At 52.3% G+C, this 54889-nt stretch carries 58 protein-coding genes, 10 tRNA genes, 1 rRNA gene, 1 riboswitch and 1 other annotated feature (1 of these 71 cut by a window edge); of the genes, 45 read left to right on the top strand and 24 right to left on the bottom strand.

What is annotated here, in order from left to right; all coding sequences use genetic code 11:
* On the top strand, window positions 1-1366 hold the 3' portion of the coding sequence (locus tag EVJ28_RS03635; RefSeq protein ID WP_131488028.1) for a dihydrolipoyl dehydrogenase family protein. The gene continues 59 nt to the left of window position 1, outside the view; 1366 of the gene's 1425 nt are visible here — the last part of the coding sequence; its start codon lies beyond the left edge, outside the window; its stop codon occupies window positions 1364-1366.
* 35 nt (window positions 1367-1401) lie between these two features.
* Here the strand turns inward: EVJ28_RS03635 and EVJ28_RS03630 are convergent, their stop codons facing one another.
* The 3 genes from EVJ28_RS03630 to EVJ28_RS03620 form a co-directional block, all read right to left on the bottom strand.
* The gene (locus EVJ28_RS03630; protein WP_070329181.1) at window positions 1402-2178 is read right to left on the bottom strand and encodes a flagellar motor protein MotB; all 777 of its coding nucleotides are present in this window, start codon (window positions 2176-2178) and stop codon (window positions 1402-1404) included.
* The gene (gene motA / locus EVJ28_RS03625) at window positions 2156-2938 is read right to left on the bottom strand and encodes a flagellar motor stator protein MotA (RefSeq protein WP_070329182.1); all 783 of its coding nucleotides are present in this window, start codon (window positions 2936-2938) and stop codon (window positions 2156-2158) included. Before motA ends, EVJ28_RS03630 begins: the two co-directional genes overlap by 23 nt.
* An 85-nt stretch (window positions 2939-3023) precedes the next feature.
* Complete coding sequence (locus tag EVJ28_RS03620) at window positions 3024-3275, bottom strand: hypothetical protein (RefSeq protein ID WP_236634029.1); 252 nt, start codon at window positions 3273-3275, stop codon at window positions 3024-3026.
* Window positions 3276-3416: 141 nt separating this feature from the next.
* On the opposite strand from EVJ28_RS03620, the gene EVJ28_RS03615 reads away from it, so the two are divergent.
* Window positions 3417-4796, top strand: a complete 1380-nt coding sequence (locus EVJ28_RS03615; protein ID WP_131470265.1) for a TrkH family potassium uptake protein — start codon at window positions 3417-3419, stop codon at window positions 4794-4796.
* A gap of 20 nt (window positions 4797-4816) precedes the next feature.
* Here the strand turns inward: EVJ28_RS03615 and EVJ28_RS03610 are convergent, their stop codons facing one another.
* Window positions 4817-5887 (bottom strand): SDR family oxidoreductase, encoded by a 1071-nt coding sequence (locus tag EVJ28_RS03610; protein ID WP_131470266.1) that lies wholly within the window; start codon window positions 5885-5887, stop codon window positions 4817-4819.
* A complete protein-coding gene (locus EVJ28_RS03605) occupies window positions 5884-8058 on the bottom strand; it encodes a PAS domain-containing sensor histidine kinase (protein WP_131488026.1) in 2175 nt (724 codons plus the stop codon). Before EVJ28_RS03605 ends, EVJ28_RS03610 begins: the two co-directional genes overlap by 4 nt.
* A gap of 135 nt (window positions 8059-8193) precedes the next feature.
* Between EVJ28_RS03605 and EVJ28_RS03600 the strand changes: the two genes are divergently transcribed.
* Both EVJ28_RS03600 and EVJ28_RS03595 read left to right on the top strand, forming a co-directional pair.
* Window positions 8194-8679 carry a restriction endonuclease gene (locus EVJ28_RS03600; RefSeq protein WP_236634041.1) on the top strand — a complete coding sequence of 162 codons (486 nt, stop codon included), beginning with the start codon at window positions 8194-8196 and terminating at the stop codon, window positions 8677-8679.
* Between the two features lie 218 nt (window positions 8680-8897).
* On the top strand, window positions 8898-9377 hold the full coding sequence (locus tag EVJ28_RS03595) for an LURP-one-related family protein (RefSeq protein WP_131441646.1): 480 nt from the start codon (window positions 8898-8900) through the stop codon (window positions 9375-9377).
* Between the two features lie 75 nt (window positions 9378-9452).
* Here the strand turns inward: EVJ28_RS03595 and EVJ28_RS03590 are convergent, their stop codons facing one another.
* Window positions 9453-10076 carry a DUF1836 domain-containing protein gene (locus EVJ28_RS03590; protein WP_131458560.1) on the bottom strand — a complete coding sequence of 208 codons (624 nt, stop codon included), beginning with the start codon at window positions 10074-10076 and terminating at the stop codon, window positions 9453-9455.
* A 148-nt stretch (window positions 10077-10224) separates the two neighbouring features.
* On the opposite strand from EVJ28_RS03590, the gene EVJ28_RS03585 reads away from it, so the two are divergent.
* Entirely contained in the window at window positions 10225-10875 is a 651-nt protein-coding gene (locus EVJ28_RS03585) for a diacylglycerol/polyprenol kinase family protein (RefSeq protein WP_131458561.1), read from the top strand.
* A 154-nt stretch (window positions 10876-11029) separates the two neighbouring features.
* The gene (murB, locus tag EVJ28_RS03580; RefSeq protein ID WP_131458562.1) at window positions 11030-11950 is read left to right on the top strand and encodes a UDP-N-acetylmuramate dehydrogenase; all 921 of its coding nucleotides are present in this window, start codon (window positions 11030-11032) and stop codon (window positions 11948-11950) included.
* A 72-nt stretch (window positions 11951-12022) separates the two neighbouring features.
* On the opposite strand, the gene ald is transcribed toward murB, so the two are convergent.
* The 4 genes from ald to trhO all read right to left on the bottom strand — a co-directional run bounded on the left by ald (window position 12023) and on the right by trhO (window position 16096).
* Window positions 12023-13153 (bottom strand): alanine dehydrogenase, encoded by a 1131-nt coding sequence (ald, locus tag EVJ28_RS03575; RefSeq protein ID WP_131470268.1) that lies wholly within the window; start codon window positions 13151-13153, stop codon window positions 12023-12025.
* A 131-nt stretch (window positions 13154-13284) separates the two neighbouring features.
* Window positions 13285-14508 (bottom strand): PucR family transcriptional regulator, encoded by a 1224-nt coding sequence (locus EVJ28_RS03570; protein WP_131469042.1) that lies wholly within the window; start codon window positions 14506-14508, stop codon window positions 13285-13287.
* 103 nt (window positions 14509-14611) lie between these two features.
* Window positions 14612-15037, bottom strand: coding sequence for a divergent PAP2 family protein (locus EVJ28_RS03565; RefSeq protein WP_070329193.1), 426 nt, complete (start codon window positions 15035-15037; stop codon window positions 14612-14614).
* A gap of 117 nt (window positions 15038-15154) precedes the next feature.
* Entirely contained in the window at window positions 15155-16096 is a 942-nt protein-coding gene (gene trhO / locus EVJ28_RS03560) for an oxygen-dependent tRNA uridine(34) hydroxylase TrhO (protein WP_131458565.1), read from the bottom strand.
* 222 nt (window positions 16097-16318) lie between these two features.
* Here trhO and EVJ28_RS03555 point away from each other — a divergent pair, with 222 nt between their 5' ends.
* A complete protein-coding gene (locus tag EVJ28_RS03555) occupies window positions 16319-16951 on the top strand; it encodes a TVP38/TMEM64 family protein (protein WP_070329195.1) in 633 nt (210 codons plus the stop codon).
* 36 nt (window positions 16952-16987) lie between these two features.
* On the opposite strand, the gene EVJ28_RS03550 is transcribed toward EVJ28_RS03555, so the two are convergent.
* Both EVJ28_RS03550 and EVJ28_RS03545 read right to left on the bottom strand, forming a co-directional pair.
* Window positions 16988-18271: a Na+/H+ antiporter NhaC family protein gene (locus tag EVJ28_RS03550; protein ID WP_131458566.1), complete on the bottom strand. Its 1284-nt coding sequence runs from the start codon at window positions 18269-18271 to the stop codon at window positions 16988-16990.
* A gap of 69 nt (window positions 18272-18340) precedes the next feature.
* A riboswitch (SAM riboswitch) is annotated at window positions 18341-18436 on the bottom strand.
* A 98-nt stretch (window positions 18437-18534) separates the two neighbouring features.
* A complete protein-coding gene (locus EVJ28_RS03545) occupies window positions 18535-20214 on the bottom strand; it encodes a GGDEF domain-containing protein (protein WP_236634028.1) in 1680 nt (559 codons plus the stop codon).
* A gap of 156 nt (window positions 20215-20370) precedes the next feature.
* Window positions 20371-20582 (top strand) — a binding site (T-box leader).
* A gap of 53 nt (window positions 20583-20635) precedes the next feature.
* Here EVJ28_RS03545 and argS point away from each other — a divergent pair.
* On the top strand, window positions 20636-22318 hold the full coding sequence (gene argS / locus EVJ28_RS03540; RefSeq protein ID WP_131458567.1) for an arginine--tRNA ligase: 1683 nt from the start codon (window positions 20636-20638) through the stop codon (window positions 22316-22318).
* A 40-nt stretch (window positions 22319-22358) separates the two neighbouring features.
* On the opposite strand, the gene EVJ28_RS03535 is transcribed toward argS, so the two are convergent.
* Together EVJ28_RS03535 and EVJ28_RS03530 are read right to left on the bottom strand one after the other, a co-directional pair.
* Window positions 22359-22937, bottom strand: a complete 579-nt coding sequence (locus tag EVJ28_RS03535; RefSeq protein WP_131470269.1) for a metallophosphoesterase family protein — start codon at window positions 22935-22937, stop codon at window positions 22359-22361.
* On the bottom strand, window positions 22934-23425 hold the full coding sequence (locus tag EVJ28_RS03530) for a YajQ family cyclic di-GMP-binding protein (RefSeq protein WP_034780837.1): 492 nt from the start codon (window positions 23423-23425) through the stop codon (window positions 22934-22936). The genes EVJ28_RS03535 and EVJ28_RS03530 overlap by 4 nt, the downstream gene beginning before the upstream one ends.
* Window positions 23426-23494: 69 nt before the next feature.
* On the opposite strand from EVJ28_RS03530, the gene pulA reads away from it, so the two are divergent.
* A complete protein-coding gene (gene pulA / locus EVJ28_RS03525) occupies window positions 23495-25489 on the top strand; it encodes a type I pullulanase (protein WP_131470271.1) in 1995 nt (664 codons plus the stop codon).
* Between the two features lie 15 nt (window positions 25490-25504).
* On the opposite strand, the gene EVJ28_RS03520 is transcribed toward pulA, so the two are convergent.
* Window positions 25505-25669 carry a YycC family protein gene (locus EVJ28_RS03520; RefSeq protein ID WP_016509685.1) on the bottom strand — a complete coding sequence of 55 codons (165 nt, stop codon included), beginning with the start codon at window positions 25667-25669 and terminating at the stop codon, window positions 25505-25507.
* Between the two features lie 139 nt (window positions 25670-25808).
* Between EVJ28_RS03520 and EVJ28_RS03515 the strand changes: the two genes are divergently transcribed.
* The 3 genes from EVJ28_RS03515 to EVJ28_RS03505 all read left to right on the top strand — a co-directional run bounded on the left by EVJ28_RS03515 (window position 25809) and on the right by EVJ28_RS03505 (window position 29717).
* On the top strand, window positions 25809-26600 hold the full coding sequence (locus EVJ28_RS03515; protein ID WP_131470272.1) for a hypothetical protein: 792 nt from the start codon (window positions 25809-25811) through the stop codon (window positions 26598-26600).
* A 102-nt stretch (window positions 26601-26702) separates the two neighbouring features.
* Complete coding sequence (locus EVJ28_RS03510) at window positions 26703-28826, top strand: MMPL family transporter (RefSeq protein ID WP_131470273.1); 2124 nt, start codon at window positions 26703-26705, stop codon at window positions 28824-28826.
* A gap of 255 nt (window positions 28827-29081) precedes the next feature.
* Window positions 29082-29717: a YitT family protein gene (locus EVJ28_RS03505; protein ID WP_131470274.1), complete on the top strand. Its 636-nt coding sequence runs from the start codon at window positions 29082-29084 to the stop codon at window positions 29715-29717.
* Window positions 29718-29771: 54 nt separating this feature from the next.
* Here the strand turns inward: EVJ28_RS03505 and EVJ28_RS03500 are convergent, their stop codons facing one another.
* Entirely contained in the window at window positions 29772-30227 is a 456-nt protein-coding gene (locus EVJ28_RS03500; RefSeq protein WP_131488024.1) for a DUF4367 domain-containing protein, read from the bottom strand.
* A gap of 172 nt (window positions 30228-30399) precedes the next feature.
* Here EVJ28_RS03500 and EVJ28_RS03495 point away from each other — a divergent pair, with 172 nt between their 5' ends.
* Window positions 30400-31122 (top strand): YwiC-like family protein, encoded by a 723-nt coding sequence (locus EVJ28_RS03495; protein ID WP_131470275.1) that lies wholly within the window; start codon window positions 30400-30402, stop codon window positions 31120-31122.
* Window positions 31123-31144: 22 nt separating this feature from the next.
* On the opposite strand, the gene EVJ28_RS03490 is transcribed toward EVJ28_RS03495, so the two are convergent.
* The 3 genes from EVJ28_RS03490 to EVJ28_RS03480 all read right to left on the bottom strand — a co-directional run bounded on the left by EVJ28_RS03490 (window position 31145) and on the right by EVJ28_RS03480 (window position 32947).
* Entirely contained in the window at window positions 31145-32092 is a 948-nt protein-coding gene (locus EVJ28_RS03490; protein WP_236634027.1) for a DUF4003 family protein, read from the bottom strand.
* 90 nt (window positions 32093-32182) lie between these two features.
* Window positions 32183-32614 (bottom strand): type III secretion system chaperone family protein, encoded by a 432-nt coding sequence (locus EVJ28_RS03485; protein ID WP_016509669.1) that lies wholly within the window; start codon window positions 32612-32614, stop codon window positions 32183-32185.
* A 66-nt stretch (window positions 32615-32680) separates the two neighbouring features.
* Window positions 32681-32947, bottom strand: a complete 267-nt coding sequence (locus tag EVJ28_RS03480; RefSeq protein WP_016509666.1) for a metal-sensitive transcriptional regulator — start codon at window positions 32945-32947, stop codon at window positions 32681-32683.
* 283 nt (window positions 32948-33230) lie between these two features.
* On the opposite strand from EVJ28_RS03480, the gene EVJ28_RS03475 reads away from it, so the two are divergent.
* From EVJ28_RS03475 to EVJ28_RS03450, 6 genes are all read left to right on the top strand, one after another.
* Window positions 33231-33536 carry a rhodanese-like domain-containing protein gene (locus tag EVJ28_RS03475; protein WP_016509667.1) on the top strand — a complete coding sequence of 102 codons (306 nt, stop codon included), beginning with the start codon at window positions 33231-33233 and terminating at the stop codon, window positions 33534-33536.
* Window positions 33533-35998: a CoA-disulfide reductase gene (locus EVJ28_RS03470; RefSeq protein WP_131470277.1), complete on the top strand. Its 2466-nt coding sequence runs from the start codon at window positions 33533-33535 to the stop codon at window positions 35996-35998. Before EVJ28_RS03475 ends, EVJ28_RS03470 begins: the two co-directional genes overlap by 4 nt.
* A 182-nt stretch (window positions 35999-36180) precedes the next feature.
* Window positions 36181-37626 carry an alanine/glycine:cation symporter family protein gene (locus EVJ28_RS03465; RefSeq protein ID WP_131469061.1) on the top strand — a complete coding sequence of 482 codons (1446 nt, stop codon included), beginning with the start codon at window positions 36181-36183 and terminating at the stop codon, window positions 37624-37626.
* 84 nt (window positions 37627-37710) lie between these two features.
* Window positions 37711-38166, top strand: a complete 456-nt coding sequence (locus EVJ28_RS03460) for a hypothetical protein (RefSeq protein WP_131469063.1) — start codon at window positions 37711-37713, stop codon at window positions 38164-38166.
* A 44-nt stretch (window positions 38167-38210) separates the two neighbouring features.
* Entirely contained in the window at window positions 38211-38660 is a 450-nt protein-coding gene (locus tag EVJ28_RS03455; protein ID WP_131469065.1) for a hypothetical protein, read from the top strand.
* A gap of 89 nt (window positions 38661-38749) precedes the next feature.
* Window positions 38750-39031 (top strand): hypothetical protein, encoded by a 282-nt coding sequence (locus EVJ28_RS03450; RefSeq protein WP_131469067.1) that lies wholly within the window; start codon window positions 38750-38752, stop codon window positions 39029-39031.
* Window positions 39032-39102: 71 nt separating this feature from the next.
* Here the strand turns inward: EVJ28_RS03450 and EVJ28_RS03445 are convergent, their stop codons facing one another.
* Complete coding sequence (locus tag EVJ28_RS03445; RefSeq protein WP_131469069.1) at window positions 39103-40146, bottom strand: metal ABC transporter solute-binding protein, Zn/Mn family; 1044 nt, start codon at window positions 40144-40146, stop codon at window positions 39103-39105.
* A gap of 173 nt (window positions 40147-40319) precedes the next feature.
* Here EVJ28_RS03445 and EVJ28_RS03440 point away from each other — a divergent pair, with 173 nt between their 5' ends.
* The 3 genes from EVJ28_RS03440 to EVJ28_RS03430 all read left to right on the top strand — a co-directional run bounded on the left by EVJ28_RS03440 (window position 40320) and on the right by EVJ28_RS03430 (window position 42408).
* Window positions 40320-41255, top strand: coding sequence for an alpha/beta hydrolase (locus EVJ28_RS03440; protein ID WP_131469071.1), 936 nt, complete (start codon window positions 40320-40322; stop codon window positions 41253-41255).
* 66 nt (window positions 41256-41321) lie between these two features.
* Entirely contained in the window at window positions 41322-41921 is a 600-nt protein-coding gene (locus EVJ28_RS03435) for a histidine phosphatase family protein (RefSeq protein WP_131488020.1), read from the top strand.
* A 10-nt stretch (window positions 41922-41931) separates the two neighbouring features.
* Entirely contained in the window at window positions 41932-42408 is a 477-nt protein-coding gene (locus EVJ28_RS03430; RefSeq protein ID WP_070329213.1) for a DUF456 domain-containing protein, read from the top strand.
* 74 nt (window positions 42409-42482) lie between these two features.
* Here the strand turns inward: EVJ28_RS03430 and EVJ28_RS03425 are convergent, their stop codons facing one another.
* Window positions 42483-42956 (bottom strand): YwpF family protein, encoded by a 474-nt coding sequence (locus EVJ28_RS03425; protein WP_070329230.1) that lies wholly within the window; start codon window positions 42954-42956, stop codon window positions 42483-42485.
* A 113-nt stretch (window positions 42957-43069) separates the two neighbouring features.
* Here EVJ28_RS03425 and EVJ28_RS03420 point away from each other — a divergent pair, with 113 nt between their 5' ends.
* Window positions 43070-43372: a hypothetical protein gene (locus tag EVJ28_RS03420; protein ID WP_016510524.1), complete on the top strand. Its 303-nt coding sequence runs from the start codon at window positions 43070-43072 to the stop codon at window positions 43370-43372.
* Window positions 43373-43406: 34 nt separating this feature from the next.
* On the opposite strand, the gene EVJ28_RS03415 is transcribed toward EVJ28_RS03420, so the two are convergent.
* Both EVJ28_RS03415 and EVJ28_RS03410 read right to left on the bottom strand, forming a co-directional pair.
* Window positions 43407-44852, bottom strand: a complete 1446-nt coding sequence (locus EVJ28_RS03415) for a nicotinate phosphoribosyltransferase (protein ID WP_070329215.1) — start codon at window positions 44850-44852, stop codon at window positions 43407-43409.
* Between the two features lie 23 nt (window positions 44853-44875).
* On the bottom strand, window positions 44876-45409 hold the full coding sequence (locus EVJ28_RS03410) for a cysteine hydrolase family protein (RefSeq protein ID WP_070329216.1): 534 nt from the start codon (window positions 45407-45409) through the stop codon (window positions 44876-44878).
* Window positions 45410-45551: 142 nt separating this feature from the next.
* On the opposite strand from EVJ28_RS03410, the gene EVJ28_RS03405 reads away from it, so the two are divergent.
* The 3 genes from EVJ28_RS03405 to EVJ28_RS03395 are packed head-to-tail and all read left to right on the top strand — an operon-like array spanning window position 45552 to window position 46654.
* Window positions 45552-45827, top strand: a complete 276-nt coding sequence (locus tag EVJ28_RS03405) for a 4a-hydroxytetrahydrobiopterin dehydratase (RefSeq protein ID WP_131469075.1) — start codon at window positions 45552-45554, stop codon at window positions 45825-45827.
* On the top strand, window positions 45820-46302 hold the full coding sequence (locus EVJ28_RS03400) for a hypothetical protein (protein WP_236634026.1): 483 nt from the start codon (window positions 45820-45822) through the stop codon (window positions 46300-46302). The genes EVJ28_RS03405 and EVJ28_RS03400 overlap by 8 nt, the downstream gene beginning before the upstream one ends.
* A 34-nt stretch (window positions 46303-46336) precedes the next feature.
* Window positions 46337-46654: a hypothetical protein gene (locus EVJ28_RS03395; protein WP_070329219.1), complete on the top strand. Its 318-nt coding sequence runs from the start codon at window positions 46337-46339 to the stop codon at window positions 46652-46654.
* Between the two features lie 36 nt (window positions 46655-46690).
* On the opposite strand, the gene EVJ28_RS03390 is transcribed toward EVJ28_RS03395, so the two are convergent.
* A complete protein-coding gene (locus EVJ28_RS03390; protein ID WP_131469079.1) occupies window positions 46691-47416 on the bottom strand; it encodes a rhomboid family intramembrane serine protease in 726 nt (241 codons plus the stop codon).
* Window positions 47417-47479: 63 nt separating this feature from the next.
* Here EVJ28_RS03390 and acpS point away from each other — a divergent pair, with 63 nt between their 5' ends.
* The 19 genes from acpS to EVJ28_RS03295 form a co-directional block, all read left to right on the top strand.
* Window positions 47480-47857 (top strand): holo-ACP synthase, encoded by a 378-nt coding sequence (acpS, locus tag EVJ28_RS03385; protein WP_070329221.1) that lies wholly within the window; start codon window positions 47480-47482, stop codon window positions 47855-47857.
* Window positions 47835-48911, top strand: coding sequence for an alanine racemase (gene alr / locus EVJ28_RS03380; protein ID WP_131469081.1), 1077 nt, complete (start codon window positions 47835-47837; stop codon window positions 48909-48911). The genes acpS and alr overlap by 23 nt, the downstream gene beginning before the upstream one ends.
* 128 nt (window positions 48912-49039) lie before the next feature.
* A complete protein-coding gene (locus EVJ28_RS03375) occupies window positions 49040-49318 on the top strand; it encodes a hypothetical protein (protein WP_070329223.1) in 279 nt (92 codons plus the stop codon).
* 5 nt (window positions 49319-49323) lie between these two features.
* On the top strand, window positions 49324-49674 hold the full coding sequence (locus EVJ28_RS03370) for a type II toxin-antitoxin system PemK/MazF family toxin (RefSeq protein WP_016510516.1): 351 nt from the start codon (window positions 49324-49326) through the stop codon (window positions 49672-49674).
* Window positions 49675-49814: 140 nt separating this feature from the next.
* Window positions 49815-50141 carry an STAS domain-containing protein gene (locus tag EVJ28_RS03365; RefSeq protein WP_016510528.1) on the top strand — a complete coding sequence of 109 codons (327 nt, stop codon included), beginning with the start codon at window positions 49815-49817 and terminating at the stop codon, window positions 50139-50141.
* Window positions 50138-50614 (top strand): anti-sigma B factor RsbW, encoded by a 477-nt coding sequence (gene rsbW, locus EVJ28_RS03360; RefSeq protein WP_131488018.1) that lies wholly within the window; start codon window positions 50138-50140, stop codon window positions 50612-50614. The genes EVJ28_RS03365 and rsbW overlap by 4 nt, the downstream gene beginning before the upstream one ends.
* Window positions 50580-51380 (top strand): RNA polymerase sigma factor SigB, encoded by an 801-nt coding sequence (gene sigB, locus EVJ28_RS03355; protein WP_131469085.1) that lies wholly within the window; start codon window positions 50580-50582, stop codon window positions 51378-51380. The genes rsbW and sigB overlap by 35 nt, the downstream gene beginning before the upstream one ends.
* A gap of 85 nt (window positions 51381-51465) precedes the next feature.
* Window positions 51466-53595 carry a Tex family protein gene (locus EVJ28_RS03350; RefSeq protein ID WP_131488144.1) on the top strand — a complete coding sequence of 710 codons (2130 nt, stop codon included), beginning with the start codon at window positions 51466-51468 and terminating at the stop codon, window positions 53593-53595.
* A gap of 220 nt (window positions 53596-53815) precedes the next feature.
* Window positions 53816-53890, top strand: a tRNA-Asn gene (locus EVJ28_RS03345).
* A gap of 9 nt (window positions 53891-53899) precedes the next feature.
* A tRNA-Ser gene (locus EVJ28_RS03340) sits at window positions 53900-53991 on the top strand.
* Between the two features lie 32 nt (window positions 53992-54023).
* A tRNA-Glu gene (locus EVJ28_RS03335) sits at window positions 54024-54098 on the top strand.
* 5 nt (window positions 54099-54103) lie between these two features.
* Window positions 54104-54179: transfer RNA gene (locus EVJ28_RS03330), tRNA-Val, on the top strand.
* A 23-nt stretch (window positions 54180-54202) separates the two neighbouring features.
* Window positions 54203-54278 (top strand) — tRNA-Asp (locus EVJ28_RS03325).
* A gap of 7 nt (window positions 54279-54285) precedes the next feature.
* A tRNA-Gln gene (locus EVJ28_RS03320) sits at window positions 54286-54357 on the top strand.
* Between the two features lie 9 nt (window positions 54358-54366).
* Window positions 54367-54442: transfer RNA gene (locus tag EVJ28_RS03315), tRNA-Lys, on the top strand.
* 30 nt (window positions 54443-54472) lie between these two features.
* A tRNA-Leu gene (locus tag EVJ28_RS03310) sits at window positions 54473-54560 on the top strand.
* Between the two features lies 1 nt (window position 54561).
* A tRNA-Arg gene (locus tag EVJ28_RS03305) sits at window positions 54562-54638 on the top strand.
* A gap of 10 nt (window positions 54639-54648) precedes the next feature.
* A tRNA-Ile gene (locus EVJ28_RS03300) sits at window positions 54649-54725 on the top strand.
* Between the two features lie 100 nt (window positions 54726-54825).
* Window positions 54826-54889, top strand: a 16S ribosomal RNA gene (locus tag EVJ28_RS03295); the annotation flags it as partial.

Raw genomic sequence — 54889 nt, 5'->3', positions numbered from 1 at the left:
CGGTGCCGCGAATTTAGGTGTGAAAGTCGCACTCATTGAGAAGAAAAAACATCTAGGCGGCGATTGTCTCCACGTCGGCTGTATCCCGTCGAAGGCGCTCATCGCAGCCTCGAAAGATGCGAGTTCGATGATGCAGGCCGCACGTGTGCTCGGAGCCGAGTTTGACGGGCGCGATCATTATAAGACGACGAAGGCACGAGTCGACAAAGCGCGGGCGATCATTCAAGAACACGATGGGACGGAGCGTTTCGAAAAGATCGGGGTCGATGTGTACATCGGGGAAGCGTCGTTCCAAAGCCCGTACGAACTGAAAGTCGGTGACGATTTACTGATCGGTAAAAAGTTCGTCATCGCGACCGGGTCGAAACCGACCGTCCCGCCAATCGATGGATTGGACAGCGTTTCCTACTTAACGAATGAAAACGTGTTTGAAGAAGAGACGCTCCCCGAGAGCATCATCGTTATCGGGGCTGGTACGGTCGGGCTTGAGCTGGCGCAGTCGTTCGCACGGCTCGGTAGCCAAGTGACCGTGCTCGAGGCACAAGACACGTTCTTACCGAAAGAAGACGAGTCTGTCAGTGCGTTGCTCCGCTCACAGCTTGAGATGGCGCTGCATCTAGAAATCGGTGTCAAGGTCAAACAGATTGCTGAAGTGGCAGGACGCATCAAAGTCACAGCCGAAGTCGATGGGGAAACTGTCGAGTATGAGGCGGGAAAACTGCTCATGGCGACAGGACGTGTTCCACGCATCGAAGAACTTCGCCTTGATCGGGCGAAAGTCGACGTGAAAGATGGCTATGTCGATGTGACGTCGACGTATCGGACGTCACAGTCCCACATCTTCGCCATCGGAGATACGATCAAGACGTTACCGTTCACACATGCGGCCGGCGAAGAAGGCAAGGCGGTCGTCGCCAACGCCTTATTCGGGCTATGGAACAAGGTCGATTACAGCAAGATGCCTTGGATCACGTTTACCGACCCGGAAGTGTTCCATGTCGGATTGACCGAGGCCGAGGCGCGTGAGCGTCACGGGGATGACATCGAAATCTTTGAGGCGAAGCTGTCCGAAGTCGATCGGTTCGTCGCCGATCGCCAAGAGACAGGCTTCGTCAAAATCATCACCCGGAAGAACGGCAAGATTCTCGGAGGACACGCGGTCGGGATGACGGCTGGCGATTGGATGCAGATCGTCGTCTATGCGATGCAACGCGGCGATAAGATCGGCAAGTTGTCACGTATGATCTATCCGTATCCTTCGCGGAGTGAGGCCGTTAAGAAAGCGGCCGATCTATACTGGCGGAAGCGGCTCTTCGAGAGCCCGCTCACCGAGCTCGCCCGAAAATATTTTGAATGGACACGTTAACAAAAAGCCCACTCTGTCGCAGAGTGGGCTTTTCGTCATGGTAAGACAAGCGTTTCGATCATTTTTGGTGAACCTTCTGATAAGTCGACGAGCGGCTTGATCAATACTTCGACACGGCGATTTTTGGAACGGCCGGCGTCCGTTTCGTTCGTCGCAATCGGCTTATATTCCCCGTAGCTTGCGAGCGTGAACTGATTCGGATTGAGCGACTCATTCGTCAACAGGCCTCGCATGAACGCAGTCGCTCGGGCTGAACTGAGTTCCCAGTTCGACGGGAAACGAGCCGTATTGATCGGCACGTTATCGGTATGACCGGACACAACGATTTCTCGATTCCCGGCTTGTTCGAGAATGCCGCTGATCGACTGGGCGACCGTGCGGGCGTCAGCGTCGAGTGTCGCTTCCCCCATGCTGAACAAAGCCCGGTCTTGGATCGTCAGAACGAGCCCACTTGAGTTGATGGTCGCCTCGATTTCGTCTTCTAATCCATTTTTCTTAATGTACTGATTCACTTCTTCTTTTAACTCGTCGAGTTTGGCCAGCTCATACGTCCGCGGATTGGCGGTCGTATCTGTCTTGTCCGTTCGGCTAATGTCACTGTTTGACGCCGTTGAGGCTTGGAAAACACTCGTGCCTCCTGAGAACACCTGATTGAACGATTGAGACATCTTATTGAGCTTCGTCTGGTCGACGTTACTTGAGGCGAACAACACGATAAACAAAGCGAGAAGTAACGTCAGCAGGTCGGCGTAAGGGATGAGCCAGCCTTCCGGGATGTGTTCTTCATGATCATGCTTCTTTTTGCGCTTCATAGTTCGCTCGCTCCTTTGGAGACAAATACACGGCCAACTTATCTTCTAACGTCTTTGGTGACTCTCCGCCTTGAATCGACAAAATTCCTTCGATCATCATTTCCTTGACGACGACCTCACTTTTCGAATACTGCTTCAACTTGTTGGCAAACGGGAACCAAAGAACATATCCACTGAAAATCCCGAACAGCGTCGCGACAAAGGCGGCGGAGATGGCGTAGCCGAGTTTATCAATATCGGATAAGTCTTTTAGTGCGGCGACGAGCCCGATGACGGCTCCAAGTACACCGAGCGTCGGAGCGTACGTGCCTGCTTGCGTGAATACATCAGCGTTCGCTTTATGGCGTATTTCCATATTCTCGATATCACGCGACATCACTTCGGCGATATATTCAGACGGTTGACCGTCGATGACCATCATCATGCCTTGTTTCAAAAACGGTTCTTCGACTTGCTCGAGTGCCGTCTCGAGTGACAGCAGGCCTTCTTTACGTGCCTGCGTCGACAGGTCGACGAATTGCGTCAACAAACCAGATTTGCTTGGCAGTTCTTGTTTTTTGAATAAGATCTTAAATAGTTGGGGTACCGTCTGTAGCTGTTCTTTCGAAACGGCGATACTGACCGCGGCCGCCGTCCCGACAAAAATAATGACGAGCGCCGCAGGGTTGATCAGCGGAGCGACCCCCGCTCCTTTCAAAATCATCCCTCCGATTAACGTAAAGAAACCGAGTAAAAGTCCGACTAAAGTGACGACATCCATGTCTATGTTTTCCACCTTTCTAAAAAAAGAGAGATATAAAAAAAGCGAGAGACTTAACTCGTCTCCCGCAAATGCGTTCCGATGGTTAAGCGCCGTTTTCGTCAATCAGCAGTTGGATGCTGATATTTCGTTCTTCACGCTCTATATCGGTTAGCACATCGTATTTTTTTAATAATGCGTACAATTGATTCATAACTTCTTGATCAAGTGACCAATTCAACAGTTCTTCGAGCTGGAAATAGAGATGGGCGGGCATACATTGTGATTGACGCTCCAACCTTCGCGAGACATCCTTTAGCGAATGATCTACCGTACTAGGGTCCACGGTTTCATTCAACCTCCTCAATATTCATAAAGTCTATCTCCCATATTACCAAAAAAATATAGGAAGGGTTAGCGATACATTTTTCTAGTTGGCAATTTACACGTCGAGGAGTAAGATGATGCTTAGAAAACTTGATTCGAAGGAGATAGCGAGATGCGACATCGATTGACAGTACGGGAGTTGCGCCTTAAACGAATTGAGGCGTTATACCGGCTCGTCTTTGAAAAGCCGGCCCGATTTATCGCGACTGGATTTTTACTCGCCATCTTGATCGGAGCGACGTTGCTGTATATGCCGTTCGCCCAAACCGAACCGGTCTCTTGGATCGATTGCCTGTTCATCGCGACGTCAGCAGGCACGGTGACCGGATTGTCGACGATCGACATCGGCTCATCGTTCAATACGCTCGGCGAGCTCGTCATCGTCGCCTTGATTCAAATCGGCGGACTCGGGTTCATGACGGTCGCGCTCATGCTGCTCAGTGTGCTCGGTAAAAAAATCGGCTTAAAACAGCGGATCTTACTCCAAGAGTCGCTCAACTTGTCAGGGCCGGGTGGAACGGTCCGCCTCGTCCGCAACATCGTCTTCACGACCATCATCGTCCAATTCATCGGGATGTTATTTTTGACGGTCGAACTTTACAGCACGGGTGATTACCGGTTCGGCGAAGCACTGTATTATGGCTTTTTCCATGCCGTCTCGGCGTTTAATAACGCAGGTTTTGCGTTATGGCCCGACAGCTTGATGCAGTTCGAGCAAAATACGGCCATCGTCGTCACGATTTCGATGCTCTTGATGATCGGTGGTCTCGGATTCACGACGATTGCCGACGCGACCGAGGTGAAACGATGGAAGCGGCTCGCCCTACATTCGAAAATCATGATTGCTTCGCTTGGTGTCATCAACGGGATCGCCTGGTTCGGACTCATGCTGTTCGAGTGGGTATCAGTGGAAGGCGGCTTGTACGGCCGTCCGATTGGCGAGGCGCTAAACGTCACATTCTTTCAAGCGGTGACGACACGGACGGCTGGATTCAATACGGTGGACATCTCGATGATGGCGCCGGTATCAATCGGATTAATCCTCATCTTGATGTATATCGGGGCCGGGGCGGCATCAACGGGTTCTGGGATCAAAGTGACGACCGTCGCTGTCATTTTAGCGGACATGTGGGCGTTCATCGCCGGTAAAAAAGAAACGGTCATTCTCGAGCGGACGATTGATGCGTTTCAAATCAAGAAAGCATACGTCGTCGCCATCTCGAGTTTCTTCTTTATTTTGTTGATCACGGCACTCACGATTTTGACGAATGATCATATTCCGGCGACCGCTCTCTTGTTCGAGACCGTGTCTGCCTTCGGAACGGTCGGTCTCTCGCTCGGCATCACGGCTGAATTGAATGACACCGGGAAAGGGTTCATCATGTTCATGATGCTCCTCGGCCGTGTCGGCTCGCTGACCATTCTGTTCACGGTCGCACGACAGATGGACCGGAAGATCCGTTACCCGAAAGAGAAGCTGTTAATTGGATGAGGACACACAAAAAGCCCTGGTCAGGGCTTTTTGTGTGTGTTGTAATAAGCGACGATGTCAGGCAAGTAGTCTTGTAAGTCCGGGCAAACGATGCCGGTCCCGTTTAACGCCCGGAGCGTCTGCGTCGTGTCGAAATGGACTTGATGCTTAAAATAGGCGAGCAGTTCTTTTGGAACCCCATATCGTTCCGATAGCTGTAAAGCGGAAAATCCGGTTTCTGCGGCGAAATGGGGAATCGTTCCGCGAGGCGAGCGACCAAACATCGCTTCGTGGATCATACGGTACACTTCCCGAGCCCCATGCGGGAACGGGTCGGTCAAATGGAACGTGCGCTTTAGACCAACTGGGGCGTGGGCGAGATAAGCAGTCGCTTCGACCACGTAGTCATACGGCACGAGGTTCACTTCGATGTTTTGCCGTCCGATATACGGGAGCGGCGCTGCTTGACGCAACTGGTCCATCAACTTCAACACGAAGTAGACGCCATCGAATTTTTTCGTCTCTCCGGTCTTGCTATGGCCGATGACGATACCGGGACGGATGATCGTCGCGGGTATCGAGCCGAGTTCACGGGAGACGATGGCTTCCGCTTCATACTTCGTAGCCTCGTAATGGTTTTTAAACTGGACCCGATGCCATAGCTCGTTCTCATAGACGGTCCCTTGGCGGCGTCCGGAGACGTAGGCGGTACTAAAGTAGACGTATCGCTTTAAATGTTTTGCCCGTTTGGCGAACGCCGTCATATGCTTCGTCCCGAGCAAGTTGACTCGGTAGCCGACGTCATACGGGATGCTCAAGTCATAAGCGGCCGCTAAGTGGAAGATATAATTCACTTCCCGTTCGATGACCGACCGCATGATCGGATCGAGAATGACTTCCGGGAGTGTGATATCGGCTTCGACAAGCACTAACTGCTCGTCTTGAAGCGAAGTCGTGGCCAACAGTTCTTGTTTCAAAGCGAGCGCTTCCGGTCGTTGTGCCGGTAAATGGAGCGCATAGATCGTGCCGATCTGATCCGGCAATGTCGCGAGATGGGTAATCAGCTTTCCTGCTAAAAATCCTGGGAAACCGGTAAAGGCATAATGGTTCATGGCGTCTCCTCCGCTACATCTAACGTGAACGTGAACGTCGAGCCAACGCCTACGCTCGACTCGACTTCGATGCTGCCGCCGTGCGACTCGATGATTTCCTTACAGATGGACAACCCGAGGCCGGTGCCTCCGATTTGACGTGTATCTGAGTTGTCGACACGGTAGAATTTTTTGAACAGTTCTTCGAATGCGTGCTCGGGAATCCCAATCCCAAAATCTTGGACAGACACGTGGGCTTGCTTGTGTTCTTTCCGGACGCGAACTTCAATCTCATGACTGTGAGGTGAGTACTTGATGGCGTTTGAAAGCAAGTTGATGATGACTTGCTCGATCCGGTCCTTATCGGCGATGAGAACGAGCAACTCGTCGGCATCATCGAAATGAATCGAGTGGTCAGTCGTCTCGCGGAAGCGTTCGACGACTTCGCGGACGAGCTCGTTCAAGACGAAGCGGTCTCGTTTATACTCTTGGTTGCCATCTTCCATGCGCTGAATATCGAGGAAGTCGTTCAACAAGTCCGTCAACCGCTTCGCTTCTTTCGCCATCGTCTTTAAATAACGCTCGCGCTTGTCCTTCGACAAATCGCGTGTCAGCATCAATTCGATGTATCCCGATAAAGAAGATAATGGCGTTCTCAACTCGTGTGAGACGGTGCTGACCAACTCGTTTTTGATTTGGTCCATCCGCTCTTCTTCGGTCCGGTTGCGGAAGACGAACAAAAAGCCACTATCCATACCAATCTGCCGTTTTGTGTCCATTCCCGTTCCGTACATCTCATAATACTGTTCGTCGCGATCGTTCGGTTGCGGAATCGAAAAACGGAGCGACACTTCACGAGCCGACCCGTCGAGCAAGAGGTCGATTTTCTTTAACATTTCAGTGCGGTCACGGCCCCGGAATGTCGTCAGGAGCGGGATGCGTTCCTGTATCTTGTTCGGAGCGATGCCGGGCAGGTCGAGTAAGCGCCGGGCATGTACGTTCATGAACAGGACACTACCGTTCGATTCGGTCAAGACGAACGCCTCGTTCGATGCTTGCAGAATCGATTGGATGATGTCGCGCTGACGAGCAATCGCATTTTTCTCTCGTTCAAGCATGCGCTCGACTTTTTTACGGTCACTAATATCGCGCATGACGGCGACGCGGAGCGTCTGGCCTTGGAACGTCACTTCTTTCGGATAGACTTCCATCTCTAAAAAGGTACCGTCCTCGCGCCGTCCGATGACTTCGTACGGGGTTTGAATGTGATTACGGACTCGTCTGAGGACATCGGCCCGGTAGCCTTCCGCGATAAATTCGATCGTTTGGCGTCCGACCATGTCCTCGGCCGGGATACGGAAGATCGTTTCGGCTGCCTTGTTCGCGTCAAGAATCGTTCCACCTTCATGAAACAGGACAGCTTCAATCACGGACTCAGCAAACATGCGGTAACGCTGCTCTTTATGGAGCAGTTCGCCTTTGAGCGCGATTTCAGGGCTGACATCAAAGACGAAGAAAAAGAAGCCGATGATTTGATTGTGTTCATAGACCGGCTGCATGAACAGTTTACCGACAAAATGGGTGCGGTCTTTGCGCTGAAACTTCCATTCTCGGTCTCCACGATCGAGTGCGACGCGCAGCATCTGTTCGAACGACAACAAGCGCTCCGTCTCGTCTTGATAATGCGTCCGCTTCTCACTCAGTTCTCGCGACTCGAACAAGGCGAACGGTGTCATCTCATAGAGCACTTCGTGAGGTTTATAGCCGAACAGCTCGGTCGCTCCTTTATTGAAGCGATTGATGAGCAGATTGGCATCTGTCATGATCATCGCCATGTCGAGCTCGGTATGCATCATCGCCTCAAAGGCGTTATGTTGGACCGTGACCCGCGTGTCGAGCGGGAGCGGCTCGATGGAGAGAACGTATATATGTTCATATGGGATCGCATGGACGCGAATCGTCGGCATCTCGTATATCCAAGGAAGTCCTTGCTCCATCCGACGCGACAATTCCATGGTGAGGGGTGATTGGTTGACCATGTGGAAAATATTCGTTTTCGTCTGTAAGTCTTCAGGAAACTGCTCCATGAACGGACGATTCGCCTGAACGATCGTACCGTCCTTCGTAATCAACGCGACGCCGTAAGGTAAAGCGTGCAGCAGTTCGTTTTGGAGATACATCCTTTTCTCCATTAACGTTTGATCCCTCCTTCTTTATATCAAACGGGTACATTTGGAATACATTCGACAGATGCCCCTTTGTTTTCCTGCATTGATTCGGTAAAGTAAATAAAAGAAACGATAGGGAGGACGATTGACGTGAAAGGAATGGCGCTTAGCCTATTGATTGCCACCGGATTATGGTGGTTCGAAGCACCGATGTGGAGCGTCGTCACGGTGCTCGCTCTCGGGATTGCTTGGCTCATCTGGCGGATGCGCCTGTCGACGATTGATCGGATTGATCGAATGGACGGCCGTGAGTTTGAGCTGTTTTTAGAAGAAGTATTCACAGCGCTCGGGTACACCGTGACGGTCACGCCAGCGTCACGTGATTTCGGGGCGGATTTGCTCCTTGAAACGTCGGACGGCTGGTCGATCGCGGTCCAAGCAAAACGCTATGAAAAAGTTGTCGGACTCGAAGCGGTCCAGCAAGTAGCCGCGTCCGTTCCATACTACGGGGCGAACGAAGGATGGGTCGTCACGAACTCGTCCTATACGGATAGTGCATACGAACTCGCCGAACCAAATCAAGTTCGTCTGATTGCAAGAACGGAGCTCGAACAGCTGCTTAAACAGGCTGGATTTAAGTGCTAAAATGGCGCCTGTTCACAGCTTTGACAGACTGGCGGATTGTGTCGAAGAAAAAGGGGTTGTCTTTTTCCTCAAACGGTGCAATAATCATCTTCGTCATATGAAATATGTAGTAGTTGAACAGAGAAACACGACTACTAGAAACTAAATTGGGGTTTCACAGAATGACCAACCGAACAAACACAAAAATCGAGGTTGGAACGTAGTAGGAGGAAAAAGCGGTGCGCAAATTAATTTATGTAAAAGGTTGTGTCTTTACGCAAGGCGAGGCGACCATTTATGACGAAACAAATGATGCAATCGGATCTGTTCACCGCAACGCGGAGGGCAATGTCCAAGTGCACAACTTGTCCGGTCGACAAATCGCTCACGGGAAGTACATCCCGAACTGTCAAAAGTGGGTCGTCATGAACCATGACGGGCAAGCGATTGGTCAATTAAAAGACAAGTTCTCGTTATTCGGGAAAAAGTGTGAATACAACGTCTATGAACGCGGTCTCTACACGATTCAATACGACGTCGAACGCTACAAGTTCAGTGTTCGCGATAAAGCTGGGAAACTTGTGGCGGAACTTCGCAAACAAGATGACGATTCTTTCTGTTTGACGAAAGAGGCGGATCAGCTCTCGATGTTCGAGTTGTTGTCAGTTTTGAAGACGTTGACGGTCAAATCACGGATGCCGGTCGCCATGTCAGTCTAACCAATATGACGAACACCAGTCACTGCGACTGGTGTTTTTTTTTGCGTTCCACAAAAAAAGCTTCATTTGATTGGCTCAAATGAAGCGGCTTAAATAGTGTTTGGCCTCGATCTCGAGTGTCGTCACGCGGTGCGCGTACAAGCATAGCTTCAGAACGTGCATGATGTTCGGATGGGTGTGTCCCATCTTCTCAATCGAACGCTTCGCACGAGTGTCTAACATCTCGATCGGGCTCGTCGACTTGGCATACTCCGCGTACAAGCGGTAGAAGTCGATCGGGGAGATGAGGTCGTCCTCGTCGCGGTCGGGATTGTTGAAGATGAGTGCGAGCAGCGAGCTCGTCTCTTCGAGCGAAAACAGATGCTTCAAGTCGTCGAGCAAATAAATGATCGCAGCCTGTTGTAGCGAATATTTTTTACCGACCCGGGGGACACCGATGATTTTACGAACTTCGCGTTTCGTCCAGTTTTGAATCGTCGTCGCGGACAAATGCTCTCCGGTCAGTGTGTTGGCCAAAGCCACGATTTGATTGATCGACAATCCGTTCTTTTCAATATGAAACAAATGGATTTTACGAAGCTCTTTCGGGAAATGCTCACGCACTTCTTCAGGAAAAAGTGAGATGGCCCGATCGACGTCACCAACCCGCATATAGTGAAGGCAATCAGCCAACGTTTGAATCGAATTTGCGTCGCGCATACAGGCATCCTTTCTATAGCCGACTTCGTTCGCAGGCTATACAGTCATTTGACCTCATTCTACCAAATGTTTGAAAAGGAAGCTAGGTTCTGGCTTGATTAAGGTATAATGAGTACGTATAAAAATCGCACATAAAGGTGGTCCCACGATGAATGAATGGGTCAGTTCTATTCTGTCCATCGTCATTGTCCTGGTGTTTCTTGTCGGTCTCGAACAGATTGGCAAGCGCCTCGGCTGGACGGATGAGACAATTCGAAAGAGTGTACATATTGCAGTCGGGCATTGGTCATTGCTCGCTGTCTGGTTGATGGACACATGGTACATCGCCGCCATACCGCTCGTGTTCTTTACGTTCGCAAACGCGTGGCTTCTATATAAGAGCCCGTCTCCGGTCCATCAGACCGAGCGGAAATCGCTCGGGACCGTCTATTATCCGATTGCACTCCTCGTCATCTTGTTCTTCTTTTTCGAGACGGAACCGCTCGCCTTTTTAGCGGGTTCGCTCGTATTGGCATGGGGAGACGGCTTAGCAGCCCTCATTGGACGAAAATATGGGACGGTGATCTATGACCTGTATGGGCAAAAGCGATCGTTCCAAGGCAGCATGGCCATGTTCTTAAGTTCGTACGTGGTACTCTTTTTATTGTTTTTGTGGAAAGGTATTCCGATGTGGCAAGTGGTAACTTATGGGTTTATCATTTCCATCATAGCGACGCTGACAGAAGCGATTTCGTATCGAGACTGGGATAATTTCACAATCCCGATTGTCGTCGCCGTCGCGACATCATTATTGTTGTAAACTATTTGCTAGATTGTAAAGAAAACGTTGCTTGTCACTCTCGGTAAACATTTGTATACTGTGTTTCGTACTGAAACCATTCAGCAACGTGTCCGAGGCGAACTTTTTCGCTTGCGGCACTAATAAAATAGACCGTAAAGGATTGAGGCAACGCATGAGCTTTTTAGACCAACTACTCACAATCATCCCGGCCGAGCGCTTCAAGCAAGACGAGCCGCTGTCAGCACACACATATACAAAATTGGGCGGGAAAGCGGATTATTTCGTAGCTCCACACACGTATGAAGAAGTTCAAGCCGTCCTCGAGCTCGCCCATCGCGAGAACGTACCATTCATGATTCTCGGTTTCGGGTCCAACTTGATCGTTCGAGACGGCGGCCTGCGTGGCATCGTCTTGAATTTGAACGAATTGAACACGGTTCGCCGTGACGGCAACCGGATCATCGCCCAAGCAGGAGCGGCCATCATCGACGTGTCGCGCCAGGCGCTCACTGAAGAGCTGTCTGGACTGGAGTTCGCATGCGGTATTCCGGGAACGGTCGGAGGCGCTGTTTACATGAACGCGGGTGCCTACGGCGGCGAGACGAAAGACGTAATCGCGAGTGCGGTCGTTTTGACGCCAGACGGCGAACTGCTCACGCTCTCGAAAGATGAGCTTGACCTCGATTATCGAACGAGCCGAGTTTCGAAAGAAGGCTTGATCGTCTTAGAGGCGACGTTCGAACTCGATCCGCTCGGTTATGAAGCGATCAAAGACGTAATGGACGATTTGACGCATAAGCGTGAATCGAAACAACCACTTGAATATCCGTCATGCGGCAGTGTGTTCAAGCGCCCGCCCGGTTACTTTGCCGGTAAACTGATTCAAGATTGCGGACTGCAAGGCAAGCGCATCGGCGGGGCGGAAGTATCACTCAAGCACGCGGGCTTCATCGTCAATATCAATCAGGCGACAGCGACTGAATACATCTCGCTCATTCGTCACGTCCAAGCGACGGTCAAACAGAAGTTTGAGATCGAACTTGAACCTGAAGTGAAAATCATCGGTGAAGACATCGCCGTCGAAAACGCATAAACATACGCAAGACGCCCGAACGGGATTTTCCGTTCGGGCGTCTTTCTGTCCGCATATTTCGGATGTGTTCGATTACGCGTGGAGCTGCTTCGTGACGGCTTCAGAGGCTGGTACGAACGTGTAGCCGAGGTCACGGGCGACGGCTTCGTATGTGACCGTACCGTCGATGACGTTCAACCCTTTGAGGAGCGCTGCATTTTCGCGAAGCGCCGGGAAGATTCCTTTTTGAGCGCACTCGACGATATAAGGCATCGTCGCGTTCGTCAAACCGAGCGTCGACGTGCGCGGGACCGCCCCTGGCATGTTGGCGACGGCATAGTGCTGCACACCGTAGCGTTCGTACGTCGGCGCGTCATGCGTCGTAATATGATCGATCGTCTCACAGATCCCGCCTTGGTCGATGGCGACATCAACGATGACTGACCCCGGTGACATTTGTTGCACCATCTCTTTCGTGACGAGTTTAGGTGCTTTCGCGCCCGGGATGAGGACGGCACCGATGACGAGGTCGCTCTCGGCGACTTGCTTCGCGATATTATAGCGGTTCGAGATGAGCGTGTTGATCGTGTTCCCGAACTGGTCGTCGATTTGGCGGAGACGAGCCGGACTGATGTCCATGATGGTCACGTTGGCTCCGAGACCGATGGCGATGCGGGCCGCGTTCATTCCGACGACACCGCCCCCGATGACGGTGACGTTCGCACGAGGCACCCCGGGAAGACCTGCCAAGAGGATCCCTTTGCCGCCATGCGGTTTTTCTAAAATTTGCGCCCCGATTTGAGCAGCCATCCGTCCTGCGACTTCGCTCATCGGTGTGAGCAGCGGAAGCGTACGGTCGACTTCGACCGTCTCGTAGGCGATGGCGGTCATGCCTGAATTGACGAGCGCTTTCGTGAGTTCAGGTTCGGCCGCTAAATGTAAATACGTGAAGAGCGTGAGGTCTGGACGGAAATATTGATACTCTGACGGCTGTGGTTCTTTTACTTTCAAGGCGAGTTCAACGTCTCCCCAAACGTCCTGTGCTGAATCGACGATGCTTGCCCCAGCGTCGATGTACTCCATATTCGTGAAGCCGCTCCCGATACCGGCCCCCGTCTCGACGAGCACCTCGTGTCCGAGTTCCGTCAAGACGGATGCACCCATCGGCGTCAACGCGACGCGGTTTTCGTTATTTTTAATCTCTTTCAATACCCCGATTTTCATGTGTAGTTCCCCTTTCTATCTGCTGACACAATCTGTTCACACCTCTAGTATAGACCCAAGTGAAATCGCTGTCTTTAGCATGGATTCTAAAAACGGCAACCCCCACTTTGTGATTTTTCACAAAGTGGGGGTCAGTCGTCTTGACGATATTGTCCGGCCTTGATCGCTAAATAAATAGCAGCCCGTTCCGGGAGCGAGACTTGGGTGATGCTCGTCAGTTCTTCGATCCGTCGAATCCGATACAAGACCGTGTTCGGATGGATATGGAGGTGGGCGGCGACTCGTTTGACGTTCCCGTCAAAATAGAAATACCATTCAAGCGTCGTCACGAGTTCGGTGTGGTGGACTTGGTCATACGCCTGCAACCGTTCGATCGTCGGGTGCGTCTCGAGGCGCAGGCCGATCCGTCGGGACAAATCGGGGACGAGTTGATAGATGCCGATCTGCTCGAACGCCCGGGCACTAGCGAGCTCGAACGGGAACTTCCGGCGTAGCGATGTGACCCGTCTCGCTTCCTCGGTCGCGGCATAGAGCGTATCGCTCTCGAAGAAACGACGGCTAATCCCGAGGCGAGGTTCGGCGTCAGTGAACTTGTCTTGAAGCTGGGTCTCGAAGCGGTCGGCCCACTGGAGGAGGGCGGCCTCTTCTTCAGATAGCTCGGACTTCATATAGTGCCAGACGAGCAGCTGTTGGCCGTCGATGGCGTGAAGGACGACCTCGATCGCTTCTTGTGTCGCAAGCGCATAAAATAACCGCTCAGCGAATTGCGGAGTGATCGGCTGCAAGCAGTCGATGATCGTCAGGCGATTCGCGACGGCGATTGGGGCAAGTTCGTTCAAGCGTTCCCGATGTGCGGGAGCGAGGTATGGCGAAGCGAGCACTTCTAAAAAGAAACGCTCGAGTTCGGCATCGATGCGACGTTCGTGCATGGCGATCGTCATGAGCAGTTTCTTGGCGATATTTGCCCCGTCCTTCAAGACGGTGAGTTCCTGCTCGGAGAACGGGGTCGTCCGGGCCAGGCTCCAAATGTAGCCGAGCACGTCTTCTTGCTGCTTGATGACGACGGCGGCGCGCTCGCTGAGACCGATGGCCATCCGGGCCGGGATGACGACAGGCTCGTCTCGGTCGATCAGCTCTTGCAGGATACCGCTTTCCCACAAATCTTCGATGACGGCTTCCGGGACACGGCGGCCGATGATGGTCGCAATCCGGGCCGGGTCGGTCGAGTCGGGATGCGTGCTATAGGCGAGTAGCTGATGGTGGCGATTTTCGATCGTGATCGGTGCGCGGATCGCTTGCCCGATCGCTTCGGCGAGTGTGTCGAGCGATTCATATGATTTCTGTAAAAAAGGCATGTCGATTCCTCCTCTCTATCACTATACCGTCTCTGTTGTGAAAGTTCACAAAAAGATGGATAGTTTTTGAGAGGGGAACGACATGCCTGAACGTGTGTATCGTTTACATGGGGAAAAATAGTCCGACGACGAGGCCGAGCAATGCGCCGACGATGACTTGGTACGGTGTATGGCCGACGAGTTCGTTCAAGATCGGTGTGTCGTGCTTGATCCCTTTAAAATAGTCGTTCAATAGACGGGCTTGGAAACCGACGGCTTGACGGACGCCGGTCGCATCGTACATGACGATCGTCGCAAACGTGAGCGCGAGGGCGAACATGCTCGAGTCGAGGCCTTCAGCCCGGCCAATCGCGGTCGCGAGCGCGACGACGGTCGAGGTATGGGAACTTGGCATTCCGCCTGAGGCGAACATAATTTCAAGTTCAAAGTCACGTGTTCGAATGAGTTCGGTCACAAGTTTGGCCGCCTGTGCGATAAACCAGGCCAGTATTGCGGCGAGTAACGGTTCGTTAAAGAGCAATTCAGTCACTTCCTGTCTGACAATAGTATCTACACTATACCCGATTCCATGCCGCGCTAGACGTAAAGTTTCTGTCAAAAATAGCGTCGCGGGCAAATGCCCGCGACGCTATTCGGTCGATTTTTGTTACCCGACGACGCCTTCAGTCTCTTGAAGTTTTTCCGCGATGTTCTCGATGATAAAGCGGTTGCGTGGATGCTCCTGACACTCTTTCGAGCATGAACGCATCTGTTTCGGCTCACACTCTTCACAACAGAAGTGTTGTTTATTGCACTCCGGGTTGGCACAATTAACGTAACGGGTCGTCTTCGTTCCGCAGTGCATACACGCTGAAACGACTGACGGATTGACCGTGTTGACCGGGACGTTGATGCGCTCGTCAAAGACGTAAAGCTCGCCGTCCCAGTTTTCACCTTGCGTCGCTTCGTCCTTGCCGTACATGGCGACGCCGCCTTTTAAGTGGAAGATGTTGTCGTGACCTTGGTCACGCATATATGCGGTAAATTTCTCGCAACGGACGCCTCCGGTACAGTACGTGAGAAGTGTTTTCCCTTCGTAGAGGTCTTTGTTCTCCTCGAGCCAGTCTGGCATGTAACGAGAAGCCTCTACGTCGATTTTGATCGCATTTTTGAAGTGACCAAGATCGTACTCGTAGTTGTTACGAACGTCGAGGATGACGACATCATCGCGATTCATCATCTCTTTCCATTCTTCCGGTTCGAGATACGCACCGTGTTGTTTAGGCACGTCGAACTCGCCATCAAAGCGCCACGTCACGAGCTCTTGTTTGTGACGGACAAAGATTTTCTTGAAAGCATGCTCTTCGACTTCATCGATTTTGAACTCGATGTCGCTGAAGTATGGATCGGCTTTCAAGTCGTTCATGTACTGTTCGGTTTGTTCCCAAGTGCCCGAGCACGTCCCGTTGATTCCTTCGGAAGAAATCAAGATACGTCCTTTGATCCCGAGGTCCTTACAATACTTGAGGTGTTGTTGTGTCAGTGTTTCTGGGTCCTCGATGTTGACGTACTTATAGTACAGTAAGACCCGCATTGGTTTTGTTTCCATGTTATTGCTCCCCTGTGTTCAGTTTTTTGCAGGAAAACGAACGTTGGGTTGTGTCGTTCGACGAATGAACTTGCCTGCAACCACAAGTCCATTATTATATGATAGATATCACAGTGAAATTTCGCAAATACTTTTTATTTTTTTTGAGGAGGGCAGGGGGATGCGTCCTCTTGAACGAATTCGGGTAAAAGGTAGTAACGAAAGCCGAAGGTGGAAACTGAGATGCTCACATCACTACAACAATATATATTGAACATCATCGAATGGCTCCAAGGACTGCCGGGAGGTCCTTGGGCTGGACTCGGAGCCCCGTTCCTAGAAGCGATTTTCCCGTTTCTCCCGCTCGTCTTGATCATCTCGGCGAACGCTGCCACGTATGGCTTCTGGCTTGGTGTTCTCTTGTCATGGATCGGCAGTTTGGCAGGGACGCTCCTCGTGTTCGCCGCCGTCCGATACGTGTTCCGCAAACCGATGACGCGTTGGCTCGAAAAACATAAACAGGGTGTCTATTGGCTCGATCGCATCAACCATATGAGTCCAATCTCGCTCGGATTCTTATATTCGTTGCCGTTCATCCCGGTCAGTTTGATCACGTACTTACTCGCCTTGATTCAAATGCCGCTCCGAACGTTCGTATTGGCGGCCGGATTCGGGAAACTGCTCGTCGTCATCATCTTCTCGGTCATCGGTGATCAGTGGCAAGAGTTCATCCAAAGCCCGTTCCGCTTATCGATGCTCGGCCTGCTCTTGCTCGTATTGTGGGCGATCAGTCGCGGTCTCGAAGAACTTCTCAAACGGCGCGCTTTCAAAAAACGGAACGAAGAGCTCAAACGTAAACGTGAAGCAAGAACATAAAAATCCTCGAAGGCGGCCGCCTTCGAGGATTTTTGCTTAGTTGGTTTTTTTGAAACGTGGGAAGTTGAAGACGATCGCCAAGCCTCCGCAAATGAACAGGAGGAACGGATAGAACATATACGGGACGAGGGCGGGGGACGCCGTGTTCGTCAACTCGGCGGCGATGAGGAGCTGCGCCCCGTAAGGCAGAAGTCCTTGTACCCCGCACGAGAAGATGTCGAGTACGCTCGCTGACTTTTTCCGTTCGATGTCATACGTATCGGCGATATTCGCGGCAAGCGGGCCTGCTACGAGAATCGAGATCGTATTGTTCGCCGTCGCGACGTTCGTCGCACTGACGAGCCCGGCGATGCTCCATTCCGCACCAGCCCGGCGCTGAATCCGTGACGTGAGTGCATCTCGTAAATAGGTGAGTCCACCGTTATGCGAGATGAGCCCGACGAGTCCGCCCATGAATAACGTCAAGAGCGAGATCTCGGCCATGCCCATCATACCGTCGGCCATCGCCGTAACGTAAGACGTGACGGCCAAGCTTCCGTCAATCAGTCCGATGATGCCAGCGAGCGCGATGCCGCCGAGCAAAACGAGGATGACGTTCAGTCCGGTCAAGGCGAGGACGATGACGGCGAGATACGGAATCAATTTGTACCATTCGAACGCGGCCACTTCAATCGTCGATTCTCCACTTGAGAGAACGGCTAACAGGACGGTCGTGATGATTGCGGCCGGGAGCACGATCCAAAAGTTGGTCCGGAACTTGTCACGCATGTTCGTCCGCTGTGTCCGGACGGCGGCGATTGTCGTATCTGAGATGAATGACAAGTTGTCTCCGAACATGGCCCCGCCGACAACGGCCGCGGCCGCGATCGCGATATTGACCCCGCTCTCTTGATGGATGCCGAGCGCGATTGGGGCGAGCGCGGCAATCGTACCGGTCGATGTGCCCATCGCCATCGAGATGAAGGCAGCGATGACGAACAATCCGCTCAGTAAGAGTGACGGCGGCAGGAACGTCAACGCCGCATTGACCGTCGCGTCAATCGCACCGATTGCACCGGCGACGTTCGAGAACGCGCCAGCGAGCAGGAAGATGAATATCATGATCAAGATACCTGGATTACCGGCGCCTTGGGCGATACGTTCGACGGTCTGTGTGACGCTTCCTTTCGTCATCATCGCGGCGACAATTAAAGCGATCAACGCCGCGATCAGCACCGGGAACTTGTAAAAGTCACCATAATAAATACCTGCCCCGATAAAGAAGACGAGGAAGACGAGCAAGGGCAAGAGCGCCCATTTGTTAGCTGTTGGTTGTTCCAATCGATTCACCTCATTTCATAGAATAGAAAAAGAGAGCCTTCCGAAAAAGGCTCTCTGTAAGAGACACCCTTTTCATCTTTCGAGCAGAACGCTCGCTGGATTTGGCACGGGTTACCCGCTGCCGAGACATCTAAGGGCCAGTCCCTCCGTCTCTCTTGATAAAAAGTCGTCATGATGTAGTTGTTAGACACGTTTTCTAACGTACCTGTTTCAAGTCGGGTTGTCAACAGAAATCCCCCTGCGCCAATGGACGCGGGGGGAAGTCATGTCGTCAAAAAATTATAATGGGCGACGCGGTTACGACCGGCGTACTTGCCGCCGACGTAAAGGGCCCGGTCAGCGTTACGAATCGTATCATCAAGCCGTTTGTCGCCGAACGCTTGAATCGTATCGACGCCGATCGAGGCGGTCACGGGAATATCGACCCCATCGACACGGAACGGCTTATCTTCAATCTTCTGTCGAATCCGTTCGGCGATATCGACGGCTTGGTCGACGTCGCAATGATTGAGCAGCAAGATGAACTCCTCGCCCCCGTAACGGGCCGCAAAGTCATCGGTCCGGAGCACTTGCCGGATTCGCCGTCCGAACTCTTGGAGCACGCTGTCTCCGACTTGGTGACCGTGCGTGTCATTGATTTTTTTAAAGAAGTCGATGTCGAGCATCGCGACTGAGATCGGGTACATCGAGCCGTCCGAGATTTGTTGAATCCCATACTCGTAGAACGCGCGCGCGTTGGCGAGCAGCGTCAAGCTATCGGTGCGGCTTTCCGTGTATAGGCGGTCGCGTTCGTGGCAACGGCTGATTGTTCGGTTGAACGACTTCAACAGTTTCATCATCTCGTTTTGAATGATGGGCGGATAGCCATAGACGTGTTCACCGATCATGACGATGCGTGTGCGGATCCCGTCAATCTCTTCTGACTGGACCGAGATGAAGCTGTGGTAATCGTCATGAAACGCTTCTGACAACGCTGCGTCCCATTCGAAGCGCATCTCATAATCGACAGACTTGGCGTGTGGATGGCGCGCTTCAATCAAGTCGAAGACGATCGGACGGTCGATCGGCTGTCGCGTCAACAAATCGAAATAGAGCGTTCGGTCGAACAGGACGAACTCGACAAACCCTTTATCATATTGGTTGAGGCGCTCACATTGACTCAAGAACACTTCAATCGCCTGGGCCTCGCTTTGAGACAGGGAGACGGCCTCTTTCGCTTCATCGTACTGTTCGATCAATGACTTGAACGCGTCTTGGCGCCCTTTTTGGATCATCAACCGCTTAATAAAGAACGTGAGGGCGGCCGCGATGCTACTGACGACGAGCAAGTTCGTCTCACGGAAGAACGACGCGGCAAGGATGAAGACGAAACTGACGATGTACGTGTAAAAAGCGATATTCAGAAAATCACGGACTGGGATATCGACGCGGAACCACCAGCCGACTTGATACTTTTGAACGACCGTGTTCAAAATGATGGCGCTGATCAGACCGATGAGCGGGACGAACGAATCCTGCGAATAGAAGCCAAGACCGGTCTCACCGCCGAGTGCCAAGTAAACACTTGCCGGGATGGCGATTTCTAAAAATGACGTGATCGCGTTCCAAGGATAAGTGAACCGGAAGCGGCGGAGCGCGACGCGCGGTTTTAAGTTGGCGAACTGAAAGACGAGGAGTCCGATTTGGTTGACGAGGAGCGCCGTCTCAAAATCAAAGAATAAAAAGATGATGAGGACGATGCTTTCTGAAAACGTGAAATAGACGCCTTTCCGTTCAATCGAGTCCATTTGGAAAATGATGACGAGCAGCGCGATCAAGATGAACGGAAGCGGCTCGATCGCCGGAACATCAAGGACACCGGTTGTAAACAAGGTGATGGTCAGTAAAACGATCAAACTCCAAATGCTCCAACCGAGGACGGACATTTTGCGAAAATGATTCATAGTTCCCTCCTGTGTGGGAAAAGTCTTCTCATATGTATGGTAGGAGATTCGGCACGGTTGCGCCCAAGTCCTGCCTATTCATCATAATGGCTGAATTCTAGCATTGAGTCTACATCAAATATCCTCTATAATGAAGTTGCTTTTCAACCACATAGACGAAAGTCGATGAAAAAGAGAGTAACGATCGTTTAGTCAACAAAGCGACCTAGGGATTGGTGAGAGCCTAGGCTGACAAACATCGCGAAACGCACTTTTGAGATGCTATCCGAAGCGAGTAGGCGTAGCCGGGGGCCCCCCGTTATCACCGTTAAAGTGGTCTGTGTAAAACAGGCAAGAAGAGTGGTACCGCGGGCCAACCCGTCTCTTTGCATCTGTGCAAAGGGCGTTTTTTTTATGACTAGATTTGAAGGAGGAAATTTACATGAGTTATGAACGCAAGTATGCGGAGGCTCTGTCACGTGTCATCGGTGACGAACTCACGCTCGACCAGATTGAGGCATTGATTGAAAAACCAAAACATGAGGCGCACGGGGATCTCGCGTTCCCATGCTTCCAACTCGCCAAGGCGTACCGGAAAGCGCCGGTCATGATTGCGACTGACATCGCTGGTGAATTGAACGACGAACTGTTCACAAAAGTTGAAGCGGCCGGTCCATATGTGAACGTCTTCTTGAGCCGTGACGTCGTCTCGCAGGAAATCATTAACACGGTTCTCGACGAGCAAGCGGATTACGCGACGCATGCGACACGCAACGAGACGATTGTCACGGACTTCTCGTCACCGAACATCGCCAAACCGTTCTCGATGGGACACTTGCGCTCGACGGTCATCGGTAACGCCATCAACCAGATCGCTCGCAAAAACGGCTATAACGTCGTCGGTGTCAACCACCTCGGCGACTGGGGTACACAATTCGGGAAACTCATGGTCGCTTATAAGAAGTGGGGCGATGAGGAAGCGGTCCGGGCAAATCCGATTGCTGAGCTCTTAAAGCTATACGTTCACTTCCATGAAGAAGTGAAAACTCAGCCTGAGCTTGAAGACGAGGGCCGTGCTTGGTTCAAAAAGCTCGAGGACGGTAACGTTGAAGCGACCGAACTGTGGACGTGGTTCCGTGACGAGTCGCTCAAAGAGTTCCAAAAAGTATACGATCTCCTCGGTGTCGAGTTTGACAGCTTACACGGTGAAGCGTTCTACAACGACAAGATGGACCGAATCGTCGCCATGCTCGAAGAGAAGAACCTGCTCGTCGAGAGTGAAGGGGCGATGGTCGTCTCGCTTGAAGACGAGAACTTGCCACCTTGCCTGATCACAAAGAAAGACGGCGCGACGCTTTACGCGACACGCGACTTGGCTGCGGCCGTCTATCGTCATGAGACGTACAACTTCGTCCAAGCGAACTACGTCGTCGGTGGTGAGCAGGCACTCCACTTCAAACAGTTGTTCTCGGTACTCCGCAAGCTCGGTTACGACTTCGTCGACGGCATGCACCACGTGCCGTTCGGCTTGATCTTGCAAGAAGGGAAGAAGATGTCGACACGTAAAGGCCGCATCGTCCTGCTTGAAGAAGTATTGAAAGAAGCGATCGAGAAAGCGCAAGCGAACATCGAACAGAAGAACCCTGAGCTTCCAAACGCAGAGAACGTGGCTCGCATGGTCGGAGTCGGCGCCGTCATCTTCCACGATTTGAAGAACGAGCGCATCAACAACATCGAGTTCGACCTCGATAGCATGCTCAAGTTCGAAGGGGAGACGGGACCTTACGTGCAGTACACGAACGCACGGGCGAACTCGCTCCTCCGTAAAGGCAACTACGACGGTTCAACGTTCGCAGGTGCGGACGACGACCACACGTGGGGCGTCGTGACGATGCTCAACGCGTTCCCACACGTCATCACGCGTGCCCATGAGCGCCGTGAGCCGTCGATCATCAGCCGTTACGTCCTCGATTTGGCGCAAGCGTTCAACAAGTATTACGGCCACGTCCGTGTGCTTGAAGAAGATGCGGGCAAACAATCGCGTCTCGCGCTCGTCAAAGCCGTGACGATCGTCTTGACGGAAGGACTCCGTTTGATCGGTGTCCAAGCTCCAGAAGAAATGTAAGCACGACAAAAGGGACCTGCGAAAGGTCCCTTTTGTCGTGTCACGCCTTCATCCGCGTGACGGTTCGCGTCTTCGTATCATATAGACACCATTCCCGGTCGAAAATGACGGCGCCGACATTGATGACGTAGCGCTTCTTCTTCAACTTGAACGGTGTCCCGATTTCCCAGGGAATCGAGCGGCCTTTCCGGTAGATGCCCGGAATATGACTATGCCCGATGAAGACGAGCGGGTACTTGCCTTTTTCGACGATCGGCTCCCAGTCGGCGCTCCACTCGATTTGGTGACCGTGCAAGAACAAGGCCTCATCGAGCGTCGTCTGTTCAGGCAATAATGAGATGCGGGTCTTGACAGGGTGCGACACGATGAGCACTTCGTCAATCCGTTCTTCTTGATTGCCACGCAGGCTCGGGAATGTCAGGAGTGTCTCGTACTGCTCGTCAAACGTCATGACGTCGGAGACGTCATGAAACCGTTCGTTGCGCCGCTTTTTACCGATATGGCACTCGTACAAGTCGCCGAGGCAGAGGATGTGCTCGGTCTCGCGCCTGACCGCCTTGAGGACGGCTTTCAAATCATCAAACGAACCGTGCGGGTCACTGATGATGGCGAGTTTCATCGGTAGTTCGTGAACTGGGCATCGACCGATAACTCGAGCTCACGGACGAGTTGCATGACCGCTTGCAAGTCGTCACGTGATTTGGCCGTCACACGAATTTGATCGTCTTGAATTTGCGATTTCACTTTCAACTTCGACTCTTTGATGGCGTTGTTGATCTTCTTGGCATCGTCTTTATCGATCCCGCTCTTCAGCTTGACACGTTGACGGACGGTACCGCCGAGTGCGCGTTCGATTTTTTGATAGTCGAGGTTTTTCGTCGGCACGCCGCGCTTGATCAACTTCGAGATCATGACGTCTTTTAACTGTTCGAGTTTGTAATCGTCATCTGAGACGAGGACGAGGTCACCGTTATCGAGTGACATCTCACTCTTCGATCCTTTAAAGTCGTAACGGTTCAAAATTTCTTTTTCGGCGATTTGGATCGCGTTTTTCACTTCTTCGAGGTTCATTTCTGACACGATATCAAAAGAATTGTCTTTTGCCATGTTTCATCCATCCTTTGTATGGGTTTTGTTATAATGATAGCAGATTTGAAGCAGTGAAGGAGTGAAACGATGGAACATACAATCGATAGACAGACAAATGTAGACTTGGATCACGTTGCATACCATGGAAAAGACCTTGGGGTGACGTTTAAAAGTGAACTCATCCGTCTGCGGGTGTGGTCGCCGGTAGCCGAGCAAATGACAGTGAAGCTTTATCGTACGGCGCGGGCGCGTAAGTTTGATCGCATCGAGCTCGAACGGGCCGAAAAAGGGACATGGATGGTCGAGCTTGACCGGGCGCAATTCGAAGGTCAGTTTTACGTGTTCGAGGCAATCGTTGACGGCAAACGCATCGAATCCCTCGATCCGTATGCGAAAGTCGTCGGCGTCAACGGGAAGCGGGGCTGCCTGCTCGACCCGTCTTCAATCAACCCGGACCATTGGGTCAAAGAACGTCCGCTCTTCCACTCTTCGCAAGAAGCGGTCATTTATGAAGCACATGTGAGAGATTTGACGAGCCACCCGGATGGCGGTGTCATGCACCGTGGTAAATTCCTCGGGATGACCGAGGCTGGCACGAAGACGAAAAACGGATACCCGACAGCGCTCGACTACATCACGGCGCTCGGCGTGACCCACCTTCAACTCATGCCGTTCTTTGACTACGGTTCGGTCAACGAGTCGCGGGAAAGCGAGTCGAACTATAACTGGGGCTATGACCCGGTCCATTATTTCGCGGTCGAAGGTTCGTACGCCTCGACAGCGGATGACCCGGCCGCCCGTATCCTCGAATTGAAGGCGATGGTTCAAGCGCTCCATGACCGCGGGATCCGCGTCATCATGGACGTCGTGTTCAACCATACGTATGACGCTTTGACGACACCGCTCGGCCAGTTCGTGCCGGACTACTACTATCGGTTGAACGAGGACGGGACGCTTGCCGACGGCTCGGAGTGCGGCAACGATACGGCGTCAGAGCGGGCGATGATGCGCAAGCTGATCGTCGAATGCGTCTCGTATTGGGCCAAAGAGTTTATGATCGACGGCTTCCGCTTTGATTTGATGGGGCTGCATGACGTCAAGACGATGAACCAAGTCCGCAAAGCACTCGACCGGATCGATCCCTCGATCCTCGTCACCGGAGAAGGCTGGGATCTCGATACACCACTGGCAGTTCGTAAGAAGGCAAACCAACACAACGCCCATAAAATGCCACGTATCGCCCAGTTCAACGATGCAATCCGGGACGGAATCCGTGGTGACGTGTTCATCGAAGACTTGCCGGGCTGGATCAGCGGCAATCTTGATGTGACGGCTGACGTGAAGCGCGGGATCGCCGGTGCGGTCACGAGTCAAAGCTTCGCCGATGAGCCGAACCAAGTCGTCAACTACGTCGAATGCCATGACAACTTGACGCTTTGGGACAAACTTGCCGCCGCTAGTCCTGACGACAACGAGACGACGCGCCGCCGCCGTCATCGTCTTGCGACGACGATCGTCCTGCTCAGTCAAGGCATTCCGTTCCTTCATAGCGGTCAAGAGTTTTTCCGCACGAAAGACGGGGATGAGAACAGTTTCAAATCGGGCGAGGTCATCAACCGCCTCGATTGGACTCAGGCCGAGCAAGAGACGCCGAGCGTCGAATATGTGAAAGGCTTGATCAACTTACGCAAACAGTATCCGCTGTTCCGTCTCGAGAACACCGAACAGATTCGAAAGCATTTACGTTTCTTTGACGAAGAAGAAGGGGTAATCGCCTACGAACTTCATCGTCACGTCGAAGGTTATGTCGAGCGTCACCTCGTCTACCATAACGGACTCGAAGTCGCGGTCGACGTGAAGCTGCCAGCAGGCAAGTTCGAAGTTCATGTCGAGGACCATACCGTCAACTTGACGGCGCCACGCCTCGTCGAAGACCGGCACCTCACCGTCGCGCCGCTGTCGACGCTCGTCGTGACAGAACGCCGTCCGGATTACAGCAAGTACGCCGTCGCCGGTGGGGCTGCGCTTGCCATCCTTGGACTCTGGTACGTCGCGAAAAAACGGAAGAATAAACAAGGGTAACAAAAAAAGGAGACGTCATTCCGTCTCCTTTTCTTCGTTCGGCTCGGTCTTGGATGCTTCAAGCTCCATCATCTTCCGAACGAGGATATGTTTTGGCATATGCATGAGTTCTTCAAGCGGTACGTTCAACTTTTTGGCAAGCTCGACCGCCGTCTCGGGAGACAGTTGTAGTGGGCGCATGTGGTTTCTCCTTTCTAAGTTCAGGTTTGCTACAGCCAGTATACAGCAAAAACGGACCGAGTGAGAATGTGTCGTGTGAACACATTCAAAATCGAAAAACCGTTCGGTCGTTGCTAAGCTGAAACTAGGAAGTGATCAAATGTACAAACAAGTAGCAGACTATCAGTTTCATCAGACGGTTGAATGGTTAGAGCGCGTCGGTGGAGGATGGATGTTGTATTTGGCGCAAACCGGATTTGTCTTTTTCGACGAGACGTTCCAAATCAGATGGGAACTCGAGTGGAAATCGGCACCGTGCGCACTATATATTGAACCACATGGAAAAAAAGCCGTCGCGCTGTTCCGAGACATGCAAACGTATGGAGTCATTGATTTGAAGCAAGGCATGATGGAGTGTCACCCAATCCCAAAAACGTTTCATGACGATTGGTTCAGCAATTTATGTCATTGGCGAGGAGACGATTTATTTCTCTACTCGGCGGAATCTGACATCGTGGCGTTAAACATGACCGACCACACGTTCCGCTATAGCCGCTATGAGGAGACGCCGGAGTTTGGCGCCATCATTGAGTTAGCATATCATCCGATTTATGATTTTGAGCGATTCACGGCCCCGGGCCTCGTCACGCTTTACGATGAATTGAATCAGCAATTCATGGTCGAGCATGTCGAAGCGGGTGAACGATGGACGATTCCTTACGGCGGCGATTATGATACGGTTATCGTCGACCAGGTCGGTGCGACGACAGCGATTACGTCGATGACGTCGTTCCAGCTGTTCAAGCGTGACCGTCTACTGTTTGCTTCTGACGTATGTGCCGAAAGTGAATTATTGAAAGTGATGTTGCTTGATGAGTCGGGAGACCGCCTCGTCGTATTATCGACGCCTCGACGATTTTGCCATAGTTGGCTACAAGTGTTCGAGCGTTGACGTTCCTGGACCGGACTCACGGTTCAGGATTTTTTTGCGAAGACTTGATGAAACTCGTGCGAAACGGGAACAGTCTTCTTAGATGGAGAGGGGTGGACTTGGATGGAACGGTTAGGTAAAAATTTGGTGCGGTGGCGCTTTTGGGTGGTCGCCGTATGGACCGTGTTATTAGCGGTCTCGATTTACTTCGGATTGCAGTTGCCTGGGGAATTGCGAGGAAACGGGTTTGCGGTTCAAGATGGTCGCTTCGCGCAAGTGGAGGACACGTTGAACGATCGGTTCGACCGGGCCGGTGCTTCGATGATTGTTTTGCTCGAAGGCGGTGACTTAGAGACGGTCATGGCCGAACAAAAAACACGGCTCGAATCCGTTTCAGGCGTCGATGGCGTCATCACGCCAGCAGAGAACCCGGACGCGCGTTCGGATGACGCCGCGTACTTCGTGCTCGAGTTTGAGGACCAGGAAGCGGCCGAGGCGGCCATCGCCGACGTTCGCGCTGAATTGATTCGAGATACGGACACGGAAGTCCGGTTGACCGGGGAGCCGGTCTTTGCCCAAGATTTGAATGAGGCATCGAAAAATGACTTGATCCGGGCCGAATTGATCGGGATCCCGGTCGCGCTCGTCGTCCTCCTGCTCGTCTTCGGGACACCGCTTGCCGCTTTCATGCCCTTATTCGTTGGACTGATCACGTTCATCGTCGCGGCGGGCTCGCTCTTCTTCTTCACGCAGACGATGGAGCTATCGATTTTCGTATTAAACGCCGTCGCGATGATCGCGATTGCGCTCGGGATCGACTTCTCGCTCCTGCTCGTCAACCGCTACCGTGAAGAGCTCGCCAAAGGACTGTCACGGGAAGCGGCCATCGTCCGGACGGTCGCGACGGCAGGTCGCTCGATCCTGTTCTCAGGACTGTGTGTCTTCGTCGGGCTCGCCGGACTGTTGTTCATTCAAGTCGATGTGTTTCAAGCGATTGCGCTCGGTGCCTTGATTGCGGTCGCGGGCGCCGTCTTGTCGGCGCTCACGCTCTTGCCGTCGGCGCTCTATATCGTCGGCGATGCCATCAATAAAGGACGTCTCATCAGAACGAACGAGACGCGCTCTGAAGTGCGCTGGCAAAAGTTGGCCCGGTTCGTCATGAAGCGTCCGGTCGTGATGACGCTCGTCGCGTTGCTCCTTTTGTTGCCGAGCCTTTGGTTCGTCCGCGACTTAGAACTGAACATCCCGGACGCCGATGCGCTCCCGACGTCGTACGAATCCCGGGCCGCCCTCGAGCGGTGGGACGATGTGTTCGGCGAGACGTCGACCGATGCGGTGCTGTTGTTTGAGACGAACGATTTGACCGACTCGATGATTCTTGACGAGTTGACAACCCTCACAGACGAGTTGAATGAAGACCCGATCGTCGACAACGTCACGACGTTCTTGACCGCATCAAATCTGACAGCTGCGGAATTCCAACAGCTCGTTCAAGTCGCCCCGGAACAGCTCGAGGCGTTTGAACGTCTCGTCACGCTCGAAGGGAATACCGACCTCGCGCTCGTCAACGTCAGCTTCGACGTGCCGCCGAGTGATAAAGCGGCGCAGGCGTTCGTCCGCGATTGGCGCGACCAAGGCTTCGACGTCGGCGGACCGGCCGCCTTCAACGAAGAGATCTATGAAGAGATCTACGACAGCATCCCCTATGCGGTCGTGACCGTGATTTTAGCGACGATGGTCATCCTCATGTGGGCGTTCCGCTCGATCTTGATTCCAATCAAGGCGATCATCATGAACGTGCTCGGACTCGGGGCGACGTTTGGGTTATTGGTCATCATCTTTGAGTCGGGCTACGTGTACGACGCCGAGACGATCAGTATTTTGACGCCGGTGTTCATCTTCTCGCTCGTGTTCGGCCTGTCGATGGACTACGAGGTGTTCCTCGTCTCACGGATCGAGGAGTATTACCGCGAGACCGGGGATAACGACTATGCGACCGAGATGGGGCTCGCGAAGACGAGCAAGATCATCACGTCGGCCGCGATCATCATGATCGTCGTCACGGGCGCGTTCGCCTTCACCGGTGTCAGCCCGATCAAACAGCTCGGGGTCGGTATCGCGCTCGCCATCTTCATCGATGCGACGATCATCCGGATGTTGCTCGTCCCGTCCTTGATGAAACTGTTCGGCGACTGGAACTGGTGGTGGTTCGGGAAGAAAGATTTACCGAAACGTAATCTACACTAAATTTACATTTAATGAAATAATCGCGAGAGTATGTTAAAATAGCCTCATGATTACGCGCAATTTGGGAAAGGAAGGTCTTTATGGACACCGAGAGGACATGGCCTCTGTTTCAATTGCCGGACTTCTAGCGTTGAGTTTTTACAGACGAACAGCGATGTAAAAAATCAACAAACGGAAGATCGGAGATGGAACAGATGGAACCGCGGCTACGACTGAGGATCCTCCTCTCCGTTGAAAACGGGGAGGACAATCGGAATGAAACGAGTTGCTACCATAGTGCTCGGAACGCTGATCATGGCGTTCGGTTATTATTATTTGAATGAACAGTTTGGTTTGGCAGAAGGGGGCTTTGTCGGGTTAGCATTACTCGGCCGCTATTTATTTGATATCGATCCGGCGATCTCGATGATCGTACTCGACATCCCCTTCTTTTTAATCGCCCTTTGGTGGAAAGGCTGGCGCTTCGTCGGACAAGCCGTGCTTGCCGCGGCGTCACTTTCGCTCAGCTATGCGATGTGGGATCGACTCGACCTGTTGACGTTTGACATCCAGGTCTGGCCGGCGACACTGTTCGCTGCGATTGCGAGCGGGATTGTGACCGGCTACGGTCTCGGTCTCGTCTTGAAGTCAGGTGGAGCGACCGGGGGCGACGATTTATTCGCACTCAGTCTGTCAAAGTGGTCCGGCGTATCGGTCGGAACGATTCTCATCGCCTTCGATGTGGTTGTTCTTGCGATCTCGCTCATCTACTTGCCGCTCTCGAACGCGCTCTACACGCTCATCGCGGTCTCAATCGCGGGTCGTGTCGTCACGAAGATGTTGACGGAAGACGCTGTCGAAGTAGCCATACCAAGTGTGACCAAACTAACACCAAAAAACGATCTCGCCTGAGATCGTTTTTTTTTTTTTTTATGGCGTGAACAGTTGAAAAAGAACTTCAACTGTTTACTGAATGGAATTCGCAATTTTGAGCAGGTCATCTTTTGAGAGTTGAGTTCCGGTATAGTCAACGGCATACTCGACGTTTTCCTGTTGCCAACTGATCATTTTCATATCATCAAATTCGGTATAGTGACCGTTCAATCCGTTTCTAATCATGACTTTTTCGTCCCAGCTATCGACGTGATTCCAACCTATTTCACTGGTCGCCCAAACAGTAATTGACTCGGTTTCATTTTTGTAGACCAGTCTAACTTGATTCAAATTCAGAAGGTGTGAATATTGTTCATCTATCTCGAGTGGGAGGTAGGAAGGAGTTTCAACTTCAAACGGAACGAACGATGTAGTAAAAGCAATCGGCATCTGAATTGGGACCCGGCCGACGACTAAAAGAGCAAATATCATAGCGAGGATGATTTTAAAGGTACGGCGACTCGTTCTTTGTTTTGGGTGTTGAGCCACTTTCTATCCCTCCTGTCGTAGATCTTAATACTAGAATACTAGAAAAAGAAGATGATGATATAGTTTTTTACTAATTATGGATATAAATAATCAAACGGGTTGTGCAACAGTAACAAAAATCACAGCTTTTCACAAAACGTTGCTCTACACTAAAAAAGAAGGAGTGAGTCACATGAAATGGATGATTCCAAAACAGCACGGCGCCTGGTCGATGCTTATTTTACCGTTCTTACTCGGCGGCATCGTCGGAGGATGGACACTCGCGCACTTACCGTTCGCCATCGCTTGGTTGTTCGTCTACATGGGCACGTTTTTCTTGTTCCAATACGTGAAGCAACGGAAGAAGTCGAATGAATTGTTGCGGACGGTCGTGACGTATCTCGGCATCAGTACCGTCGCGGCGATCCCGGTGTTCATCGCCGAGTGGCGTCTCGTCTGGTTCGTCCTCGCGATGATGCCGTTCGGTCTCGTCAACGCCTATTTCGCCAAAATCAAAGACGAGCGCAACGTCTGGAACGATGTCAGTGCCGTCACGTCATTTTGTATCGGTGGGATGGCGAGCTATTACTTGGGTGCGCAGACGTTGGGCGCGACGATCGTCTGGCTGTTCATTTTGCCGTACTTGTATTTCCTCGGCAGTATCTTTTACGTCAAGACGATGATTCGGGAGAAGAAGAGCGCGTTGTACCGGAACATCTCGTGGGGGTATCACCTCATGCTCGTCGTGTTGTTCATCGCGTTCGGCTATCCGGTCTTGGCGCTCGCTTACGCACCAAGCCTCGTCCGAGCTATTGTTTTCTACGGCAAAAAGATCCCGATCATGAAAATCGGGATCTTTGAGATCGTGAACTCGGTGTTCGTTTTAATTTGTTTGAGCGCATATCTTTACACGTAGAAGAAGGGGCAACCCTTCTTTTTTAGTCGCTTGACGAGGTACTCGCGATGATGGCGACGCTTGCTGCCGCCGAGGCCGCTTGTTGCATCGCCAGCAAATGGGCGAACGTCCCGTTCAGTAGCAGGTCGCTCGCATCTTCGGTAATATGTTCCGCGGCGACGAGTTGGATGGCGACGTTTAGTCCGTGCGTGTTGAACCAGCGTTGCTGCTCTTTTTCAGCGTTCGTGATGTCGAGGATCGCTTGTTCGTCTTGGTCGTTCGGTGCCGAGACGATCGAGAGCAAGGCGAGCGACGGTAGCTGCTCACTCTTGACGGCAAGCTGTTGGTTTTCAAGGCGGGTGCGCCAGTCCAAGAAGCGAGCGACGGCGTCGTCTCGGTCCAATTTGCTGAACATGAGCAAATGCGACACGAGCTGCAGTTCGTTCGAACGGGGAAGCTGTGCTTTCAACGCCTCGTAATACGATTCGATGCGCTCGTTCAGTTCAGTGTGGTCGTCGAACGCTTGCACGAGGACGAGTGCCGACAGCAGATCCTCTTCACTCGTGAGCCACGGATGCTGGCGTTTAAACGCTTGATAGAGAGCGCTTGCCTCATCGAGCCTGCGTTCCGGTTCGTCGACGTTGATCAACTGGCTCGCGAGGAACGGCCGCAGCGCACTGAAACGGAAATGTTTTCGGTCGAGCAGCGTGTCGAGACGAAGTGCTTCGTCAATCGCGGGGCCGACGTCTTCATACTTGGCGTCGAGAAACGATAACCAGACGAGGTTGTTGCTACCGCGAAATTTGGAGAACAAGCCGGTTTTCTGTTTGACGGCCGCCTGCGCCTGTTCAAACTGATTTGGGTCGAACGGGGTGTCATGGATGGCGTAGTTGACGGCCATCAAACGCCGGAAGTCGTCAGTGAGTGCCCACTTGGTCGCCGTTTTGATGGCTTCGAACGAATCGAGGTAACGGGTGTAACGAGTTAACATCAAAATCCCTCCTTCTCTGATTCATACGAACCGAATGGACATCATGTTTCAAAAAAAGCCGCCGCGGATTTATTCCGGGGCGGCTGCTTGTTATTGAACTTGCGTGTACAGTTTTTGCATGTACTCGTTCACTTCGTCGGCTGCTTGGAACATCATGAACGAATGTTGCAAGATGATTTCCGGTGAGAAGCCGAGGTCGAGGTCGAGCGTTGAAGCGAGCGTGACGTCACGGTCGCTGTCGAGCACGCAACGGAAGTACTTGAACTCTTGGTTGAACTCGTTCAATGCGTTGAGGATCGGTAGGTCTTCGACGTAGTCCGGCACGTGCGTCACTGTCGCGGCGTATAGCTCGGCGTCAGTCGTCTTTTTGTTGAAGGCGATAATCATAACGGGCTGGGCCCCAGATTTAGTCGTTTCACGCGTTAAAAACGTGACGTGCGTTTCGGTCTCGCTCTCTTTGAACGTCATGTTGCGTTCTGCGACGAGCGCTTTGAATGATTCTACTTTTTCTTCGAAGTTCACAAAGAAATCCCCCTTAAAAGTCGTTACTCTAACTTTCTCCCATTTGAGAGGGGAAAGCAAGGGGAACTAGCGTTTCATCAACATTTTGATGGCTTCTTCGACCGTTTCCGACGTATCTTCGCCATCTTGTTGCGCCGTGATGATGCACTGCTCCAAGTTCTTGGCGACGATGATCGTCGAGGCGCGGTCGAGTGCCGATCGGGCCGCGCTCAGTTGTGTCACGACGTCGCGACACTCTTTGCCTTCTTCCATCATGCGGATGATGGCCCGGATCTGGCCTTCGACCCGTTTCATCCGGTTCAACACTTTCGTGTCGTATTGATACTGTTCCATAAGTTTCACCTCTATATTCAAATCGTTCAGTAACCCAACTAGTATTGTGTAGTCTCATCTTAATACGTGGGGGAGTATGTGTCGAGCAACAACGTTTAAGCCGAAAAAAATCAAGTGTTTGCCGATTCGTCAAACATTTCCCTTGCAATCACATACCATAGGGGGTATATTAATGACGTGGAAGCGAATTGTTCAATGAATCACAAAGTTTATCGGACGCCCGCTACCAAGCTGATCATGAATACGTGAAATGACTATAGATAAAAAGGATGGGTAAACAAAGATGAAAGCATCGGCTTTAAAACGTCAAATGGACTTTGAAGTCCCTGTAAACATCGTCGACGTGCGCGAACGCGACGAGTTTCAAGAAGCACACATCGCGGGGGCGGCGAATTATCCGCTCTCTGAAATAACGGAGTGGATTGATACGCTCGACACAGACCAAGAGTACATCGTGCTCTGTCGTTCGGGCGCTCGCAGCACGCAAGCTACTTGGCAAATGGAAGCAAAAGGTTATAAAGTGGTCAATATAGAAGACGGCTTGATGAGCTGGCCTGGTGAAGTCGTCAAAGGAGGAAATGAGCAATGAGTAAAAAAATCGTAATTGTCGGTGGGGTAGCAGGTGGTGCTTCGGCAGCCGCACGTCTCCGTCGCTTAAATGAAGAAAATCAAATCGTCATGTTCGACCGTGGCGAATATATCTCATTTGCCAACTGTGGTCTCCCATACTACATCGGTGACGTGATTCAAGACCGTCAAAAATTGCTTGTCCAAACAGTTGAGGGCATGAACAAACGGTTCCAACTCGATATCCGCAACTTGACGGAAGTGATGAAAATCAACCGCGCTGAGAAGACGGTGACGGTGAAACATGTCCAGACGGGTGAAACGTACGATGAGTCATACGACGTCCTCGTCTTGTCGCCTGGAGCGAAACCGATTCGTCCGAACATTCCTGGAATCGAGGAAGCAGAAGATATCTTCACGCTCCGAAATATTCCGGATACAGATAAAATCCGTAGCTACGTCGATGACAAGGCACCGAAACACGCGACAGTCATCGGAGGCGGCTTCATCGGAATCGAGATGGCTGAAAACTTACGTGAACGCGGCGTTGACGTGACGCTCGTCGAAATGGCGGATCAAGTCATGACACCGCTCGACCGTGAGATGGTCGCACCAATCCATGAACATATGCGTCTCCATGGCGTGGACCTCCAATTGTCAGACGGCGTGTCGTCGTTCTCTGATCAAGGGAAGAAGATTCATTTGACGAGCGGCCGTGTCATTGAAACGGACATGGTTGTCATGTCGATCGGGGTCATTCCTGAATCGACGATCGCCCGAGAAGCCGGTCTTGAGACGGGCACACGTGGCGCGATTCGTGTCAACGAGAAGATGCTCACATCGGACCCGAACATCTATGCGATCGGGGACGCGGTCGAAGTGCTCGACTATATCTTCAAAGAGCCAACGGTCGTTCCGCTCGCATGGCCAGCCAACCGTCAAGGACGCCTCGTTGCCGACATCATCAACGGCCGCGACGTGAAGTACAATGGGACGATGGGTACCGGGATCGCAAAAGTGTTCGACATGACTGTCGCTTCGACAGGATGGAACGAGAAACGTTTGAAAGCGGCCGGCAAAGAGTTTGAAGCCGTCCACGTGCACCCAGGTTCACACGCAGGCTACTACCCAGGATCGACTCCAGTTTCACTCAAACTGTTGTTCCATCCGACAACGGGTGAAATCTACGGTGCTCAAGGTGTCGGGATGAACGGTGTCGATAAACGGATCGACGTCATCGCGACAGCAATCAAAGGTGGTTTGACGGTCCTCGACCTGCCAGACCTCGAACTTAGCTACGCACCGCCGTTCAGCTCGGCGAAAGATCCGGTCAACATGATCGGTTACGTCGCCTCGAACGTCATCCTCGGTGACAACGAAGTCGTGCATTGGGACGAGATTGACGCATTGGTCGAGAGCGGCGCGACACTCCTTGACGTCCGTGACGAGTCTGAGCATGAGCTCGGGAAAATTCCTGGGTCGATCAACATCCCGCTCAACTCGCTCCGTGACAACTTGGACAGCTATAGTAAAGACGAGACGATCTACGTGACGTGTCAAGTCGGCCTTCGTGGCTACCTGGCTTCACGCATCTTGCGCCAAAATGGCTTCAAAGTGAAAAACTTGAGCGGTGGCTACAAGACGTGGTCACAAGTACGACGTGATTTTGACGCGCTCGAGACAGGTAAAACGGCAGATGAGACTGCTGCGACAGCAACGAAGGAGGCACCACCCGCAATGACGAATGAACCAGTCGGAGAACCGATTTTCCTTGATACATGTGGTCTTCAATGCCCGGGCCCGATTTTAGAAGTAAATAAAAAAGTGGCAGAGCTCGGCGAAGGCGAGACGCTCCGCGTCCTCGCAAGCGATCCTGGTTTCTTCGCAGACATCGAAGCATGGGCGAAAAAGACGGGCAATAAACTCGTCTCGAAACAGTTCGTAAACGGTCGCGTCGAAGCGATCCTTCAAAAAGGCAACGGCCCTGCGGCCGCCCAAGCAGGAGCACCAGCCGGCGACGGCGCTTCGATGGTCGTCTTCAGCGGAGACCTCGACCGTGCCCTCGCCTCGTTCATCATTGCTCAAGGCGCAGCGGCAATGGGGAAAGAAGTGACGATGTTCTTCACATTCTGGGGATTGAACGTCATTCGTAAACCGGACGCACCTGACGTGAAGAAGCAAGGTCTCGAGAAGATGTTCGGCATGATGATGCCTTCGCATGCTGGAGAACTTCCGCTCTCGAACATGAACTTCGGTGGGGTTGGCCAGAAAATGATGAAGAAAGTGATGAGTGACAAAAACGTGCCATCACTTGACCAAATGATTAAATCGGCACAAGAAGCAGGCGTCAAGATGGTCGCTTGTACGATGTCGATGGATGTCATGGGAATCAAAGAAGAAGAGTTGATCGACGGCATCAATCTCGGCGGTGTGGCAGCATATCTCGGGGCAGCTGAAGGCGGCAACTTGAACCTGTTCATCTAAGTAAATCAAGCAATCAGAGCGACTGGCCATGGGCCGGTCGCTCTTTCTATTGTTTGGAGGGTAAACTTGAAAATTGCTGAAAAAGATTGCATTCTCCACACACTTTTCCTATAATTCTAATCATGTTAAGAAAGTTGACATAACTTTTACTTATAACTAAACATACATATGGGGGATTGAAGATGGAGAATATGATCGAAAAGTTTGTTGGGCAAGCGAACGACCTGCTCTGGTCGTCGGTGCTCATCGTCGTTCTTGTCGCGTTAGGCCTTTACTTCACGATTCGCATGGGGTTCGTTCAGTTCCGCATGCTTCCTGAAATGTTCCGCCTTTTGTTCAAAGACGGCATGAAGCGTGAAAAAGGACAAGTGTCTTCGTTCCAAGCGTTCGCCATCGGGACGGCAGCCCGTGTCGGAACAGGCAACATCGCCGGGGTCGCGACAGCGATCGCGCTCGGTGGTCCGGGAGCTGTCTTCTGGATGTGGATCATCGCTTTAGTCGGTTCCGCCTCGGCGTTCGTCGAGAGCACGCTCGCACAGGTGTATAAAATTCGAGATGGCCGTACATGGCGCGGGGGACCGGCTTACTACATGGAGCGCGCCCTCGGGCAACGGTGGCTCGGCATCTTGTTTGCTATCCTTATCACGTTCTCGTTCGGTTTTGCCTTTAACTCGGTCCAATCGAACACAATTTCGCTTTCGATGAGCAACCAGTTCGGGGTCAGCCCGACAACGGTCGGTCTCGTGTTGGCTGCCATCACAGCAATTGTCATCTTCGGCGGCATCCAATCGATTGCGATGTTATCAAGTATAATCGTTCCAATCATGGCCGGCGGTTACATCCTGCTCGCTTTGTGGATCATGATTTCAAACGCTTCGCTATTGCCGAGCGTGTTCGGTCTCATCTTCTCTGAAGGTGTGCTCGGTCTCGAGCAACTGTTCGGCGGGGCGATCGGGGCGATGGTCCTTCAAGGGATCCGTCGCGGTCTGTTCTCGAACGAAGCGGGTATGGGGTCGGCTCCGAACGCGGCAGCGACTGCTGAAGTATCACACCCGGTCAAACAAGGCTTGATCCAATCGTTCAGCGTCTTCGTCGATACACTCATCATCTGTACGTCGACAGCGATGATCATCTTGTTGTCAGGTGTGGCTGGTTCGGATTCGTTCGCAGGTGTCGAATTGACACAAGCGGCGCTCACGGCTGAAATCGGTCCGATGGCGACATCGTTCCTGACGATTGCGATCTTCTTGTTCGCGTTCAGCTCGATCCTAGGAAACTACTACTACGGTGAGACGAACATTCAGTTCATCTCGAATAAAAAGATTTATGTCACGCTCTACCGCATCGGTGTCGTCGGGATGGTCCTCTTCGGAGCTGTCCGTTCGGCCGGTCTCGTCTGGTCGATCGCCGACGTGTTCATGGGACTCATGGCACTCGTCAACTTGTATGCGATTTTCCGTCTCGCGAAAGTCGCACGGCTCGTGCTCGACGATTATTTAGAGCAACGCCGTCAAGGAGACGATCCGGTATTTTATGCTGACTCGATCGAAGACCTGCCTGGTCGTGAATATTTAGAGGCTTGGGATAACGAGGAAGAAGAAGTCAAAACGGGTACGTTCCGTTCATAAGCAACAAACCGTCTACGAATCTACGTAGGCGGTTTTTTTGCGTCTGAAAGAAGGGTAAAGTGAAGAAAAGGGGGGCGTTCACTCATGGAGACGACACATTATATACGCATTTCCCCGGAAGTATGGGTCTCGTTCGGTCAAGATCCGGAGATGATTCTAGACTGGTTGCTTCACGTGCACGAGCAACACCGTGACACGTACGAGACGTTGACGCTTCCAAATATTGAACGGTTTCAACAAATACTCGGTCAAATCGAAGTGTATATCGACGGGAATGACACGTATAACTTGGAGATGGCCGTCATTGGGGAAGAGTTGGTCGTCAATGAGAAGCAAGCGGTCGTCGTCGGGATTTTGACGCCGCAGCTGCTTCATATCGTCAAAGACGCGATGAACGCCTTCGAAAAAGAAGATGTCGGAGAGATGGCGCTAGTGAATCGTGACAGTCTCGATGACATTTGGCTCAAATGGACACTGTTGAAGCGCTTCTGTGACGAGGCGAGCGAGCGGGATGAGCTCGTGTTGATTTATTATGAATGATATTGTCTGAATGGTATAATATTGAAAACCTGGAGGTAAGCTAAGTGGGCAATTTCTTTGTTAATTTGGCTTTGTTCTATATGATGGTTAGCCCCGCGTTTGCATATCGAGTCGGCCGAAAACGCGTTGCAAGGATGAATATTATAACGCTTTTGCTTTATATCGTGAGCTGGGGATATGTCCTTGAAGCGGGGACCCCTTCCGAACATCCTGTCTCGATACTTTGGGGTGTCTTGCTGTTCCTGAATCTTTTATTGGCTGTGATTACTAGCGCGATGTTCTTATATGAACGTCGGCCAAACCGTTCTTTGTTGTACATCGGTGTCACGGCGATCATTTTCTTTTTAGGAAGCTTGCTAGTCACTTATAGTCTCGATTCACGTGACATACTGTGGGAGATGTTGCTACAAGCGAGTATGACGACAGTCGTACTTTTTGTCACAAGCGTCATCTGGATTCGGCTGCGCCAGGTTGATCGACAGCCGGAGATGTAAAAAGCCCGACGTCATAGCGTCGAGCGGTGCTGTGAACTGCTTGGGGGGCATTGATTTAAAGTACTTATTATTCTATGGAGGTTCGCTGAATGTTATCTTGGTTAGGCATAACTAATGCAGATAAAACCGATAAAACTGAACGTCAGTTTTTTGGAAATGTGAAGAAAAAAACTATAACTTTAATTCTACTTACAGCTTTAATAGCACTTTATGGCGTTAAGGCTTTTTTAACTTACCTAATCCCAGCATCATATCTGGACGATGCACTCGTCGCCGTCCTACCAGGTACTGTAGGAGTTTTGGTTTCTTTAGTCTACGTCCTAATCTTAGAAAGAGTCCTACAAGATGAGGTCGACAACACCGAACGCTAGTAAGAGGGGCAGGTGTAATACCATTCAGACAACAAAAGCTCGACGCAACGGCGCCGAGCTTTTGTTCTGTCTTATTTCAATGCGATTTCAAGCGCTTTGACGTTCTCGCGCATCAAGTCGAAATAGCTTTGGTCCATCTGTTCTTTCGTGACCGATTCAAGGTTGTAAATCGTCACCGCTTCGGCACCGATTTCATTTTTGACGACTTCGGCCACTTTCGGTGTCACCGTGTCCTCGAACGCGATGTACTTCAAGTCATGGAGCTTTGCCTCTTCGATGACCCGCTTGAGCGCTTGCTGTGACGGTTCTTCAGACGGCGTGAGACCAGTGATCGGAAGCTGGTCGAAACCGTATCGTTCCGCCAAGTAGCCATAAGCCGCGTGCGTCACGAGGAGCTCTGACTTCGAACCGGCGTCGACAGCCGCTTGCAGCTCGGCATCGAGCGCGTCGGCTTCTTCTTTGAATGCGCTCAACCGATCTGCGAATTCGTCTTTATAGTCAGGCGCTTGCTCGGCGAACGACGCTTCGACCGCTTCTGCCATCGAGACGGCGTTCATCGGATCGAGCCAGACGTGCGGGTCGTATTGGCCGTGATCGTGACCGTCGTCCTCGCTGTGGCCTGCTTCTTCTTCCGTATGCCCATCTTCCTCGTGGCCATGCTCGTCTTCTTCATGGGCATGTTCGTCTGCTTCGTGGCCGTGCTCATCCTCACCGTGAACGTGGACGGTATCGTCAGCCGAGAGCAGAGCGATGTCTTCCGCGGTCTTCACGAACGTGACGTCCTCACTCGCGAGACTCTGCTCCATCGCCTCGACGTACGGCTCAAGGTCATGACCGATCGTGAGGAATAGATCAGCTTCCGCGATCTGTGTCATCTGTTTTGAAGTCGGCTCGTACGTGTGCGGGTCGGCACCTGGCGGGATCACCATCTCAACGCGGACGCGGTCGCCCCCGATCTCTTCGGCAATCGATTTTAAGGCGAATGTCGACGCGTATACCGTCAACTGATCGCTCGATTCGTCTGTAGCATTTGTAGCATTGCTCTCTTCGTTGTTGGCGCAACCGCCGAGTAAAAGTGTCCCGGCCGCGGCGACGCTCATTAATTTCTTGTTCATGTATTATTCCGCCTCTCATTCTCTATATCAACTATTAAACCGTAACGGTTACGCTCTGTAACTGCGTCTAATATTATAGGGGGCAGTCAAGCACACGTCAAGTCCGACTTCCGATGGATGGTTTTTAAAGAAAAAGGGAATATGATTAAAAAAAGAGCGAGGAGTGGATTTGTATGAGAAAGGAGACCGCCTGGTTTGTCGGGGGCGCTGCGTTAGCGGCGGCAACCGCGGCCGGGGCGAGCGTTTGGAATCAGTACGGTTCGCTCGTTAGATGGCAAGAACCAGAGATGACGGTTCGCCCGTCTATACGCAAACGACGAACCCACACGTACAAGGTCGTCAACGACCAACCGCTCCAATTCGATATATACTACCCACCGGGCGATGGACCGTTCCCGGTCGCCGTCTACGCGCACGGTGGCGCGTTCGTCCGCGGAGGTCGAGGCATGGTGACGTTGTTCCATCCCCTCCTCGATCATTTCTTGGGGAAAGGGTTCGCCATCGTCAGCATCGACTATCGCCTGTTCGAGGACGGTGTCTACTTCCCGGACAACATCATCGACGTGTCCGACGCGCTCTGTTACTTGAAACAACATGACGGGCTCCTCAATCTCGACATCAATCGATTGATCGTCTGGGGCGACTCGGCGGGTGCGGCGCTCGTCCTCGCGACGGCGCTCGACCGGAGTAAACAGTTCACAGGTGAACTCGGTGACGACGTACCGCCGGTGAAAGGGGTCATCGCGCTGTATCCGCCGACGAACTTCCTCTTGTTCAAGTTCATCCAGACGTGGCTTGCGCACTTGAAGTTTTACGAGGGCAGTCGCGAGACGTGGCGTGAATTGATGGTGAAATGTTCACCGGTCACACATCTGTATGACGACGCGCCGCCGATTCTCATCTTGCACGGTAAAAAAGACCCGATCGTCCCGTTCGGGCAAGCGCTCCATTTCGTCGAGCACGCCAGTGAGGTCGGGGCGAACGTCCAGCTCATCTCGTTCCCGAACGGTACCCACTCGCTTGCAAGTTTTCTCCAATCCGATAATCCGATTAAAGAAACACAGCTCATGGCCCGCATCGATCGTTTCATCGACGATGTCTTGACGTGACGTTGCGCTTTTTTAGAAAGATGTTACGATTGGAAAAGATTTAACGATTACGAAGGAGTGAAGAGTGTGACGGAACTTTGTTTAGTCCGACATGGTCAGACAGATTGGAATTTTCAAGAAATCATTCAAGGACGGGAAGATATCCCGCTCAACGCGCTTGGACATCGCCAAGCCGAAGAGAGCGCGGCTTTTTTAAGTCAAGAGAACTGGGACGTGATCGTCGCGAGCCCGCTCACGCGAGCAATCGAAACGGCCCATTACATCGCGGAGGCGTGCGGCATCAGTCCGGGCGAGATTATTCATGACGAACGGTTCATCGAGCGTGAGTTCGGCCATGCGTCAGGCAAACCGGTGCCGGGTATTTACGAGGCAGTTCAAGCGGACGATCAGGAACGGGTTCCGGGTCTTGAGTCGGAAGACGAGATGCGGGCCCGGGTGCTTGAAGGGATGGAACATCTCGTCGAGGCGCATAAAGGGAAGCGGATTATCGTCGTCTGCCATTCGCATGCGATCAAAGCCGCCCTATCGGCGGTCGATGACACGTACACGTTCCGCCATGCCATGCGGAACGCCTGCTTGAACTATATCGAACGTCGTGAAGATCAGTTCGTCGTAAAGGCCGTGAACGTCGCCGATCATATTACGAACGAGATCGTCACGAAGTGAGGAGAAGCTCATGACAACATTGCTCTGGATTTTCATCATCGCATCATTTGTTGTCGCGTTCGCGGGATTGATCTATCCGGTCATCCCGAGCGTGCTGTTCTTATTCATCGGTTATGTGATTTACGGATTCGGGTTCTCGTTTGAACCGCTCACATGGACGTTTTGGCTCTGGCAAATCCTGTTCTTGATTTTCTTGTTTGCGGTCGACTACATCGTCACACGGGCGACAGTCGACAAGCGCGGCGGCTCGGAACGGGCGAAGTGGGGCGCGACCATCGGTTTGATTGCCGGACCGTTCATCTTCCCGCTCGTCGGTGTACTCATCTTCCCGTTCATCTTTGCGTTTTTAGCGGAGCTCACGCTCGGCAAAACGACGCGCGAGGCGTGGAGCATCGGCGTCGGGACGGTGCTCGCATTCCTTGGTAGCACCGTGCTCAAAGTCATCGGGATGACAATGATGGTCATCTTGTTTTTCATGTATATCTAAAGGCGGAGAAAATTCTTCGTCTTTTTTGGTTGAGCCGTTTACAAAAACGGGGAAAGAAAAACAAGACCGTTCGCTTATTCGAACGATCCTGTCTTGACGAGCTGGGTGAAGGCAGAGCGGCTGAACGACTGTTGCTGCTCGACTTGTTTTTCGAAGAACGACGGTTTGAGATTGGCGTCCGCCACCCCTTCTGAGATCAAGGAGTCGAGAACTTGTTTCGTCGGATCTTGTTTTGGCAGGAGCATCAACCCTTCAGCGACGAACGTGTGATGGTTCGATAGCGAACGCTCGCTCGTGAACGTCATCGCGATGGCCGCGGGACGGTTGTTGGCCGAGGTGATGACCGCCTCTGCTAAAAGAAGGATCCGTTTGTTCAAATAGTGGTGGAGCATGACAGCAAATTCGGTCGGGACGAGCATTTCGAGGAGCCATTCATTATCGTGTTCTTTCGAGATGATCAACCCGTCGAGCAGCTCGATCGGGAGGTTTAACTCGTTGCCGTACTCGTCTTGGACGAGGCGGACTTGGACCAGACGGAACGTTTTCATCGTATCGATCCCTTCCACGTTTTCTTTAACTCATCTTAACATAGTCTGATTCGAAGATTGTGTTACGATAACGGGGAAGCGACGTGAATATCAGAGGATAAGGAGGCATCACAATGAGTTGGATTGTTGGCATAATCGGATATATCACGATCCTAGCAATCGGTTATTACGGTGTCCTTTTCTTCAAAGTAAAGCAAGAACGGAGTCGAGCCGGGTATCGCATCTTTCTTTTGCTCGCGGGACTGTTCTTCGTGAGTGGGAGTGACTATATCATCGCCTTGTTCCGGGGGGACACGGAGGCGACGTTTTGGCAGCGGACCATCTATTTCATCTTGATTTTGATTTCCCTTTCGATCGCACTTTACTTTCGGAGAAAAGAAGATAAACTCCACGCGCACGAAATGACGACGGCATAAACAAAAGGTTACGGGACGCCCCGTAACCTTTTGTTTATTTTGGAATCCGTGTTTGACGGATCATTTCGAGTTTCAAATCCCACAGCGGCTTGCTGAACGTGACCGCATACACTTCCGGCAACCGGAGTCGCTTGTACTCTTCCCATAGGCCGTTCATCTGCTCATGGTGATACTGGCGGATGTCTGTCGCGCTCGGCAAGTCGTACACGCGCTTCCCATCTAGGAAGATCGGTTCGAGCAAACGTTTGACGGTGAAGTTGCGCGTCTTGATTCGGAACGCCGGGTCACGCACGTCGATCAAGTCGATCTCCGTATACGTCTCGACCGGTTCGTCGGCGAGCGCGATGTAATCCCCTTTGAACTTGCCCGTCTCGTTATCGATAATTCGGTAAAGTTCTTTCTTGTGCGGGGTCGTCGTCTTCACTTTCGAGGACGACACTTTGATGACCGGTTTCAACTCGCCATCGGCCCCTTCACGGGCGACGAGCTTGTACACCATCCCGAGGGCCGGCTGTTCGTAAGCCGTGATCCCACGCGTCCCGACGAGGAATGTGTCGGCTTCAGCGCCTTGCATCCGCAAGTCTTGGATGACGTACTCGTCGAGGTCACCTGAGACGACAATTTTAACGTAGTCGAGACCGGCCGCGTTCAATGCTTTCCGGGCCCGTTTTGACAAGTAGGCAAGGTCGCCCGAATCGAGACGGACCGATTTCAAGCGGTATCCTTTCGCCTCGAGCTCTTTTGCGACCGTGATGGCGTTCGGGAGCCCCGATTTGAGCGTGTCGTATGTGTCGATCAACAGGCTCGTGTTGTCCGGATACATCTCGGCGAATGAACGGAACGCCTCGAGTTCGTCATCATGGAACTGGATGTCGGCGTGCTCCATCGTCCCTCCGGTCGGGACATTGAAATCACGTCCTGCCGAAACAAGGCTCGTCACGTCAAAGCCGGCGATGTAAGCGGCGCGCGTCCCATAGTAGGCGGCGTCGACGCCTTGGGCACGGCGGGCCCCGCCTTCGAGCAACGTCTCATTCGGCGCGGCTTGACGGATTCGGGCGTACTTCGAGGCAATGAGTGACTCATGGTTAGCGATGTTGAGGAGCGCCGTTTGGAACAGCTTCGCCTCGAAGATCGTCGACTCGATCCGGACGACTTGTTCGTGTGGGAAGATGATTTCACCTTCGCGCACACTATAGAGAGAACCGGTGAACTTGAAGTTGCGGAGGACGTCACCGAACTCGTCCTCGAACCCGAGCTGTTCTTTCAAATAAGCGATATCGGCTTCCGTGAACGAGACGTTCTCTAAATAGTGCACGATATTTTGCAAGCCGGCGAAGACGACGTAACCGCCGCTGAACGGGTTCGAGCGGTAGTAAAGGTCGAAGACGACTTTTTCGTTATGACGGCCTTGTTTCCAATAAATATACATCCAGCGTGGGAGATAAAGGTCGGTATGAAGCGCTAAGTTGCGATGTAACATTGTAGTTTCCTTTCTGTTTGGCGTCACTTCCCGGTCACAGTAGCTCCGAGGGTCGTGACAAAATGTTCGAGCGCCCAGTCGTGTCCGACCGGGTTAAAGCTTTGAACCGCATCCGCATGGACGACGATCTTGTATCCGAGGTTGTACGCATCGACGGCCGTATGGAGCACACAGATGTCGGTGCATACACCGACGAGATGGACTTCATGGATGCCGCGCTCACGTAGGCGAAGGTCAAGGTCTGTGCCTGCGAAGGCGCTGTAACGCGTCTTGTCGATCCAATGATCGGCGCGTTCGGCGGCGGGTTTGACGGCACCGTACAACTCGCGACCTTCCGTGCCCCGAATGTTGTGGGGTGGGAACAACGTCGTTTCAGGGTGATACGTGTCGCCGGCGTCATGGACGTCGTTCGCGACGACGACGTAGTCCTCTGTTGAAAATTCCTCGATCAACTGGACGATTCGTTCTTCTATGTCTTGCCCGGGTTTCCCGCAAGTCAAACGACCCGTGTCTGCGATAAAATCAAACGTATAATCAATGACGATCAATGCCCGCATGGGAAGTCTCCTCTCTCTTGTGAAGAATGATTTGGCTATCTTTCTTATTCTAAATCATTTTACGGCATGCGAAAAAGATTATTTTCGCGCTTGGTCGGGTAGTAAGTGTAAGAGGAACTGCAATCGAAAGGGGAATCAGCTGATGATTTTGTCATCGACCGAACTGTCTGAACAGTTGTCACGATTACCGGGCTGGGAAGTTGTCGAAGGGGAGCTACAGAAAACGTATCGCCTTGAGACGTTTCCGGAGGCGATCCAATTCGTTCATCTCGTTGCCGATATGGCCGAGACGCTCAACCATCATCCGAACATATTGATCGAGTATCGCAACGTCACGCTCACCGTGTCGACACACGACGAAGGAGGCATCACAGAGAAGGACATCATGCTCGCGAAAGGCTGTGAGGAATTTGTCTAAACTGTTTATGACGTTCGCCTCAGGCAGTGTCGCCGACCGGTTGCGCAAGGAACCGGGCGTCATCGTCGCGAGCGGCAACGAGACAATCTTGCTTGCTGAAGGGGACAAGTCCCCGTTCCAGAGTGGGAAGACGTTCCAAATCGAAGAAGCGGCAGGACAATTCGCGGCGACAGGGAATATCATCTATGCGAACATCCCGGTCGACTCGAACGCCCGGTCGCTCTTGTTCCACCGATTGCTGACAGAAAAGTCCCGTCTCGGGTCTGGGCACAACGGATTTGCCGCGTATCGGCTCGGCGTTGACCCGGACGACAACCATGGGATTGTCATCATTCAATTCACTGAAGAAGGAAATCGGTTCCGTGATTCGACCGACTACTTACTGTTTCAAGAACGATTGAAAGAAGCCGTCGAACAAAAAGGGGCCGGTCCGATCATAAAACACTATGTCGTCAGTGAACCGGATAACCTATAATAAACATAACGTCACGTTAGGGGAGGATTTTTTTATGAACAAGAACTACTTCTGGATGGGTCTGGCGGCAGGTGCCATTATCGGTGCCAGCGCATCGCTGCTCCACAAAGAGACACGCGATCAGCAGATCAGACAGCTCAAAGGGATGAAGTCACGACTCAAGTCGACGGACACATCGACGCAATCACATTCGGTCGGGCTCCAAGCCTCATCGAAAAGCAGCTTGAAAGATCGCGTCATGGACTTGAAGGCGTTGTACGAAGAAAACCAAGACACGATCCAAAACCTCGTCGAAGACGTCAAAGACTTGGTCGACGCGCTCCAAGACGCACGTCATAAAAATCAGATCTAATTCAAATGGCCAAGCGCTGAGCGCTTGGCCATTTTTTCATAAGAACCGTGCGAACAAGCCGAAAACGGCGAGCCCGATAATGACGTAGAAAATCCATTTGCTATCGCTCGAGTGGACGACGGGCGGAGCATACTTCCGCGGCTTGTACTTCCCGTAACGGAGCGGACGCGAGTAAGGCACCGTGAAACGAGACAGCGGGATCGCGAGCAAGAACCCGGCCAAGAAGCCGTACACGTGTCCCCAAAGCGACACGTTCGCCCCGATGAGCGTGAACACGGCGCTGATGGCAACGAAGATGAAGACGAGTCGCGCATCTTGACTGTTGATGAGCGTACGGCGGAAACGGCCGATGAACACGTAGAAGCCGAGAATCGCTAAAATCGCACCCGAAGCACCAGCTTGCAAATAGAACAGTTCGCTCACCGTGAAGAACGTCAACAAGTTGGCGAGTGCCCCAGCTACAATGTAAAACACGGCGAACTTCACATGACCGACCATGCGTTCCATGGCGGGGCCAAAAATGATGAGCGCGAACGAGTTGAACAGCAAGTGACCGAGCCCTAAATGAATGAAGTTGGCTGTCACGAGACGGTACCACTCGCCTTGGGCGAGCGCGAGGTGGAACGACCCTCCGAGCGCGACGATACGCAGTGAGGGCATCAAAGAATCGATGACAAACACGAGCAGTTGGATTACAATGAACAGCGTTACGAGCGGATACGCCCGTACGAACGTTTGAACATTCTCAGTACGACTAAACATAGCATCACCTCTTTTCTTAATTGTATAAGGAAACGAGTGGAAAAGGAAAGGAGCGAGTGTCCTATGATTGCGGGAATCGGAATCGATATTGTCGAGCTAGAACGGATCGCTCGCTCGATCGAACAACCTCGCTTTATGAACCGAGTGCTGACGGAGGCAGAGCGCGGGCTCGCCCTCACGTATTCAGACGAACGCCGAATCGAGTTCGTCGCCGGTCGGTTCGCGGCGAAAGAAGCTTACGCCAAAGCGGTCGGGACAGGCATCGCCCGCGGCTTGTCGTGGCAACAGATTGAAATATTGCCGGACGAGACGGGACGCCCGCATATGACGGCGCCTCACCCGGGCCGGATCCATGTCAGCATCAGCCATAGCGAACGGTACGCCGTTGCACAAGTTATCATTGAAGAGGGGGATCACCATGTTTCGTCCAAGTTGGATTGAAATCGACCGGGCGGCGATCGCCCACAACATCATCGAAATCAAAAAACGTATCCCGCAAGCGCTCATGGCGGTCGTGAAAGCGAACGCCTACGGGCACGGGGCCGTCGAGGTCGCGCACATCGCGCTCGCAAACGGGGCGACGATGCTCGGAGTCGCCTTGCTTGAAGAAGCGATCGAGCTTCGAGACGCCGGTATCACCGCCCCGATCCTCGTCATGGAAGCACAGTTCCCAGAATACGCCGGAGTCGCGGCCGAGCATGATGTGACGCTCTCCGTGTTCTCGGCCGACTGGTTACGTGAGGCGAAAGCGTATGTGACCGAGCGCCCGCTCACCGTCCACGTCAAAGTCGACACGGGCATGGGGCGTCTCGGCTTGCGGACACGGGCCGAACTTGATGCACTTCTCGACGCAGCCGACGATCGCTTTGACGTCGAAGGGATTTATACACACTTCGCGACGGCCGACGAACCGGACAGTCCGCTCTATTACGAGCAACAAAAGCGGTTCAGTCAGTTGATCGACGGACTCATCCCGCGCTTCCGCTACATTCATACATCGAACTCGGCCGGGGCGATCCGGATGGCCGGAGAAGATGTTCCCTATAACCTTGTCCGGGTCGGCATCGCGCTGTACGGGTTATACCCATCGAGCGAGATGGCGTCGGCGTATGCGTTCTTGAAACCGGCGTTCACATTGAAGAGCCGACTCATGCAAGTGAAGACGCTTGAAGCCGGGCAGACGGTCAGCTATGGTGCGACGTACACGACGACGGCCGATGAATGGATCGGGACGGTACCGGTCGGTTATGCCGACGGCTGGATCCGCAAGGCGAGCGGCTTCGAAGTCGACGTCGAGGGCGAGCGTTGCCCGATCGTCGGACGGGTGTGCATGGACCGCTTCATGATCCGCCTTCCGCACGAGTCCCCGGTCGGCACCGTCGTCACGTTGATCGGCGGGGCGGTCGCCATCGATGAACTCGCGGCACACCTCGGGACCATCAATTACGAGGTCGTTTGTCAATTGACGAGTCGATTGCCACGGCGCTACGTGTAAATTATAAACGTGTGAAATTATCTGAATTCTTTCGCGAATCCTCTATATTTTCCCATTCTTGCGTGTTATATTGATAAAGAACGCGGGAAAAATTCCGCCAATCACCGAAACGATTCTGGAGGTGCAAGATGTTGAAACAGCGAACTGCGGGTGCTCTAGTGTCCGTTCCAGATCGGTTCTCGCAGCATGTGAGTCCGATTTCGATGAAAGATCGTGAATCACTGTCATTGAACGATGTAGTGACGTACTTGTCTAAGGAAATTGCTGATCGACAACAAGCACTGCGTGAAGAATTGGCGAAAGGCTATCAAGAGATGGCTGCGTTTAATTTGAATATGGCAGAAGAGATGCTGATGATTGAGACGGAAGCCGAACATGCTCTCTTACGTCAAGTAAGCGGGGTGTGAGCGGAGTGATCGTAAAGCGTGGTGACGTGTTTTATGCGAATCTGTCGCCCGTAGTCGGTTCAGAGCAAGGTGGAGTTCGTCCGGTTCTCGTCATTCAAAACGATATCGGCAATCGCTTTAGCCCGACCGTCATTGTCGCTGCGATTACGGCTCAGATCCAGAAAGCAAAACTGCCGACTCATGTGGAAGTATATCAAGTCAAACACGGCCTCGAACGAGACTCCGTGATTTTGCTTGAACAGATTCGAACGATTGATAAGCGTCGTCTGACGGATAAAGTCACTCATCTCGATGATGAGACGATGCACAAAGTTGACCGAGCGCTAGAGATCAGTATGGGATTAATCCCGCTCTAGCTTACATATAACTAAACCGGTACATGGGTATCGGTTTTTTTTCAAACAGATCGATAAAAGTGGTTTCAAATCCTGAAATAAGGGAAATATGATTAATCGTACTCAATTTTTCTATGCGTAACATTAGGAGGGAATATACAATGGATTTAGCGATTCGCGAGCAAGTCATTGGAGAACAATTACACCTTTACGTTTCTGGAGAGGTAGACACATATACGGCACCAAAATTGAAAGAGGTCTTGCACCCGGCGATTACGGAACAAGATGTCATCGTTCATTTGGACGAAGTCGACTATATGGACTCAACAGGTCTCGGCGTCTTCGTCGGCGCACTTAAAATTGCCAAACGTAACGAGAAAGAGTTATCGCTCGTCGGCGTTACCGATCGCGTCAACCGTCTCTTTGAATTGACAGGCCTAGACAAGTTATTGTCGATCAATACAAACGTAAGAGGTGGCACGAAATGAGTAACATCGAACAGACGGTGATGACGTTCCCGGCCAAACCGGAATATGTCGGCGTGGTCCGTTTAGTCGTCTCAGGAATCGCTAACCGTATGGGATATACGTACGGCGAGATCGAGGATATTAAAATTGCGGTCTCGGAAGCGTGTGGCAATGCTGTTCAGCACGCTTATGAAGACCAAAAGGGTGAAGTGAAGCTCACGTGCGGTGTCCACGACGACCGCCTCGAGATGACGATCGAAGACTCGGGCAAGACGTTCGCAGACGACGTGAAACGCCAAGCGGCTCCGGTCGAGGAGACGGCGGAAATCGAATCGCTTCACGAAGGGGGACTCGGTCTTTTCCTCATTGAAGCGTTAATGGATAACGTCTCGATCAACAAGGACAACGGTGTCAAAGTGACGATGACGAAACTCCTTAACAGGGACGAGGTGGATCAGAGTGCCAGCAAAATCTCAACAACGCCATCACAGTGATGATGAAGTATTAGAGTGGATTGAGCGCTATCAACAGGACGATCAAAACGAAGAAGTCCAGATGCTCCTCATCAACCGATACTCAGACCTTGTTGAAGCGCTCGCTCGAAAATTCTCGCGTGGCCGGGCCATCCATGATGACCTCGTGCAAGTCGGGATGATCGGGTTGCTCGCCGCACTTCGCCGTTTCGACCCGGAGTTCGGACGCAGCTTCGAATCATTCGCCGTTCCAACGATCATCGGTGAAATCAAGCGTTTCATCCGTGACAAGACGTGGAGCGTTCACGTGCCGCGTCGGATCAAGGAGCTTGGACCGAAAATCAAGAAGACGGTCGAAGAGCTGACGACAGAACTGCAACGGTCACCGCGCATCGATGAGATCGCCGAATACCTTGGCGTTTCCGATGAAGAAATTCTCGAAACGCTCGAGATGGGCAAGAGCTATCAAGCGCTCTCGGTCGACAGTTCAATCGAAGCGGACAATGAAGGCAGCACGGTCACACTGCTCGACCTCGTCGGCAGCCAAGAGCGTGGGTATGAGTCAGTCGACCAGCGCCTCATTCTCGAAAAGGCGTTCAGCGTCTTGAACGAGCGGGAACAAGCGATTTTAGAATGTGCTTACTATAAAAACATGAGTCAAAAAGAGACGGGCGAACTCCTCGGTATTTCCCAGATGCACGTGTCACGTCTACAACGACGCGCGCTCGAGAAATTGCGTGAGGCCATCAAAGTCCCGCTCAACGAAGTATTCTCAAACGATGACTAAACGGTCATCGTTTTTTTGTCGTCTTCTACAGAGTTTGCTACACTTCAATAGAGAAGAGAAGAGAAGAGAAAAGGAAGTGATTCGATTGATTACGAAGATTGCGAACGAATTGAAGCTGAAGACGAGTCAAATCGAGACGGTACAACAACTTGCGTCGGACGGAGCGACGATCCCGTTCATGGCCCGCTATCGAAAAGAGATGACGGGGAATTTGGACGAAGTCGAGATCAAAGCGATCCTCGACTCGCTCCAATATGAAGAGAGTCTCCAAAAACGGAAAACGGACGTCCTTGCAAAACTCGAAGAACTCGAGAAGGCGACGCCGGAACTGACACGGGCCATCGAGGTCGCGACGAGTCTCCAACAAGTCGAGGACATTTACTTGCCGTATCGTCCGAAGCGCCGAACGAAAGCCGAGCAAGGACGAGAGAAAGGGCTACAGCCGCTCGCTGACTGGTTCCGGGAAGCATCTGCTTATTCGGTACAACAAGCAGAGGGACTCACGGGTGAACTGGCGCTAGAAGAGGCGCTTCCGTTCGTGCAAGCAATCATCGGGGAAGAGTGGGGGGAAGAGGCAACGCTCCGCCAGACGCTGCGGACGAAAGTGCGGAACGAGGCGCTCCTCCGGTCCCAAAAGAAAAAGGCGGCAGAAGATGAGAAAGAAGTGTTCGCCCAGTATTACGACTACGAGGAGAAAGTAGTCGGCATCGTGCCGCACCGCATTCTCGCGTTGAACCGGGGCGAGCGGACCGACGTGCTCCAAGTGAAGCTCGTCTTTGATGAGACGTTGTTCTTGAAACGAGCACTCAGTAAGTTCGATCGTCTTCCGACCGAGAAACGGGATGTTGTGACGCTCGCTATAAAGGACGCGTTCAAGAAATCGGTCTTCCCGGCCATCGAACGCGAAATCCGCAGTTCGTTGACCGAGACGGCTGAAGAACAAGCGATTGACGTCTTTGCGAAGAACTTGAAGCAGCTCTATATGCAGCCGCCGCTCCGTGAAGTCGTCGTGCTCGGCATCGACCCGGCCTATCGGACCGGCTGTAAGTGGGCCGTCGTCAACGAGACCGGGAAAGTCGAAGAAGTCGGCGTGTTCTATCCGACGGCGCCGAAGCATGACGTGGCCGGTTCAGAAAAAGTGCTCTCATCTCTCGTAAAACGCTATCCGATCTCCGTCATCGTCATCGGCAACGGGACCGCTTCGCGTGAGACCGAGCAATTTGTCTCGAACTGGCTGAAGACGGCCGAGCGTGAGATCGCGTACGCAATCGTCAATGAAGCCGGGGCCAGCGTATACTCGGCTTCCGAGATTGCGCGATCTGAGTTCCCGGAGTTGAAAGTCGAAGAACGTTCGGCTGTATCGATCGCCCGCCGGATCCAAGATGCGATGGCCGAGCTGGTGAAAGTCGACCCGCAATCGGTCGGGGTCGGACAGTACCAGCACGATGTCAGTCAAAACAAATTGAAAGGCTCACTCGAGTTCGTCGTCGAGAGCGTCGTCAACATGGTCGGTGTCGATGTGAACCGGGCTTCCGAGTCGTTGCTCACGTACGTATCGGGCCTCAATAAGACGACGGCAAAAAATATCGTCGCGTATCGTGATGAGTTCGGGCGCTTCAATACCCGCAAAGAAATCAAGAAAGTGCCGCGGCTTGGGGCGAAGGCGTATGAGCAAGCAGCTGGCTTCCTTCGTATCACGAACGGGAGCGACGTGCTCGACCAAACCGAGATCCACCCAGAGAGTTACAAGTTGACGTTATCTCTATTGAAGGAACTCGGTGTCTCGAAAGCAGCGGTCGGCACGGCCGGGTTGCGAGATCGGTTGAAATCGGTCGATGCCCGAGTGCTCAGCGAAACGCTTGAGGCGGGACTGCCGACGGTCGAAGACATCTTGAAGTCACTCGCCAAGCCGGGCCGTGATCCACGTGAGGATATTCAAAAACCGCTCTTACGGACGGACGTCATGAACTTAGAAGACTTGCAGGTCGGGATGGAGTTCCAAGGGACTGTCCGCAACGTCATCGACTTTGGGGCGTTCGTCGATATCGGGGTCAAGCAAGACGGGCTCGTCCACATCTCGAAGTTGTCGAACCGCTACGTCAAACATCCGCTCGATGTCGTCGCGGTCGGGGACATCGTCACCGTCTGGATCGAGCAAGTCGATGCCAACCGGGGTCGGATCAGCCTGACGATGCTAGAGCCTAAAAAACAATAAATCTATATTAGTAAGAAGAAAGTCGGAGTTGAGCAAAGTGGTTTCATTTTGCTCAACTTTTTTTGTTGAAAAGTGTTGACGGTCGTTTTTGACCGTGATATCTTATAGAGGTCGCTAAGAGCGCGGCATGAAAATTTAAAGCTTTTCTAAAAAAGTGATTGACACGTTTCGGGTTTGCGGTTACAATTTAAATCGTTACTTTGAAAGATTCAAGCAACGTTCCGCAATAGCTCAGTGGTAGAGCAACCGGCTGTTAACCGGTAGGTCGTAGGTTCAAATCCTACTTGCGGAGCCATTTTATTTTGGAGACGTACCCAAGCGGCTATAAGGGGCTCCCCTGCTAAGGGAGTAGGCTGGGAAACCGGTGCGAGGGTTCGAATCCCTCCGTCTCCGCCACTTACTTTTTAGAAAACACCAGTTAAACAAATGGCCCGTTGGTCAAGCGGTTAAGACACCGCCCTTTCACGGCGGTAACACGGGTTCGAATCCCGTACGGGTCACCATATATGGAGGATTAGCTCAGCTGGGAGAGCACCTGCCTTACAAGCAGGGGGTCGGCGGTTCGATCCCGTCATCCTCCACCATTTCAAATTTAAGCGCGTATACTGGTCTTGTGGTGTAGGGGTTAACATGCCTGCCTGTCACGCAGGAGATCGCGGGTTCAAATCCCGTCAAGACCGCCATTTACGTTGGGCTGTAGCCAAGTGGTAAGGCATTGGATTTTGATTCCAACATGCGAAGGTTCGATCCCTTCCAGCCCAGCTTATATTTGAGCCATTAGCTCAGTTGGTAGAGCATCTGACTTTTAATCAGAGGGTCGCAGGTTCGAGCCCTGCATGGCTCACCATTTTTATTCCTCGTAACATTTAATTACGCTGCGGTCGTGGCGGAATCGGTAGACGCGCTAGGTTGAGGGCCTAGTGGTGGTTAACACCGTGGAGGTTCAAGTCCTCTCGACCGCACCATGCACCCTTAGCTCAGCTGGATAGAGCGTTAGACTACGAATCTAAAGGCCGGGAGTTCGAATCTCTCAGGGTGCACCATTTTTATTATGGGCCTATAGCTCAGCCGGTTAGAGCGCACGCCTGATAAGCGTGAGGTCGGTGGTTCGAGTCCACTTAGGCCCACCATCTTAACTGACGAACTTTGAAAACTGAACGATGAGGCAAAAAAGTTTTACAAGTTTTGATTGAAGCGCAAGCTTCGTCATTTTCAAGAGCTATATCAAATTCTTTGGAGAGTTTGATCCTGGCTCAGGACGAACGCTGGCGGCGTGCCTAATACATGCAAGTCG

The sequence above is a fragment of the Exiguobacterium sp. SH3S3 genome, assembly GCF_004337115.1.
In the GTDB taxonomy this organism is placed as follows: domain Bacteria; phylum Bacillota; class Bacilli; order Exiguobacteriales; family Exiguobacteriaceae; genus Exiguobacterium; species Exiguobacterium aurantiacum_A.
The sequence above is the reverse complement of the archived record's forward strand: the minus strand, read 5'-3'. Positions and strand labels throughout refer to the sequence as shown.

What these genes read in the sequence shown, in the direction of transcription:
- EVJ28_RS03460 (WP_131469063.1), top strand. Translation starts at nt 37,711, where the DNA reads ATGGAGACGACACATTATATACGCATTTCCCCGGAAGTATGGGTCTCG.
- EVJ28_RS03570 (WP_131469042.1), bottom strand. Translation starts at nt 14,508, where the DNA reads ATGCCTTTTTTACAGAAATCATATGAATCGCTCGACACACTCGCCGAA.
- EVJ28_RS03465 (WP_131469061.1), top strand. Translation starts at nt 36,181, where the DNA reads ATGGAGAATATGATCGAAAAGTTTGTTGGGCAAGCGAACGACCTGCTC.
- EVJ28_RS03390 (WP_131469079.1), bottom strand. Translation starts at nt 47,416, where the DNA reads ATGTTTAGTCGTACTGAGAATGTTCAAACGTTCGTACGGGCGTATCCG.
- EVJ28_RS03530 (WP_034780837.1), bottom strand. Translation starts at nt 23,425, where the DNA reads ATGGCAAAAGACAATTCTTTTGATATCGTGTCAGAAATGAACCTCGAA.
- EVJ28_RS03630 (WP_070329181.1), bottom strand. Translation starts at nt 2,178, where the DNA reads ATGAAGCGCAAAAAGAAGCATGATCATGAAGAACACATCCCGGAAGGC.
- EVJ28_RS03430 (WP_070329213.1), top strand. Translation starts at nt 41,932, where the DNA reads ATGACAACATTGCTCTGGATTTTCATCATCGCATCATTTGTTGTCGCG.
- pulA (WP_131470271.1), top strand. Translation starts at nt 23,495, where the DNA reads ATGGAACATACAATCGATAGACAGACAAATGTAGACTTGGATCACGTT.
- EVJ28_RS03585 (WP_131458561.1), top strand. Translation starts at nt 10,225, where the DNA reads ATGAATGAATGGGTCAGTTCTATTCTGTCCATCGTCATTGTCCTGGTG.
- EVJ28_RS03405 (WP_131469075.1), top strand. Translation starts at nt 45,552, where the DNA reads ATGATTTTGTCATCGACCGAACTGTCTGAACAGTTGTCACGATTACCG.
- EVJ28_RS03450 (WP_131469067.1), top strand. Translation starts at nt 38,750, where the DNA reads ATGTTATCTTGGTTAGGCATAACTAATGCAGATAAAACCGATAAAACT.
- EVJ28_RS03515 (WP_131470272.1), top strand. Translation starts at nt 25,809, where the DNA reads ATGTACAAACAAGTAGCAGACTATCAGTTTCATCAGACGGTTGAATGG.
- EVJ28_RS03505 (WP_131470274.1), top strand. Translation starts at nt 29,082, where the DNA reads ATGAAACGAGTTGCTACCATAGTGCTCGGAACGCTGATCATGGCGTTC.
- EVJ28_RS03520 (WP_016509685.1), bottom strand. Translation starts at nt 25,669, where the DNA reads ATGCGCCCACTACAACTGTCTCCCGAGACGGCGGTCGAGCTTGCCAAA.
- murB (WP_131458562.1), top strand. Translation starts at nt 11,030, where the DNA reads ATGAGCTTTTTAGACCAACTACTCACAATCATCCCGGCCGAGCGCTTC.
- EVJ28_RS03365 (WP_016510528.1), top strand. Translation starts at nt 49,815, where the DNA reads ATGGATTTAGCGATTCGCGAGCAAGTCATTGGAGAACAATTACACCTT.
- EVJ28_RS03470 (WP_131470277.1), top strand. Translation starts at nt 33,533, where the DNA reads ATGAGTAAAAAAATCGTAATTGTCGGTGGGGTAGCAGGTGGTGCTTCG.
- EVJ28_RS03395 (WP_070329219.1), top strand. Translation starts at nt 46,337, where the DNA reads ATGAACAAGAACTACTTCTGGATGGGTCTGGCGGCAGGTGCCATTATC.
- EVJ28_RS03615 (WP_131470265.1), top strand. Translation starts at nt 3,417, where the DNA reads ATGCGACATCGATTGACAGTACGGGAGTTGCGCCTTAAACGAATTGAG.
- EVJ28_RS03410 (WP_070329216.1), bottom strand. Translation starts at nt 45,409, where the DNA reads ATGCGGGCATTGATCGTCATTGATTATACGTTTGATTTTATCGCAGAC.
- EVJ28_RS03440 (WP_131469071.1), top strand. Translation starts at nt 40,320, where the DNA reads ATGAGAAAGGAGACCGCCTGGTTTGTCGGGGGCGCTGCGTTAGCGGCG.
- EVJ28_RS03555 (WP_070329195.1), top strand. Translation starts at nt 16,319, where the DNA reads ATGCTCACATCACTACAACAATATATATTGAACATCATCGAATGGCTC.
- EVJ28_RS03375 (WP_070329223.1), top strand. Translation starts at nt 49,040, where the DNA reads ATGTTGAAACAGCGAACTGCGGGTGCTCTAGTGTCCGTTCCAGATCGG.
- EVJ28_RS03415 (WP_070329215.1), bottom strand. Translation starts at nt 44,852, where the DNA reads ATGTTACATCGCAACTTAGCGCTTCATACCGACCTTTATCTCCCACGC.
- EVJ28_RS03510 (WP_131470273.1), top strand. Translation starts at nt 26,703, where the DNA reads ATGGAACGGTTAGGTAAAAATTTGGTGCGGTGGCGCTTTTGGGTGGTC.
- trhO (WP_131458565.1), bottom strand. Translation starts at nt 16,096, where the DNA reads ATGGAAACAAAACCAATGCGGGTCTTACTGTACTATAAGTACGTCAAC.
- argS (WP_131458567.1), top strand. Translation starts at nt 20,636, where the DNA reads ATGAGTTATGAACGCAAGTATGCGGAGGCTCTGTCACGTGTCATCGGT.
- EVJ28_RS03605 (WP_131488026.1), bottom strand. Translation starts at nt 8,058, where the DNA reads ATGGAGAAAAGGATGTATCTCCAAAACGAACTGCTGCACGCTTTACCT.
- EVJ28_RS03600 (WP_236634041.1), top strand. Translation starts at nt 8,194, where the DNA reads ATGGCGCTTAGCCTATTGATTGCCACCGGATTATGGTGGTTCGAAGCA.
- EVJ28_RS03490 (WP_236634027.1), bottom strand. Translation starts at nt 32,092, where the DNA reads ATGTTAACTCGTTACACCCGTTACCTCGATTCGTTCGAAGCCATCAAA.
- alr (WP_131469081.1), top strand. Translation starts at nt 47,835, where the DNA reads ATGTTTCGTCCAAGTTGGATTGAAATCGACCGGGCGGCGATCGCCCAC.
- EVJ28_RS03610 (WP_131470266.1), bottom strand. Translation starts at nt 5,887, where the DNA reads ATGAACCATTATGCCTTTACCGGTTTCCCAGGATTTTTAGCAGGAAAG.
- EVJ28_RS03425 (WP_070329230.1), bottom strand. Translation starts at nt 42,956, where the DNA reads ATGAAAACGTTCCGTCTGGTCCAAGTCCGCCTCGTCCAAGACGAGTAC.
- acpS (WP_070329221.1), top strand. Translation starts at nt 47,480, where the DNA reads ATGATTGCGGGAATCGGAATCGATATTGTCGAGCTAGAACGGATCGCT.
- ald (WP_131470268.1), bottom strand. Translation starts at nt 13,153, where the DNA reads ATGAAAATCGGGGTATTGAAAGAGATTAAAAATAACGAAAACCGCGTC.
- EVJ28_RS03535 (WP_131470269.1), bottom strand. Translation starts at nt 22,937, where the DNA reads ATGAAACTCGCCATCATCAGTGACCCGCACGGTTCGTTTGATGATTTG.
- EVJ28_RS03590 (WP_131458560.1), bottom strand. Translation starts at nt 10,076, where the DNA reads ATGCGCGACGCAAATTCGATTCAAACGTTGGCTGATTGCCTTCACTAT.
- EVJ28_RS03475 (WP_016509667.1), top strand. Translation starts at nt 33,231, where the DNA reads ATGAAAGCATCGGCTTTAAAACGTCAAATGGACTTTGAAGTCCCTGTA.
- EVJ28_RS03445 (WP_131469069.1), bottom strand. Translation starts at nt 40,146, where the DNA reads ATGAACAAGAAATTAATGAGCGTCGCCGCGGCCGGGACACTTTTACTC.
- rsbW (WP_131488018.1), top strand. Translation starts at nt 50,138, where the DNA reads ATGAGTAACATCGAACAGACGGTGATGACGTTCCCGGCCAAACCGGAA.
- motA (WP_070329182.1), bottom strand. Translation starts at nt 2,938, where the DNA reads ATGGATGTCGTCACTTTAGTCGGACTTTTACTCGGTTTCTTTACGTTA.
- EVJ28_RS03545 (WP_236634028.1), bottom strand. Translation starts at nt 20,214, where the DNA reads ATGAATCATTTTCGCAAAATGTCCGTCCTCGGTTGGAGCATTTGGAGT.
- EVJ28_RS03480 (WP_016509666.1), bottom strand. Translation starts at nt 32,947, where the DNA reads ATGGAACAGTATCAATACGACACGAAAGTGTTGAACCGGATGAAACGG.
- EVJ28_RS03420 (WP_016510524.1), top strand. Translation starts at nt 43,070, where the DNA reads ATGAGTTGGATTGTTGGCATAATCGGATATATCACGATCCTAGCAATC.
- EVJ28_RS03495 (WP_131470275.1), top strand. Translation starts at nt 30,400, where the DNA reads ATGAAATGGATGATTCCAAAACAGCACGGCGCCTGGTCGATGCTTATT.